Genomic DNA, 57,671 nt, shown 5'->3' with positions numbered 1-57,671 from the left:
GCTCGCCAGCGCATTTTTTTGCTGATTACGGGACATCACCAGCAGGTCGTTGATCATCCCATCCAGACGCTGAGCTTCCGTTTCGATACGCTCCAGTTCTTTGCTTTCACCGGTTTTGCGTCGCAATAACGCGGTGCCTAATTGCAAGCGGGTCAGTGGGGTACGCAATTCGTGAGAGATATCGGACAACAGTCTTTGTTGAGTTGTCATCATCCTTTCCAGCGCGGTAATCATCTGGTTAAAACTGGCACCGGCAGCCAGAAACTCCTGGGGCCCGGATTCGAGTTCAGGATGTTGACGTAAATTACCCTGAGCCACTTCATCGGCGGCATTTTTCAACTTACGTGCAGGTTTTGCCAGACTCCATGCCAGCCACAGCAGCAGCGGCGAACTGACCAGCATCGTGACAATAAGCAGCAATAAAGGTCTATCAAACAGCAGGTTAATAAAATCAGATTGGGAGTTACTTGCAGGGCGAATTAGGTAGAGTTGGTAGTTATCTTCACCATCACGTACCGAAAATGGCCCGACTAATTCCACGCGGCCATACTTTTTCTTTTGCGGATGATCGGCGTTATCAGACTGGCCGATAAAGTTACGAATAATCTGCATTTCATTGCGCTGGGCGCCAATAACTCGCCCTTCGCTGGTCACGAGTAACAAACGTTGTCCGGGTGGTGCCCATTTATCAATGGCCCGGAACAAGCGACGCCACCACATCAGGTCGTTCGGTGGATCGTTTTCAAGTTCCGCTTCGACATGCTGTTCAATCATGATGCCTTGACGTTGCTCATTCTCCATCAGCTCGGTCATTTGACGCGAATCCAGTTTCGGCAGCATCAGTACAAGCATCAGCACTAACGCCAGCGTCAACCAGAAGATGGCAAAAATACGCGCGGTAAGGCTACTTATCATGAAGCAGACACCATCAGGTAGCCGCGGCCACGTAATGTTTTAAACCACGGATGCCCATCTTTGCGATCCGGTAACTTACGACGCAAGTTGGAAATATGCATGTCGATAGCGCGGTCGAAAGGTGTCAGGCGTTTACCTAGAACTTCCTGGCTTAAGTGTTCGCGTGAAACGACCTGGCCCAGATGCTGTGCAAGCAAATAGAGCAGGGTGAATTCGGTGCCGGTTAAATCAAGCGCTTGTCCATCAAAGCTCGCTTCCTGACGACCAGGATTTAGGCTTAAACCGTCAACTTCGACCGTCGGAGAACCGCTGTCGCTGTTTTGCTGCTGCTCACTCCAGTGTGAACGACGCAAAATAGCGCGTATACGGGCCACCAGTTCACGATCGTTGAATGGTTTAGGCAGATAGTCATCTGCACCCAGTTCAAGGCCGAGAACGCGATCTAGCTCACTTCCTCGAGCTGTAAGCATAATGACAGGAGTCTGGTGTGACTGGCGCAACTCTTTTAACGTATCAATGCCGTTTTTCTTTGGCATCATCACGTCGAGCAATAAAAGGTCAATGGTGTCATCAAGAAGCTCCAACGCTTGCTCGCCGTCGTGGGCAACAATTACGTTAAAACCTTCCATGTCGAGCAGTTCCTTTAACAGGGAAGTAAGCTCTCGGTCATCATCAACTAGCAGAATTTTATTCATTGTTAAATTACCTCCGAGGCAGAAATTACGTCATCAAGGCGCGCTAATCTATGACTTTACGTTGTTTTACACCCCCTGACGCTAGTTTGCAGCGGGAATCGTAGACTGGCTCTCGTTGAATCGCAGCACAGATGATTTCAGGAGCAAGTGATGCGCAATGTTACCGCTGCCGTCATGGCCTCTACATTGACTCTGATAACCCTGTCCAGTCAGGCAAGCGACAACTGGTATCAAGGCGGTGAAGGCTTAGTTAAGCGTAATAACCTTCAGAGCCATATGTTCGAAGGGATAAACCTGACCGAACAACAGCGCCAACAAATGCGCGATCTAATGCAACGGGCACGGCATGATAGCCCACCCGTGAATGTAAGCGAAATGGAGACCATGCATAATCTGGTCATCGCTGAAAATTTTGATGAAACGGCAGTGCGTGTCCAGGCTGAAAAAATGGCACAAGAACAAGTGGCTCGCCAGGTTGAAATGGCGAAAGTACGCAATCAAATGTACCGCTTGTTAACGCCTGAGCAGCAGGCCGTTTTAAACGACAAACACCAACAGCGCATGGATCAATTTCGTGAACTGGCGGATCTGCAACAGATGTCTTCGTTGCAGGAACTGAGTAGTAGCAGTAAGCGTAGTAACCAGTAACAAACCCTGTTTTCCTTGCCATAGACACCATCCCTGTCTTCCCCGCCTACCAAGGCGGGTTTTTTTTGCCTGATGGTTCACATGAATCCGCTATACTAGCCAGCAATGATTTGCTGGAGCCCCTATGAATCAACAATATGGGATGCTGGTTAGCCGTGCTGCAATTGCCGCGACGGTAATGGCCTCACTGTTACTTTTGATAAAGATTTTCGCCTGGTGGAACACCGGTTCGGTCAGTATTCTGGCCGCATTGGTCGATTCGCTGGTGGACATTGCTGCGTCGCTGACTAACCTACTTGTCGTGCGTTACTCGCTGCAACCTGCAGATGAAGAACATACTTTTGGCCACGGCAAAGCTGAATCGCTGGCAGCACTGGCGCAAAGTATGTTTATTTCCGGTTCTGCGCTGTTCCTGTTTTTGACGGGCATTCAGCATTTAGCTGAACCGTCACCAATGAAACAGCCTGTAGTGGGGGTTGTGGTCACGGTCATTGCGTTAGTCAGCACGTTAATTCTGGTGACATTCCAACGCTGGGTGGTGCGGAAAACACAAAGCCAGGCGGTTCGAGCAGATATGCTTCATTATCAGTCTGATGTTATGATGAATGGAGCCATTCTGGTTGCGCTAGCGTTGTCCTGGCATGGCTGGCACCGCGCAGATTCGATATTTGCTTTAGGTATTGGTGTCTATATTTTGTATAGCGCGCTGCGTATGGGTTATGAAGCCGTGCAATCTCTTTTAGATCGCGCTTTACCCGATGACGAGCGACAGGTAATTATTGATATCATCAATTCATGGCCGGGTGTTAAAGGGGCGCATGATCTACGAACGCGGCAGTCAGGGCCGACCCGCTTTATTCAAGTTCATATCGAAATGGAAGACAACCTACCACTGGTTCAAGCACATGTTATTGCTGAACAAGTGGAGCAAGCTCTCTTGCGTCGTTTCCCTGGATCAGATGTGATTATTCACCAGGACCCCTGCTCGGTTGTGCCGACGCAGCAGCAAGGGCATTTTGAGCTTTAATTTTTCGTTGTAAAAGTCAGACAGAGTCGATGCTTTGTGAATAAAATACCGACATATGGCCTGACCTGAATCAATTCAGCAAGAAGCGGCTGTTATACTATTTGTAGCAGAGTCGAGCCACGGCATGCCGCAGGCCGTTTCCGGCAACAGGATTAATTTGCATTCAAAAGTTCAGAGGTAGTCATGATCAAAAAAATTGGTGTGTTGACGAGTGGTGGTGATGCTCCAGGCATGAACGCTGCAATTCGTGGTGTTGTCCGTGCAGCATTGAGCGAAGGTCTTGAAGTTGCGGGCGTATATGACGGCTATCTCGGTTTGTACGAAGACCGCATGGTAAATCTGGACCGCTATAGCGTGTCCGATATGATCAACCGTGGCGGTACTTTCCTGGGTTCAGCCCGCTTCCCGGAATTCCGTGATGAGAAAATTCGCGAAGTAGCTATCGAGAATTTAAAAAAACGTGGCATTGATGCGCTGGTGGTTATCGGTGGTGACGGTTCCTACATGGGTGCAAAACGTCTGACCGAAATGGGTTTCCCATGCATCGGCCTGCCAGGTACGATTGATAACGACATCAAAGGTACCGATTACACTATCGGTTTCTTCACAGCACTGGAAACAGTCGTTGAAGCTATCGACCGTCTACGCGACACTTCTTCTTCTCACCAACGTATTTCTATCGTTGAAGTGATGGGGCGTTACTGTGGCGATCTGACCCTGGCTGCGTCAATCGCAGGTGGTTGTGAGTTTGTCGTATTGCCGGAAGTCGAGTTCAAGCGCGAAGAGCTGGTTGAAGAAATCAAAGCCGGTATTGCGAAAGGAAAAAAACACGCCATTGTCGCGATTACTGAACACATCTGTGATATTCACGAACTTGCGCAGTTCATCGAGACTGAAACCAAACGTGAAACGCGTGCAACCGTACTGGGCCACATCCAGCGCGGTGGGGCTCCGGTTGCTTATGACCGCATTCTCGCTTCCCGTATGGGCGCGTACTCCATTGAACTGCTGTTGCAGGGCTATGGCGGTCGTTGCGTTGGTATTCAGAACGAAAAACTGGTTCACCATGACATTATCGACGCTATCGAAAACATGAAGCGTCCTTTCAAAGGTGACTGGTTGGATTGCGCGAAGAAGCTGTACTAATTCGCGGATTGTGAAAATTGAAGCCGGGGAAACCCGGCTTTTTGCTGTTTGTTATATGCTCAATAGTTATAGCCAATCTTTTTTTATTCTTTAATGAATGGTTAACTTTCTGGCACGCTGCTTTTATCAAATCCGATTAAAGAGAGCGAACGATGAATAAGTGGGGAGTTGGACTTACATTACTGTTGGCATCAACCAGCGTATTGGCTAAAGATATTCAGTTACTTAACGTCTCTTACGATCCCACTCGCGAACTTTATGACGAGTACAACAAGGCGTTCAGCGCTCACTGGAAACAGCAAACCGGCGATGACGTTGTGGTTCGTCAGTCTCACGGTGGTTCCGGTAAGCAAGCGACCTCTGTTATCAACGGTATTGAAGCTGATGTGGTGACTCTGGCACTGGCATACGATGTGGATGCTATTGCTGAGCGTGGCCGTATCGATAAAAACTGGATCAAACGTCTGCCGGATAACTCCGCACCTTACACCTCGACCATCGTGTTCCTGGTACGCAAAGGCAACCCAAAACAAATTCATGACTGGAACGATCTGATTAAACCGGGCGTTTCTGTTATCACCCCGAACCCAAAAAGCTCAGGTGGCGCGCGCTGGAACTATCTGGCAGCCTGGGGCTACGCTCTGCATCACAACAATAACGACCAGGCTAAAGCGCAGGATTTTGTGAAAGCGTTGTATAAAAACGTTGAAGTGCTGGATTCTGGGGCTCGTGGTTCAACCAGTACTTTTGTTGAGCGTGGAATTGGTGACGTGTTGATTGCCTGGGAAAACGAAGCGTTTCTGGCAACTAACGAACTGGGCAAAGACAAGTTTGAAATCGTAACGCCAAGTGAGTCGATTCTTGCTGAGCCTACTGTTTCAGTCGTAGATAAAGTGGCAGAGAAGAAAGGCACTCAGAAAGTTGCTGAAGAGTACCTGAAATACCTCTATTCACCGGAAGGGCAGGAAATTGTGGCGAAAAATTACTATCGTCCACGTAATGCCGAAGTGGCGAAGAAATATGAAAACGTCTTCCCAAAACTTAAATTGTTCACGATTGATGACGAGTTTGGCGGTTGGACGAAAGCGCAGAAAGAACACTTCTCGAATGGTGGTACCTTCGACCAAATTAGTCAGCGTTAAGAGTAATAACGGCCCTGAAAAGGGCCGTTTTGCTTTTGTGGCCCTTACGATTGCGTTACGCTGAGCAGCCCTCTTCATTGTTCCTGAGGTTTCAATGCTGCGCCGCCGACGCACAATTGTTCTCTTTATCCTCTTATTAATCGTGGCTGTTGTTGGTGGGTTAACCCTGCGGCAATACCTGCATCATCCTGACGCCTTGTGGCGTATCGTTAGCGAACAGTGTGTCCCTCATCAGCGTGATAATCAGAACCCTGAGCCTTGCGCCAAAGTGGATTTGCAGACGGGATATGTGCTGCTAAAAGATATCAATGGCCCGCTGCAATACCTGCTGCTACCGACTGAGAAAATGAACGGCATGGAAAGCCCGGAATTGTTGCAGTCTAAAACCGCTAATTTCTTATGGCTGGCGTGGCAACAGCGTAACGTTATGAGTGTGCGGCGGGGGGCTCATGTTTCTGACGATGTCATTTCACTGACTATTAACTCCGCGACAGGGCGCTCGCAGAATCAGCTTCATATCCATATTTCTTGTTTGCGGGCGGAAGTACGTGACCAGTTAAATCAGTATGCGAATGCAATACACGCCGACTGGGAGACTTTCCCGGTATCTCTGGCTGGAAATCAGTACATTGCCAGAAAGGTCACTACGACTGAGTTTTCACAACATAGCCCATTTATGATGTTGGCCTCTCAGGTTCCGCAGGCAAGGGAAAATATGGGGCGATACAGCCTGGCGATGGCACAACTGAAGGATGGGGAGTGGATAGTGTTGGCGACGGAGCGGAATTTACTGCGTTTCAACCTGGCGTCTGCTGAGCAACTGCAAGATCACGACTGTAGATTGTTGAATAAATAAAGGCCCTGCCAGAGCAGAGCCTTTATACCCCTTTGAATAATCAAAGGGTTATCTAGCTAAGCAGAAACTTACGCTTTTTTCGCTTCAGCTGCAGCTTTAACGATAACGGCAAATGCGTCAGCTTTCAGGGAAGCACCGCCAACCAGCGCGCCGTCGATATCCGGCTGAGCAAACAGCTCTGCTGCGTTTTTGTCGTTTACGGAACCGCCGTACTGGATGATGACTTGCTCAGCCACTTTCGCATCAGCTTTAGCAATGTGGTCACGAATGAATTTGTGAACAGCCTGAGCTTGAGCTGGAGTTGCTGATTTGCCAGTACCGATTGCCCATACTGGTTCGTAAGCGATAACAACGCCTTCGAATGCCGCAGCGCCCTGAGTTTTCAGAACGGCGTCGATTTGACGTGCGCAAACTTCTTCAGTTTTGCCAGCTTCGTTTTCTGCTTCGGTTTCACCGATGCAAAGAACGGGGATCAGGCCAACTTCTTTCAGAATTGCGAATTTTTTAGCGATCAGTTCATCAGACTCTGCGTGGTAAGTACGACGCTCGGAGTGACCGATGATGATGTATTTAGCACCTACATCTTTCAGCATTTCTGCAGAAACTTCACCAGTGAATGCGCCAGACAGGTTCAGGTCTACGTTCTGAGCACCAAGAATGATGTGGCTGCCAGATGCGGCGTGTTTAGCCAGATCCAGATACATAGTAGGAGGAGCGATAGCAACGCCACAGCCAGCAACGCCAGCCAGTTCTTTGCGTAAGCCAGCAATCAGCTCGTGTACCATGTGCTTGCTGCCGTTCAGTTTCCAGTTACCCATCACCAAAGGATGTCGCATCTTCATTCTCCACAAGGTCAAACTAATAAAAGAATCGCTGCCATTCAGGGCAGCATGGTCTGTGAAACAGTATAGAGACTCAACAGGCGAAAGGCTTTGCTTTTTGTCATTTATTCGCCGTTGTTAAGTGTTTCAGATAGCGTCAGCTTAATCGGTTCAACAGCGAAAGTGAGCCCCTTTTCACCGTTGTCTGCGACAACATAGCGGATAGCGCCATCGGTTTGTGCGTAATAACGTTTGTTCTTACCATTGCTGAGGAGTTTAGTGAGTTTTGCCACGCTTTGCGGCTTTGAAAGCGAGGGCGTAAATGTGCGGATCAGCGCTGCCATATACTCTGTCGCTTTTGCCCGCGCCGCTTTTTGCTCAGGTCCTTGAATCGGTAACCACGTTATCTGGATAGACTTTATTTTCAACGTGCCGCGCTCTAGCGCAGAAGATGTGTAGAGATTTTCGTTAATTTTACTGGCAGCACGTATCAAGTTTACTTCATCAGCATTGGCGTCAATGGCACGGAACTCATTGATGAGCAATGTCGGGTTTTCAGAGTTGAATTTTTCCCGAAACTGCGTGATGTTCATGTCGAATGTTGGGGCGCCTGCTAATAAATAGGGAGCGACTTGTAGCGTTGAGGTGGAATCTGAAGGCGGATCAGCCCAAACCACCGCGACGGGTAGTGTCAGTAAAGCCAGAGCTGCAACCAGATGTCTCATCGACAAATTCTCCTGTGAATTCTGCTTTCCGATTAAATCGGCATTCCGTTGGCTTGTCAAAACCCAGCATAGCCAGGGTACACTACGGCGCTAAACAATAAAATGGACCTTACCATGACCATACAGCAATGGCTGTTCTCTTTTAACGGACGTATAGGGCGCCGTGATTTCTGGATTTGGATTGGCGTTTGGTTAATCGCGCTGATCATTCTCTTCACCCTCGCGGGTGCTGAAATCATGCCATATTCTACCGCCGGTTTCTTTTTATCGGGTTCGTTGATACCGACTGCCGCCGTGATTGTGAAACGTCTGCATGACCGAAATAAGAAAGGCTGGTGGGCGCTGCTGTTTATTCCTGCGTGGCTGCTGCTTGCAGGTAATTGGGAAACTTTCGGTACGTTAGCGCAGTGGGGGCTTGGTCGTTTTATCCCGACGCTCATTTTTGTGATGATTATTATGGACCTGGGCGCATTTGTTGGCACCCAGGGTGAAAATCGCTTTGGAAAAGACACTAGCGAAGTGAAATACCGCTAACTCACCGCTTTTGATCTTACCAATAGTGTTCAGCAGTCATATGCCCCGGCCGGCGGCGAAGATGTTTGGTCATCTGCCGGGTCTCTTTGAGCAACTGCTGCGTATCTCGTACCATTTGCGGATTCCCGCACAACATCACATGGCTGGTTTCGATATTCATCGGCAGGCCAACCGCTGCTTCAAGCTCACCGCTTTCTATAAGTGCAGGCACACGCCCGGTTAATGACCCTGCAATAGATTCCCGGCTAACAACCGTCTGAATGCGTAATTTTCCTTCATATTGCTGCTGAAGTTTCTGCATCAACGGTAGATAACTCAAGTCCTGCGCATAGCGCACAGCATGCAGCAAAACGATATTTTCGAAGCGCTCGAGGCCTTTTCCTTCCTGTAAAATAGAAAGATACGGGCCGAGTGCTGTTCCCGTTGCCAGCATCCACAATGTCTGACAATCCGGGATTTCATCTAGCACGAAGAATCCAGCCGCTTCGCTCACCAACATAATTTCATCGCCAGGTTGCAGCGCGTGCAAGCGGGGGCTGAGTTTGCCTTCAGGTACCGTAACCAGATAGAACTCAAGGTTGGGATCACTCGGCGAATTGACGTAGGAATAGGCGCGCTGAACGCGTTCGCCATCAATTTCCAACCCAAGTTTGGTAAATTGACCCGCAGTGAAAGGGGCGACAGGCGCATGAACTGTGAGACTAAAAAGAGCGTCAGTCCAGTTTTGAACCTGAACAACTTTACCTTTAACCCATTCCGCCATGATGCACGCTCCCCTTTGTTGTGTTTTCCCTATCTTCACCAGAAAAGTGAGAGATTTCCAGCCGGTTAAAGCTGGAAAGCTCAATCAGACAAACGACGGGCTTACAGAATATGAGTCTGTACGTCCTGGTCTTTACGGTCGAGGTAGTGAATGGATTTGATGCGGCGTATGGTGCGTGATTTACCACGAATCAACAGCGTTTCAGTGGTCGCCATATTCCCTTTACGCGTGATCCCTTCCAGCAAATCGCCTTTGGTTATACCGGTGGCCGAGAAAATAACGTTGTCATTACGCGCCATATCATCGAGCTTCAACACCAGACCGGCTTCAATGCCCATTGCTGTACAACGAGCTATCTCTTGCTCACCGATACGACGGTTTTCTTCGTTGTCACCTTTCACGTGGTGGCGAGCCAACAGGCGGCCATGCATATCACCGTCCAGAGCGCGGATAACCGCTGCGGAAATAACGCCTTCAGGTGCGCCGCCAATACCGTACATCACATCGACTTCACTATCAGGCATGCAGGTCAAAATAGAAGCCGCAACATCACCATCAGGAATCGCAAATACGCGCACCCCGAGTTTTTGCATTTCAGCAATGACTTCATCGTGGCGAGGTTTAGCAAGAATAGTGACGGTGAGTTCGCTGAGCGGTTTATTGAGTGCTACGGCGATGTTATACAGGTTTTCAGCCAGCGGAAGATTCAGGTCGATGATGCCTTTAGCACCCGGACCCACAATCAGCTTTTCCATATACATGTCGGGAGCGTTCAGGAAGCTGCCCTTATCACCCACGGCTAAGACTGCCAGCGCGTTTGCCTGGCCCATGGCAGTCATACGGGTGCCTTCAATCGGGTCAACGGCGATATCTACCGCGTCGCCCTGGCCAGTACCGACTTTTTCGCCAATGTAGAGCATGGGCGCTTCGTCGATTTCTCCTTCGCCAATCACAATCTGGCCATCAATATTGACCTGATTGAGCACGATACGCATCGCGTTAACAGCGGCGCCATCCGCAATATTCTTATCGCCACGCCCTAACCATTTATAACCCGCCAGCGCTGCAGCTTCGGTTACACGGGAAAATTCAATCGCAAGTTCTCGTCTCATCGCACACTCATTTAGCAAGCCCAATTGCGACGGATTGTAGCACAGATTGATCCCCTCTCCTTTGAGGGAGAGGGGCAGGGTGAGGGGGAAATGAAGATTAGCTTTCTTCGTGATCTTCCCAGGCCAGCGCACGCTTAACGGCCTTTTTCCAGCCAGCATAACGGACGTTGCGCTCTGTGGTTTCAATACCCGGGCGGAACTCTTTCTCGATAACCGCTTTCTCGCTGACTTCATCCAGATTCTGCCAGAAGCCAACAGCCAGACCTGCCAGATAAGCTGCGCCTAAAGCAGTCACTTCGCGCACTTCAGGGCGCTCTACGCGGGTACCCAAAATGTCCGCCTGGAATTGCATCAGGAAGTTATTCGCCACTGCACCGCCATCAACACGTAAAGCGTGCAAACGAATGCCAGCGTCGGCCTGCATCGCTTCCAGAACATCACGGGTCTGGTAGGCGATGGATTCAAGCGTTGCGCGGATAATATGGTTTGCGTTCACACCGCGAGTCAGGCCGAAGATAGCGCCACGGGCATACGGGTCCCAGTACGGCGCGCCCAGGCCGGTAAAGGCTGGAACGACATACACGCCGTTGGTGTCTTTGACTTTAGTGGCAAAGTACTCAGAGTCTGTTGCATCGCTGATAAGTTTCATCTCATCGCGCAGCCACTGAATGGATGCGCCGCCCATGAATACCGCACCTTCCAGCGCATAATTCACTTCGCCACGCGGGCCACAGGCAATAGTGGTCAGCAAACCGTGAGTGGATTTAACCGCCTGCGTACCGGTGTTCATCAGCATAAAGCAGCCCGTACCGTAGGTATTTTTCGCCATCCCTTCTTTGACGCAAAGCTGGCCGAACAGTGCAGCCTGCTGGTCACCGGCGATCCCGGCGATAGGAATACGTGTACCGCCTTTGCCGCCGATATTGGTCTGGCCATACACTTCTGAGGATTTGCGTACTTCTGGCAGCATGGCGCGCGGAATATCCAGCGCTTCCAGCATGCGGTCATCCCAGTCGAGAGTGTGGATATTAAACAGCATGGTACGTGAGGCGTTGGTGTAATCGGTAACGTGCACACGCCCCTGAGTCATTTTCCAGATAAGCCAGGTATCAACCGTACCAAACAGCAGTTCGCCACGGCGAGCACGCTCACGCGAGCCTTCCACGTGGTCGAGGATCCACTTCACTTTAGTGCCAGAGAAGTACGGGTCAACCACCAGGCCAGTTGTTGATTTGATGTACTCTTCCAGGCCATCGCGCTTCAGCTGTTCGCAGATTTCTGCGGTGCGGCGGCATTGCCAGACGATGGCGTTGTAAATCGGTTTACCGGTTTCCTTTTCCCAGACAATCGCGGTTTCACGCTGGTTAGTGATGCCAATAGCGGCAATTTGGTCTGAGTTAATGTCCGCTTTCGCCAGGACTTCTACCAACGTGGAGCTTTGAGTTGCCCAAATCTCCATTGGGTCGTGTTCTACCCATCCTGCTTTTGGATAGATTTGCTGAAATTCGCGCTGTGAAACGCTGACGACGTTAGCATCGTGATCCAGGACGACGGCGCGAGAGCTGGTGGTACCTTGATCAAGTGCGACGATGTATTTTTTTTCGTGAGTCATAATTTTGTCCTGAAGTCAGTCTTACAAAGAAGCATTTTGCTGCGTGGATTGACTGGATTTTTCTTCCTCTTCCACACAAACATCACACGGTAAATGGCGACCAATAAGCTTACGGTAGCCAAACGCACCTAACGCAGCGCCGACTATCGGGCCAAATACCGGAACCAGGAAGTAAGGGATATCACGACCACCTGTAAAGGCGATGTCACCCCAACCTGCAAGCCAGGCGAAAAGTTTCGGGCCAAAGTCACGCGCAGGGTTCATGGCAAATCCGGTCAAAGGCCCCATTGATGCGCCGATTACTGCGATCAACAAACCAATCAACAGTGGAGCTAACGGGCCACGAGGGACGCCGTTGCCATCGTCCGTCAGCGCCAGGATAACGGCCATCAAAATGGCGGTAATCACCATCTCTACTGCGAACGCCTGTAGAAAATTAATGTGCGGATTAGGGTAGGTTGAGAAAATCCCCGCCAAATCCAGACTTTCTACGCTGCCACGCACCATGTGGTGCGTCTGCTCGTAATCAAGGAATAAATTGTAATACAGGCCATAAACCAAAGCTGCTGCGCAAAACGCACCTGCAACTTGCGACACAATAAATGGCACGACTTTGCGTTTATCGAAACAGGCAAACAACCATAATGCGATAGTCACAGCCGGATTAAGATGCGCGCCGGAAACCCCCGCGGTCATGTAGATAGCCATTGCCACCCCCAGACCCCAGATGACACTAATTTCCCACTGTCCAAAGCTGGCACCTGCCACTTTTAAGGCGGCTACACATCCTACACCGAAGAAAATCAACAACGCGGTACCCATGAACTCGGCGATGCACTGACCTTTCAAGGTTGATGGAGCTGTCTGACTCATAATAGGGTCCTGAAGGCAAAATTAATGATTATTGTTTGTTCGGGCATTCCCTGCCGCGCAGGTGCCATGTAGGCATAGTGTTAATTTATCGTTAACGAACATAAACGAGAAATATCGAGCTTTAAATTTGTGTGTTACGTCATAAAAATGAGCGATCTCGCGCCAACTTGTGCGCATTATCACCCAAAAAAGACAACGTAAACGCTCATAGAAGTAATCAATGGGTTAACAAAGAGTGATTTTTGGGGGCAGCATCATTCGGCATATGCTGAAAAACGTTATGTTACGCAAAGAGCGCTTGAACTCGCTGGACACGGGTACTCACGCTACTTACAATCGAGACACGCCGCGTGGAGCGCATATATTCATAAGGTGTCTTCGGGGAATATCCGGGACGGGGATTTAAACATCCATCAACGCCTTGCAATTCAGGAGAGATTCTAAATGTCATTTGAAGTGTTTGAGAAACTGGAAGCAAAAGTACAGCAGGCGATTGATACCATCACCCTGCTGCAAATGGAAATCGAAGAGCTGAAAGAGACCAACAACAATCTGTCTCAACAAGTTCAGCAGTCTCAGAGCAATCATGAAGAATTAGTACGCGAAAACAATTCTCTGAAAGAACAACAGCACGTTTGGCAGGATCGTCTGCACGCGTTATTAGGTAAAATGGAAGAAGTGTAAGACCAGAGCTTCAAAAAGAACGGGCGCCCTTGGGCGCCCGTTTTGTTATTCGATTTCGTTATTCTATATCGAGGGGATCTTCGGAAAGGATGATGCCAGTGTTATCGGCATATAAATGGTCACCGGAGAAGAATGTCACGCCACCAAAGTTAACGCGCACATCGCTTTCGCCAACACCAACACCTGCGGAACCCACTGGAATGGCGGCAATCGCCTGGATACCAATATCCAGTTCTTCCAGGTCATCAACCTGACGCACGGCACCGTAAACCACAATGCCTTCCCACTCGTTTTGAGTCGCCAGACGGGCAAGCTCTGCATCAATCAAAGCACGGCGAACAGAGCCGCCGCCATCAATGACCAGAACACGACCACGGCCATTTTGTTCGAGCAGATCATACAACAATCCGTTGTCCTCGAAACATTTCACCGTGATGATTTGCCCGCCAAAGGACGACCGCCCACCGAAATTGGAAAACAGCGGTTCAACGACGTTGACATCTTCCTGATAGATGTCGCAAAGCTCGGAAGTATCATATTTCATAGGATTAAGATTCTGTTGCTGCACGAGTTGTCAGTATATCGCTTAATGTTAACTGTTGGCAAAATCATCAATTGTTAATTGATATTTGTCAGCTAAAACGACACCGTACTTAGCACAACCCCTACTGCAAACAACAGGTTAGTGAGTAATGCAGCTTTTACCGTGCGTTCAAGCATCGGACGCATAGCGACAGGTTCCTGCTCAAGCAAGACATAACGCGTCTGCTTTATCAGCAATGGAGCGGCCAGGACAAACAGCCATCCCCAAAGGCTTTGTAGCCAGAACAGATTAAATAGCGCAAGGCACGCCAGAGCGCCTAGCAACAGGCAGGCATGATAGCGACGAGCTAACACAGGCCCCAGGCGTACAGCCAGCGTGTTTTTACCGTTTTCCCGATCGCTGTCGATATCACGTAAATTGTTGATGTTAAGCACTGCTGTTGCGAGTAATCCGCATGCCGTCGCGGGGAAAAATACCAATGGCGCGAGGGTATGAGCTTGCAGATACCAGGTTCCTGCAACACTCAGCCAGCCAAAAAAGACCAGTACTGAAATATCGCCAAGCCCCATATAACCATACGGGCGCGTTCCAACGGTGTAAGTAATTGCGGCGATGATGGCCAACAAACCCAGGGCCAGGAAACCAAGGAAATCTGCCAATGTGCGGCAAGCGACGGCGACCAAAGCAAGGCCAGACAAGCAAATCAACACCACGGTGATCATCAGCGCTTTTTTCATTTGCGCCTGAGTAATCACCCCTTTCTGCATTCCGCGTAGTGGGCCGATTCGGTCTTCTTTATCGCTACCTTTAACCGCATCGCCGTAGTCATTCGCCAGATTCGAGAGGATTTGAAGTAGCCCCGCTGTCAGCAACGCCAGTAATGCAATGGCCGGATTAAACACGTCTTGCCAAAAAGCCAACGCGGAACCACAGACGATAGAGGCAAATGCCAGTGGTAACGTGCGTGGACGCAAGCTTTCAAGCCAGGCCTGAGTTGTGCTTACAGAGTGCGATTCGCTCATAAGTCTCTCTGTTAGATATAAAAAATGGAGGGCATAAGCCCTCCATTTGAAATGAAGAAAATACGTTGAGCGGGATTATAGGATAAAACGGCTCAAGTCTTCATCTGCTACCAACTCATCCAGATGCTTACTGACATATTCACCGTCAATGAGAATGGATTGGCCACTCAGGTCGCTGGCATCATAAGAGATGTCTTCTACCAGACGTTCCAGCACAGTGTGCAGACGACGTGCGCCGATATTCTCGGTGGACTCGTTCACCTGCCATGCGGCTTCAGCGATACGGCGAATACCGTCTGGAGTGAAGTCGATAGTCACGCCTTCAGTGCCCATCAGTGCTTTGTACTGCACGGTGATAGACGCATTTGGCTCAGTCAGAATACGTTCGAAATCTTCGACAGTCAGCGCCTGTAATTCCACACGAATTGGCAGGCGGCCCTGCAATTCAGGGATCAGATCTGACGGGCTTGCCACCTGGAACGCACCGGATGCGATAAACAGAATGTGGTCAGTTTTGACCATACCGTGTTTGGTCGAAACGGTGCAGCCTTCAACCAGCGGCAGCAAGTCACGTTGCACGCCTTCACGAGATACATCCGGGCCGGAGCTGTTGCCGCCACGCTTACAGATTTTGTCGATCTCATCGATAAACACGATACCGTGTTGCTCAACGGCATCAATCGCGTCTTGCTTCAGTTCTTCCGGGTTCACAAGCTTCGCGGCTTCTTCTTCAATCAGAAGTTTCATCGCATCTTTGATTTTCAGCTTGCGTGGCTTTTGCTTCTGGCCGCCCAGATTCTGGAACATAGACTGCAACTGGCTGGTCATTTCTTCCATGCCAGGAGGAGCCATGATCTCAACGCCCATTGGTGCTGCAGCCAGATCGATTTCAATTTCTTTATCGTCTAACTGGCCTTCACGCAATTTCTTACGGAATGACTGACGAGCTGCTGATGGCTCTTGCGGTGCTTCAGCCTGGCCCCAGTTATTTTTAGCTGGTGGGATCAGTACATCAAGAATGCGCTCTTCGGCCATTTCTTCGGCACGGAAGCGGTTTTTCTCGATGGATTGCAGACGTACCATTTTCATCGCGGAATCAGTCAGATCGCGGATGATAGAATCCACTTCTTTACCAACATAACCGACTTCGGTGAATTTGGTTGCTTCAACTTTGATGAACGGTGCGTTTGCGAGTTTCGCCAGACGACGGGCAATTTCGGTTTTACCGACACCCGTTGGGCCGATCATCAGAATGTTTTTTGGGGTAACTTCATGGCGCAGCTCTTCATCAAGCTGCATACGGCGCCAGCGGTTACGTAGCGCAATCGCCACGGAACGCTTGGCATTGTCCTGGCCAATGATATGTTTGTTCAGTTCGCTGACAATTTCGCGTGGGGTCATTTCAGACATGGGGATTCCTTACGCCTTAGACGCTAATTCTTCAATAGTATGGAAATGGTTGGTGTAGATGCAGATATCACCGGCGATCCCCAGCGATTTCTCTACGATGTCACGAGCACCCAGTTCGGTGTTTTCAAGAAGCGCACGCGCTGCAGCCTGGGCGTAAGGGCCACCTGAACCAATAGCAATCAGGTCGTCTTCTGGTTGGATGACGTCACCATTACCGGTGATGATAAGGGAAGCATTTTCATCGGCGACGGCCAGCAGCGCTTCGAGCTTGCGCAGCATACGGTCGGTACGCCAGTCTTTTGCCAGTTCAACCGCCGCTTTCACCAGGTGACCCTGGTGCATTTCAAGCTTGCGCTCAAACAGTTCGAATAGGGTGAAGGCATCAGCGGTGCCGCCAGCAAAACCGGCAATCACTTTGTCGTTATACAAACGACGCACTTTTTTGACGTTGCCTTTCATCACGGTATTGCCAAGAGTGGCCTGACCATCACCACCGATTACGACATGGCCGTTGCGGCGTACACTTACTATTGTTGTCACGAGCAGACCCCTTATTGCATCAGCTAAAAAAGTACCCCGATATTATATCGGGGCTGAATGCAATTATAGATGGGGGGGATTTTGGGGGTTTCAACCCCCAGTGCCAAGACGAATACAGTTAGAGTGACCCGCCATCTTCAGACGGTTGATCGTCCCATCAGCATTCTCTTTGCCTTTGATTGGCCCAATCACGACGCGATTCCAGCCATTATTGGTGGTAATGCGCGAATCAAAACCTTCGAAAGCCAATTGAGCTCGAACGGTTTCTGCCTGCTCGCTACCTTTAAATGAACCACACTGCACCATCCAGCGTTTTTCATCTTTCGGTTTGTCCTGCGGAGCCGGAGTTGATTTTACAACGTCGATTGGCGCTGCCGGTTGAGCCGCTTTTGGTTGCGTCTGTTCACGCGGTTGTGTCGTTGGTGTCGATGCACGCTGCTGAGTATGCGGCGGCGTTTGCAACAAATCCTGGTACGGCTGTTGCGTTGACACTGTAGTACGCGGTTGCTGCTGTACTGGACGTGGTTGCGTCGTTACTGGCTGCGATTGCTGTTGCACGGCTCTTGGTTGCGGCGCAACTTGTTGAGCGGTGAACTGCTGCTGTTGTACTTGCTGTTGCTGAATGGCTTTCTGGCGCTGTAATGTGTGTTGACGCTGTTCTGGCGTCTGTTCATTCCATGGCACTTCATTCAACTGAGTAGGCTGCTGGCGCATATCCGCCTGCATTTGCTCCAACAACTGGCGCTGTTCGCTGGTGAGCTGATCTTTATTCTGCACTTCGCCACCGGCAGTCGGTTCAGTAGGGCTACGCACACCGGTCTGGCGATTCTCCAGCTCTTTGATATAACGCCAGCGTTCTTCTGGTTTAGGTGGCAGACCATTTCCTGTGACTTTATGGCCAGGCAGGGTTTCGCTTTCATCTTTCTTATGATGAGTAATGAAGTACAGAGCACCAATAAAGGTCACCAGAACGGCGGCCGCAATAGCGACCATTGTCGGCGAGACAGATGGTAGGCTGCGTTGCTTGTTGCGGGTGCTACTTTTCTTACGCCGCGTACCTGCCGATTGCCCGCGGCGTACATAATCTCGTTGTGCCACTATCGATTCGCTATATTTTTTACGTTTATCAGCCCGCCATGTTACTTAATGGACATCCCTTTGACCAGAATCCAGTGTCCTAAAGCGGTTCATTTTCTACTGCCTGGTGCGCTGGTGGAGCCTCGTTCAATGAGCTCACAGTCCAGCAAACGCGAACCACTACTCACGGCTTGCCCGTGAAGTTGATCCAATAGCAACAGCATAGCTTCTCGCCCGATATCGAAACGGGGTTGCGCTACAGTGGTGAGCGGTGGGTCACAGAACTGGGAAAGAGCGATGTCATCAAAGCCCATGATTGATAAATCTTCCGGTACGCGTAAGCCGCTGCGCTTGGCCTGGGACAATGCACCCAGCGCCATAACGTCGCTATGGCAGAACACCGCGGTCGGCGGATTCGGCAGCGCCAGTAATTTCGTTAACGCCGCAGCACCGGCTTCATAGGTGAAGTTTCCGCGCGCTATGTAATGCGGATCGACAACGGTTCCTGCACGGCGCAATGCCTGCACGTACCCTTGCAAGCGGTAGTGACAAAGCGGCATCTCTTCAGGGCCCGCAATACAGGCAATTTTTTGATGACCAAGCTGCTGCAGATAATAAACAGCGTTAAACGCGGCTGTCAGGTTATCAATATGAACGGTTGGCAGTTCCAGTTCAGGCGCAAATTCGTTTGCCATGACCATCGGCGGCAAATTACGTTGCTCTTCAATGCTGGCATCGAAGGGAAGACGCGAGCCGAGCAATAGCATCCCGTCAATCTGCTTGGTGATGATCAGATTGATGAAGGTTTTTTCTTGCTGGTTTTGATGAGCGCAATCACCAATTAGCACCAAATAGCCTTGTTCCGCTGCCGTCACTTCGATACCGCGAATAATTTCGCTAAAGAAGGGATCGCAGATATCCGGGACAATAACCAGAATAGTGCGTGATTCATTACGCTTTGAATTTCGCCCCAATGAATGGGGTAAATAACCTACGGCTATTGCCGCTTGTTCCACACGATTACGAGTGCTTTGCGATACTTTGTCCGGGTTCATTAGTGCCCTGGACACTGTTGCGGTTGAGACTTTCGCCTTAACAGCAACATCTTTCATGGTTGCACTTGCAACCTGATTCTTCGGCTTCAACTTCTTCTCCTCGCGTGCACTCGACAGGTGCTGACAACGTCCCTGGTGTCTGACCATGTCCACATTCTTAGCAGAAATTGATGTTCGTTGGTTACAGTTATTTCATTAAAAGTGTGATGCTTGTTGAATTTCTAGATCCGCTTCGCATATCCGCAGGAGTTTGTGCTACCCGTCTATCGGATCAACGTCCAGCGTCCACTTCACTTTGCGTGATTCCGGCAAGGTATTGACCAGTTTCAGTGAATGACTGACCAGGCGTTGCAGGCGTGCTCGAGAAGGGTGTTGCAGCAGAATTTGCCAGCGGAAACGTCCGCCTCGTTTAGGCTGCAAACAAGGAACGGGCCCCATAATCCATAACTGCTCATCTCTTAACGGGCTGGATTCCAGCAGATTGCGCAATTGCTGCAAAAACAGTGGTGCTTGATGATTATTCTGATCTTCCGCGCGGAACATGATGTGGCTAGTAAACGGCGGTAAAAAGACCGTCTGGCGTTCTTTTAGAGCCTGGCTTGCGAAGTCGTCGTAACCTTTGGTGAGCAATGTTTGTAATAAAGGGTGCTCAGGATGGTGCGTTTGTAGAAGGACTTCACCTTGCTTGCCAGCTCGTCCAGCGCGCCCAGAAACCTGGATGTAGAGTTGGGCAAAGCGCTCCGCTGCACGGAAATCAGCGGAAAAAAGTGCACCATCGACATCCAGCAAAGCCACCAGAGTGACGTCCGGGAAGTGATGGCCTTTCGCTAACATTTGCGTACCAATCAAAATACGCGCGCCACCCTGATGGACCTCCGCCAGTTGTTGCTCAAGTGCCCCTTTTCGGCTGGTAGTATCGCGGTCGATACGTGAAATTGGCACACCAGGGAATTCCGGCGCAAGGCTATGCTCAAGCTGTTCCGTTCCCATTCCGACCGGAACCAGATTGGTAGAACCACAGTGAGGGCACTGCTGCGGAATCGGCCTTTGGCTGTCGCAATGGTGGCAGCGTAAATGGCGCTGACCTTGATGATAGGTGTAGTAGTGATCGCAACGTGGGCATTCTGCTATCCAACCGCACTCATGGCACAGCAGTGCGGGGGCAAATCCACGGCGATTAAGGAACAGGATCACCTGATTATCAGCCTTTAAATGCTGGCCAATTTTTTTGATAAGCGCAGGTGCCAGGCCGGACTTCAACGGCTGTCCTTTTAAATCCACGACTTGTTGTGTCGCAGGGCGTGCATTACCGGCACGCTTTGTCAGGCGCAACTGCCGATATTTTCCCAATTGCACATTGTGCAGGGTTTCCAGTGCGGGAGTCGCGGAGCCAAGAATAATAGGGATGTCTTCCGCATGGGCGCGATAAACGGCTAAGTCACGTGCGTGGTAGCGCCAGCCTTCTTGCTGTTTATACGAGCTGTCGTGTTCTTCATCAATGACGATCACGCCGAGTCGGCAGAATGGGGTAAACAGCGACGAGCGTGTGCCAATGACAATCGCGGCCTCGCCGCTGCGTGCTTTTAACCACACGGCAAGACGCTCGCTGTCGTTAAGCCCGGAATGCAGGACTTCTACTGGCGCGTTAAAACGTTCGCGGAAACGGGCGATGGTTTGTGGCGTTAAACCAATTTCTGGCACTAACACCAATGCCTGCTTGCCTTGTGCCAGTACATTTTCCAGCACGCTGAGATACACCTCCGTTTTACCGGAGCCGGTAATGCCCGCCAAAAGCCAGACCGCAAAGTGATCGGCAGAGCTATGAATGGCACCGATTGCGGTGGCTTGCTCAGTGTTCAGGCGTAAGCGTTCGCCTTCGACGGAATAGCTGTCGCGCCAGTCAGTCGTCGCAGGTGCGGCACTTTTCAGGTCGCACAAACCTTTGGCCCGCAGCGCTTGTAGCCCTGCTTCGCTGATTTCCAGCTCGCTTACCTGATGACGCCAGATGATATTTTGCCGAACCGCTGCCAGCGCCTGCTGCTGTTTAGGCGCGCGCTTGAGGCTATTAAGGTCAACAGCTTTGCCTTCTTCGGTGGCGAACCAGTACCACAAAGGCGCGTGGTGCGCGGGTTTGCCTTCACGCAGCAAACCAGGGAGCGCATGAAAAAGCACATCGCCGATGGGATGATGGTAATACTCGGAAGCCCATATCAGGACACGCCATAGCGAAGCTGGAAACAATGAGGTTCCATCCAGAACTTCAGCCACTGGCTTGAGCTCGTTGAGCGGCAATTCGCTGTGCTCGCTAACGGCTACGACAATCCCGACAGCCTGGCGTTTGCCAAACGGCACCTTGACGCGGCAGCCTGATGCCACCTGCATTCCAGTGGGAACGAGGTAGTCAAAAGTTCGGGCAAGGGGAACCGGCAAAGCGACGTGGGCTACTGACATGAAAGCTTCCAGGCTGAAAAAGAGGAAATAGTGTACACTGTGTGTTCCAGAAAATGCGGATCAGTTTGCATCCGTGGGCGGGGTTCTGTATGATTCGCCGCCTTTGATGCGCAGTTTTTGGTATCAAAAAACCTAATTTATCAACTTCGCGTGGTGTCTGGCGTTAGGGCTGGAAGAGCGACGCGGCCTTATACAGAGGTTTTCCATGAAAAAGAATATTCACCCGAACTACGCAGAAGTTACTGCAAACTGCTCTTGCGGTAATTCTATCAAGATTCGCTCTACCGTGGGTCATGATCTGAACCTGGACGTATGTGGCGAATGCCACCCGTTCTACACTGGCAAGCAGCGTGATGTTGCTACCGGTGGCCGCGTTGACCGCTTCAACAAGCGTTTCAGCGTTCCAGGCGCGAAGAAGTAATTCCCGCACGGTAAGAGAAAGGCGCCTTCGGGCGCCTTTTTTACATCTGCAATTTACTATAACCGCTAGAATTCGAGTTGCTGGTAGGCGGCAAGGGAGCAAATCCCCAGGAGCTTACTCAAGTAAGTGACTGGGGTTTGTGAGTGCAGCCAACACCCCAGCAACTTGAAGGATAACGGTTAGAATCAATATTCCCAGGTTTCTGGATCGATCCCCAACTCACGCATAATCACCTTCGCCGCTTCTGGAATCTCATCGCTACGCTCTTTGCGCAGGTCTGCATCGTTTGGCAACGGTTGGCCAGTAAACGCGTGCAGGAATGCTTCGCACAGGAGTTCACTGTTAGTCGCATGACGCAGGTTATTCACCTGGCGACGGGTGCGCTCATCGGTGAGGATTTTTAACACCTTCAGAGGAATGGAAACCGTAATTTTCTTTACTTGCTCACTCTTCTTCCCGTGCTCAGCGTAAGGGCTGATATATTCGCCGCTCCATTCAGCCATGAGATACTTAATCCTCTTATCAATGTATACGTGCTTCAATCGGGTTATATGTGATTGAAGCGATTATCTGGTCGTAGTGTAAGCGTTTATTGATTCGCGGTCTGCGACGCTATCACCCTAAAGCGTATAATTTTAACGGCTATTGCGCGTTTGCTCAATCTATACGCAAAGAAGTTTAGATGTCCAGATGTATTGACGTCTAACTCGCCAGTGTTTACTCTGGTGCCTGACCTTTATTCGACCAGCAAGGATTCGAGAGCCATGACGCGTAAACAGGCAACTATCGCAGTACGTAGCGGTTTAAACGATGACGAGCAATACGGCTGCGTTGTACCGCCTATCCACCTCTCCAGTACTTACAATTTCACCGGGTTTAACGAACCGCGCGCGCATGACTATTCGCGTCGAGGGAACCCTACGCGTGATGTTGTACAGCGTGCACTGGCCGAACTGGAAGGGGGAGCGGGGGCTGTGCTGACCAATACCGGTATGTCAGCAATTCACCTGGTCACGACGGTTTTCCTGAAACCTGGCGATCTGCTGGTGGCTCCACATGACTGTTACGGCGGCAGCTATCGACTTTTTGATAGCCTGGCAAAACGCGGCGCATATCGTGTTTTGTTTGTCGATCAAGGTGATGAAGTAGCCTTAGCTAAGGCTCTTAACGAAAAACCAAAACTGGTGCTGGTCGAAAGCCCAAGTAATCCCTTGTTACGAGTGGTAGATATTGCGAAAATCTGCGCCGCTGCGCGCGAAGCAGGGGCAATCAGTGTGGTGGATAACACCTTCCTGAGCCCTGCGCTGCAAAACCCGTTGGCCTTGGGCGCGGATCTGGTCCTGCACTCTTGTACTAAATACCTGAATGGTCACTCAGATGTTGTTGCGGGTGTGGTGATTGCGAAAGACGCGGAAACCGTCACAGAGCTTGCCTGGTGGGCAAACAACATTGGCGTAACTGGCGGTGCTTTCGATAGCTACTTGCTGCTGCGCGGCCTGCGTACGCTTTCACCACGTATGGAAGTGGCGCAACGAAATGCACAGGCGATTGTCGATTTCCTGCAAACGCAGCCGCTGGTGAAAAAGCTGTATCATCCTTCGCTGCCAGAAAACCAGGGCCATGAAATTGCTGCTCGTCAGCAAAAAGGTTTTGGCGCGATGCTGAGTTTTGAATTTAATGGCGACGAGCAAACGCTGCGTCGATTCCTGAGTAGCCTGACTCTCTTCACTTTGGCGGAATCGCTGGGTGGAGTAGAAAGTTTGATTTCACACGCGGCGACAATGACCCATGCGGGCATGGCGCCAGAAGCGCGTGCCGCAGCGGGGATTTCCGAAAGCCTGCTGCGTATTTCGACTGGCATTGAAGATAGCGACGATTTAATTGCTGACCTGGAAAATGCGTTCCGGGTTGCAGCCGAGGGGTAAGCATGAGTGTTTCAGCACCTGCAGGGGCGCCGGTTCGTCAACTGCATAAATTTGGTGGCAGTAGTCTGGCAGATGTGAAGTGTTACCTGCGCGTTGCGGGGATTATGGCCGAGTACTCTAATCCTGGCGATATGATGGTGGTTTCCGCCGCCGGTAGCACAACTAACCAGTTGATTAACTGGTTGAAATTGAGCCAAAGCGATCGTCTTTCAGCTCATCAGGTTCAGCAAGCACTGCGCCGTTATCAGAGCGATTTGATTAGCGGTCTTGTGGCGCCTGATGTTGCTGATAGCTTAATTGGTCAGTTTATTCATGATCTTGAGCGTCTGGCAGGTTTGCTCGATGGCAAAATAACTGATGCAGTGTATGCCGAAGTTGTGGGTCATGGTGAAATTTGGTCTGCACGTCTGATGTCTGCGGTGCTGAATCAATTAGGTCATCCAGCCGCGTGGCTGGATGCCCGCGAATTTATGCGCGCTGAACGTGCTGCTCAACCACAAGTTAACGAAGGCTTATCATGGCCTTTGTTGCAAGAGCTCATGGCGCAACATCCGCATAAACGCCTCGTCGTTACCGGTTTTATTTGTCGTAATGATGCGGGTGAAACCGTGTTGCTTGGCCGTAACGGTTCTGACTATTCTGCAACGCAGATTGGCGCACTGGCTGGGGTTTCCCGTGTGACCATCTGGAGTGATGTCGCAGGGGTTTACAGCGCGGATCCACGCAAAGTGAAAGATGCGTGCTTGCTCCCACTCTTACGCCTTGATGAAGCAAGTGAATTGGCTCGTCTGGCCGCTCCTGTACTGCACGCTCGTACATTGCAGCCTGTTTCCGGTAGCGACATCGACCTGCAATTACGTTGCAGCTATTCCCCGGAACAAGGCTCAACACGTATCGAACGTGTACTGGCATCAGGTACTGGCGCGCGTATCGTCACCAGCCACGACGATGTCTGCCTGATTGAACTACAGATTTCCCAACAGCAAGATTTTAAGCTGGCGCACAAAGAGCTGGATACGTTTTTAAAACGTGCTCAGATTCGCCCGCTGTCAGTGGGTGTTCACCCCGATCGTAACCTGTTGCAACTTTGCTATACCTCAGAAGTTGCAGGCAGCGTGTTAGAAACGCTCACGAAGGCGAGTTTGCCTGGCGAATTACGCTTGCGCGAAGGTCTGGCGCTGGTGGCAATGGTCGGCGCAGGTGTATGCCGTAACCCGCTTCATAGCCACCGCTTCTGGCAGCAGCTAAAAGACCAGCCTGTTGAGTTTATCTGGCAGTCTGAGGACGGAATTAGTCTGGTTGCGGTGCTGCGTGTTGGCCCAACTGAAAACTTAATCAAGGGTCTGCATAAGTCTCTGTTCCGTGCTGAAAAACGCGTTGGTCTGGTTTTGTTCGGCAAAGGAAACATTGGTTCGCGTTGGTTGGAACTGTTCGCTCGCGAACAAGAAACCCTTTCTGCTCGTACCGGTTTTGAGTTCGTTCTGGCCGGTGTGGTGGACAGTAGCCGCAGCTTGTTGAATTACGAGGGACTGGACGCCAGCCGCGCGCTCGCTTTCTTTAACGACGAAGCGGTAGAGCAGGATGAAGAATCGCTGTTCCAGTGGATGCGTTCGCATCCGTATGACGATTTGGTGGTTCTGGATGTAACGGCGAGCGAGCAATTGGCCGACCAATATCTTGATTTCGCAAGCCACGGTTTCCACGTTATTAGCGCTAATAAACTGGCGGGTGCCAGCAACAGCCAGAAGTACCGTGAAATTCGTAACGCATTTACCAAAACTGGCCGTCACTGGCTGTATAACGCCACCGTGGGTGCGGGGTTGCCGGTGAACCATACCGTTCGTGACTTGCGTGAAAGTGGTGACTCGATTCTGGCGATCAGCGGTATTTTCTCCGGCACGCTCTCCTGGCTGTTCCTGCAATTCGATGGCACGGTGCCGTTTACCGATTTGGTGGACCAGGCCTGGCAGCAAGGATTGACTGAACCTGATCCACGCGTTGATCTCTCCGGTAAAGATGTGATGCGCAAGCTGGTGATCCTTGCTCGCGAAGCGGGTTATGACATCGAACCGGATCAGGTGCGTGTTGAGTCTCTGGTAACCAACGGCAGCGAAGAAGGCTCTATTGACCATTTCTTTGAAAATGGCGATGAGATAAATGAGCAGATGATTCAACGTCTGGAAGCCGCTCAGGAAATGGGACTGGTGTTGCGTCATGTCGCACGTTTCGACGCTAACGGTAAAGCGCGTGTGGGTGTGGAAGCGGTGCGTCCTGAGCATCCTTTGGCTTCATTGCTGCCGTGCGATAACGTGTTTGCCATTGAAAGCCGTTGGTATCGCGATAACCCATTAGTTATTCGTGGGCCAGGTGCTGGACGTGATGTGACTGCGGGTGCTATTCAGTCGGACCTCAACCGCCTGGCGCAGTTGCTGTAAATTTCTGAGGCATAAAAATACGAAGGCCAGCTTTTGCTGGTCTTTTTTTATTGTTTTTATCTAACATGAAGAAATTTCAAGTTGATTGAGAATTCCTCATTTCTTGTGTTGAATTTTCAGTTGACGACGTCACGCTTTTCCTTCATCTTGCTATCTAGACGTCTAAACGTATAGAAGTCGAATATAACAACACATTATTACAAAGCGATTGATGAGGTAAGGGTATGAGCTTTTTTCACGCCAACCAGCGGGAAGCACTAAATCAGAGTCTGGCTGAAGTTGCTGGGCAAATTAACGTTTCCTTTGAATTTTTCCCGCCGCGCACCAGTGAAATGGAACAGACCCTGTGGAGCTCAATTGACAGGCTCAGCAGCCTGAAACCAAAATTTGTCTCCGTGACTTACGGCGCAAATTCTGGAGAACGCGACCGTACGCATAGCATCATCAAAGGCATTAAAGATCGTACGGGCCTGGAAGCGGCACCTCACCTGACCTGTATTGATGCAACTCGCGACGAACTGCGCGGCATCGCTCAGGACTATTGGAATAACGGTATCCGTCATATTGTTGCTCTGCGCGGTGATTTACCCCCAGGTAGCGGCAAGCCAGATATGTATGCCTCTGATCTGGTGACGTTACTGAAAGATGTCGGTGATTTTGATATTTCGGTCGCTGCTTACCCGGAAGTCCACCCTGAAGCAAAAAGTGCGCAAGCTGATCTGATCAACCTGAAGCGTAAGATTGATGCCGGTGCAAACCGCGCTATTACTCAGTTTTTCTTTGATGTGGAAAGCTACCTGCGTTTCCGTGACCGTTGTGCTGCCGCTGGTATCGATGTCGAAATCGTGCCGGGCATTCTGCCGGTAAGTAACTACAACCAGGCACATAAATTCGCCACTATGACCAACGTGCGTGTTCCACATTGGATGGCGCAGATGTTTGAAGGGCTGGATAACGACGCAGAGACTCGCAAAATGGTCGGCGCCAATATCGCGATGGATATGGTGAAGATTCTGAGCCGTGAAGGGGTTAAAGATTTCCACTTCTATACGCTGAATCGTGCAGAAATGAGCTATGCGATCTGCCACACCCTGGGTGTTCGCCCAACAGTTTGATTCAGAAATGGCCCGCCAGGGCCATTACTCCCTCTATAGTTCTACTCTCCCTTCAAATACCCCTTTCATTTCTAATGTTAAGTTTTGAAAGTTTATGTAGCTGTCGACGTTTCGTATAACAATTTTTGCTATGTTGCCTGGTAGCCAACAGGAAATAACTATCAAATCTGTAGTTTTTTTCATCTATAACTTATCTGCAGAGCTGTATATCCTGATAAAAATAGTGAAGGGAGCAGGAAGATGAGCACAAACGAAAACGATCAAAATACGTTGTCCGCAGGAAAATGCCCGTTCCATCAGAGTAGCCATGATGAAAGTGCTGGAGCCGGAACAAGCAGTCGTGATTGGTGGCCGAAACAACTCCGCGTCGATCTCCTCAATCAGCATTCCAACCGTTCAAACCCTCTTGGTGAAGATTTCGATTACCGCAAAGAATTTACCAAACTCGATTACTCTGCGCTGAAAGGCGATCTGAAAGCATTATTAACGGATTCTCAACCATGGTGGCCTGCGGACTGGGGCAGCTATGCCGGGCTGTTTATTCGTATGGCCTGGCATGGTGCCGGTACTTATCGTTCTGTTGACGGCCGTGGTGGTGCAGGCCGTGGTCAGCAGCGCTTTGCTCCACTCAATTCCTGGCCGGATAACGTGAGCCTTGATAAAGCTCGTCGCCTGCTGTGGCCTATCAAACAGAAATATGGTCAGAAAATTTCCTGGGCCGACCTTTATGTGCTGGCAGGTAACGTGGCGCTGGAAAATTCCGGCTTCCGTACCTTTGGTTTTGGCGCTGGACGTGAAGACGTTTGGGAGCCAGACCTCGATGTGAACTGGGGTAATGAAAAAGCCTGGCTTGAGCATCGTGACCCAGAAGCGCTGGCCAAACGTCCATTAGCTGCGACCGAAATGGGGCTGATTTACGTTAACCCTGAAGGGCCAAATGCCAGTGGTGAACCGCTCTCAGCGGCCGCTGCCATTCGTGCTACGTTCGGCAACATGGGAATGAACGACGAAGAGACAGTTGCGCTTATTGCTGGCGGTCATACGCTGGGTAAAACCCATGGTGCCGCAGAGGCAACCCATGTGGGAGTCGATCCAGAATCAGCGCCTATTGAAGCTCAGGGTTTAGGTTGGGCGAGCAGCCACGGTACTGGAGTCGGTGCTGACGCAATCACTTCTGGTCTGGAAGTCGTCTGGTCACAAACGCCGACTCAATGGAGCAACTACTTCTTCGAGAACTTGTTCAAATTCGAATGGGTACAAACACGCAGTCCTGCTGGCGCCATTCAATTTGAAGCAGTGGATGCGCCAGAAATCATTCCAGATCCCTTTGACCCATCGAAAAAACGTAAGCCAACTATGTTGGTTACTGACCTGACGCTGCGTTTCGACCCGGAATTCGAAAAAATTTCACGCCGTTTCCTCAATGATCCTCAAGCATTTAATGAAGCTTTTGCCCGTGCATGGTTCAAGCTGACTCACCGCGATATGGGGCCGGTAGCGCGTTACATTGGTCCAGAAGTGCCAAAAGAAGAGCTGATTTGGCAGGATCCATTGCCAAAAGCTACATTCAAGCCAACTCCAGCAGATATTGATCACCTGAAAGCAGAGATTGCTCATTCCGGTCTGTCGGTTAGTGAACTGATTTCTGTGGCCTGGGCGTCAGCGTCTACTTTCCGTGGCGGCGATAAACGTGGCGGCGCAAATGGTGCGCGATTGGCTCTGGCTCCTCAGCGTAACTGGGATGTGAACGCCACTTCTGCGCGTGCTCTGCCTGCACTGGAAACCATTCAGAAAGCCTCTGGTAAAGCCTCGCTGGCCGATATCATTGTGCTGGCGGGCGTTGTGGGTGTTGAGCAGGCGGCGGAAGCTGCAGGTATCAGTGTACGTGTTCCATTTATTCCTGGACGTGTGGATGCGAGTCAGGAACAGACTGATATCGAGATGTTCAACCTGCTTGAGCCTGCTGCAGACGGTTTCCGCAACTACCGTGCGCGTATTGATTCGGAGACAACAACAGAGTCACTGCTGATTGATAAAGCGCAACAATTGACGCTAACCGCGCCGGAACTCACAGTGCTGGTGGGTGGTTTACGCGCGCTGGGTGCAAATTTTGATGGTAGCAAGCATGGGGTGTTCACCGATCGTTTGGGTGTACTCAGTAACGATTTCTTTGTCAATCTACTGGATATGCGCACGGAATGGAAAGCGACCGATGCCTCTTCTGAACTGTTTGAAGGCCGTGACCGTCAAACGGGTGAAGTGAAGCACCTGGCGACTCGCGCGGATCTGGTCTTTGGTTCCAACGCCATTTTGCGTGCACTGGCAGAGGTCTATGCCAGTGAAGATGCGAAAGAGAAATTTGTGAAAGACTTCGTTGCGGCTTGGGTAAAAGTGATGAATCTGGATCGTTTTGACCTGAACTAAACCTGTATCTGACACAAAAATCCCCGCAAATGCGGGGATTTTTTTATTAGTGTTATTCCCACGCTTGCAGGAGACGCTGGCCGTACTGGTCGGCGACCAAAAGCGCAGCGTAGACCTGGTCGGGTGATACGCCACCTGGCATGTTGTGAATAGTTTCTCCTTCCGCGCAGGCAGCTTGCGCAACAATCCGCATTTTTTCCTCAACGTCAGTTTTGATATCCAACTGCGAAAGCGTGAGCGGCAAACCGACTGCATGGCACAATGCTGCGACCGTTTCGAACTCTTCTTGCGGTGCGTTTTCCAGCACTAGCTGGGTTAGCGTCCCGAAAGCCACTTTCTCACCATGATAGAAATGATGAGCATCTGGAATTGCCGTCAAGCCGTTATGTATCGCATGCGCTGCAGCCAGGCCGCCACTTTCAAAACCGACACCACTCAAATAGGTGTTTGCTTCGATGACGCGTTCCAGTGCCGGTGTGACAACATGCAGCTCTGCCGCGAGCATTGCTTTTTCACCCTCTTCCAGAAGCGTGTTGTAGCACAACTCCGCCAGAGCCAGAGCTGCTTGTGTGCAACGGCCTCCTGCCATAGTGGTGGCGCCACTGCGTGAACAGGCGCGGGCTTCAAACCAGGTTGCCAGAGCATCGCCAATACCTGCGGCCAGTAAACGAGCGGGGGCGTTGGCGACGATCTGAGTATCAATGACGACCATATCTGGGTTATTGGGGAGCAACAGATAGCGGTCAAATTCCCCTGTGTCCGTATAAATGACGGACAGTGCGCTGCATGGGGCGTCTGTTGAGGCAATGGTCGGGGCGATAGCAACCGGGACATTCATAAAATGCGCCAGTGCTTTGGCAGTATCGAGAGTTTTCCCCCCGCCGATCCCCAGAATGGCACCGCACTGCATCTTTTCGGCCACGGCTCGCAAACGATCAATTTCACTTTGCGAACATTCACCACCAAATGGTGCAACTTCCAGCGCGAGCCCGGCATCCTTCATGCTTTTGCATAATGCTTCTTGCGCAAAACTTAATACAAACTTATCACCGACGACCAACCAGCGCTCCGCCAGTGGTTTGAGATAGCTGCCGAGGCGGGTAATAACCTCTGCGCCCTGAATGTACTTACCCGGTGACTGTATTATGCGGTCCATTTACTGCCTCCTGTGATTAAGCCAAATAAATCGGGTTACAGGCTTAAGCGACCAAACGCTTTCTGCCAGTCCTCTTCAAACTTCACGATCGCCGCTTCTACTGCGGGTGCCGCTAAGAACTGCTGGGCAACATCCAGGGGGAGCGTGATGGATTCACATCCAGCCAGTAAACAATCCAGGGCCTGACGCGGTGTTTTAAAACTAGCAGCCAAAACTTTGCTATCTGGCGCGTGAAGCTCGAGGAGTGCTTGTAACTCTTGCACCATGTGAATCCCGTCCCCGCCTTGAGCATCAACGCGGTTAACGTAAGGTGCGACATAAGCCGCTCCAGCCAATGCTGCCAATAGCCCTTGCGCTGCGCTGTAAACGGCAGTACCCAGTGTTGGAATACACAATGCAGTGAGTTGTTTAATGGCGGCTAATCCAGCAGATGTGACTGGGATCTTCACTACAATACCGGGAACATGCGCAACCAGTTTTTGCGCCTCATCAACCATCCCGCAGGTTTCGCGGCTCATTACTTGGGCAAACAAGCGGCCTTCTTTACCCACTGCTGCTTGCAAGCGCGGCAGCACATCCCAGATAGATTCTCCACCAGCTGCGATAATGCTTGGGTTTGTAGTCACGCCCTGTAACGGGAAAATACGTGCCAGACGTTCCACTTCTGCGACATTTGCCGTATCGAGATAAAGCTCCATCAATATTTCCTCTTAATTGAATTACAGTTCCAGCTCACGCTCCAGCAGAGCAGCAATGTCTTCGCAACGCACAGCATTTACCAGCGCATTACGGAATTCCTCATGCATAATGCGTCGCGCCAGGCGGGAGAAAATACGCATATGCTGATCGCCTGCGGCATGCTTGTTGAGTGTCAACATGATGATGAATTGCGCCTCGTCATCACCCCAACGAACCGGTGCAGGCAAACGAGCCACGCTGATAGTGGACTGCTCAATATGTTCCGATTTGCTATGCGGGATGGCGAAACTAAAGCCCAGGCCTGTGGAGAACACCGCTTCACGCGCCCATAAATCGGCTTCCAGCTTGCGGGGATAGCGGCTACGTCCGGCTAACAGCAAATTATCTGTCATGCCTTTAATCACTTCTTCTTTGCTGCGCCAGTCGTTCTCGAGCGAAATACACTGCGTGGTGATCAGAGGAGTATCTTGCTGAGTCATACGGAACTGCGCTAATAAATGCTCGACTTCCAGCGAGGTGCGGCAGGCCATAGCGCGATTGAGTAACTGGCGACAGGATTTGCTGTCGAGTTGTGCAAGACGCGCTTTGGTGGCTGGAATCGCCGGGGCACTCATGCTGATTTCATCCAGGCCCAGGCCAACCAGTAACGGAAGTACAGAACCTTTCGCACCTAATTCACCACATAAACCAATCCATTTCCCCTCGCGGTGAACGGCTTGCACTGCGTAATCCAGAGCGCGTAAGAATGCCGGATTCAGACTGTTATAGTGGCGGGTCACTTTGGCGTTATCACGATCTACTGCCAGCAAATATTGCGTCAGGTCGTTGCTACCAATGCTAAAGAAATCAATTTCTTCGCAGCACTGGTCGATGATAAACATCACCGATGGCACTTCCAGCATAATGCCCAACGGGATTTTTTCATCAAATGGAATATGTTCATTGCGGAGGCTTTGCTTCACTTCCGCCAGTTGATCTTTCACCCATAGGATCTCTTCCATTGAGGAGATCATAGGGATCATGATTTTTAACGATCCGTGTGCCGAAGCGCGCAAAATTGAACGCAGCTGCGTTTGAAAAAGTGCCAAAAATTCCTGGTAAATTCGTACAGCGCGATACCCCAGGAATGGGTTGTTTTCAGTCGGAATATTTAAATATTCCACTGGTTTATCACCACCTATATCTATAGTGCGTACGATAATGCTACGCCCCTTAGCCCCTTCCAGAGCCTGGCAGTAGATATTGTAAAGTTCATCCTCGGAGGGAGCATGAACGCGGTCCATATACAGCATTTCTGTTCGGAACAGGCCAATGGCCTCAGCACCGTTATTGAAGGCTGGAGCTGACTCTATCGAATGCGCAATATTTGCTGCGACTTCGAGTTGTATTCCGTCATGTGTCCGCCCAGGCAGGTCTAGCCAAACCTGCTGTTGTGCGCGAATTGCTTGTTGCACTGCGGCTTCTTGCTGGTAGTAACGGGTGACCTCTTCAGTTAGCGCCACGGCAACCAGGCCAGTATCACCATCAATTTGCACGTTCTGCCCAAGCCACGGGGTGAGGGCGTCGAGATTAACCCCTACCAGCGTTGGAATATTGAAAGAACGCGCGAGGATCACCGTGTGAGAGGTCGTGCCGCCACTACGTAACAGCAAGCCTTTGAGCAACGTTTTATCCAATTCCAGAAACTGGCTTGGCGTGAGTTCGTCCGCCATGCATATCGCCGCTTGTTGTAGTTTTCCAGGCGTAGGGAAACGGCTTGCACCATAAATATGCTGTAAAAGCTGGAAGCAAACATCACGAACATCAAGCGCGCGTTCCTGAAGATAGGTACTTTCAGACTGGGTAAATTGCGTGCAGAAATGGTCGGCTGTTGCAACGATAGCCTGCGCACAACTCGCGCCAGTGGACACGATTTCCAACAACATGTTGCGTAGTGATAAATCGCTCGCTAGTGAACGATGTGCTTCCAGAATCGCGCTGGCAGTCCCTTCATTGGCCAGCAGCTCGAGATTTATCGCTTTAAGAAGTTGCGCCAGCCCCTGATCCAGAGCCGCTTGTTCCTGGTCGAGACTTCGTGCGATTGGTAGCTCGCCCAACTGTTGTAAATCAAGAGAAGCCAGGCGAATCAACGTCCCGTTGGCTGTGCCACCACAGACGGGCAGAGCGCGGAAAAAGGACGGATTCAAGCGCGAAAGAGATTCAGGAAGTTCGGAGATTTCAGCGATGGGTGCCTGGGGCAAAGGTGCATCACAATGAGGAAACTCTTCAACGATATAGGTTGAAAGCCTTGCGAAGGCACTTTCTTCATCTTCACCACTGATCGACAGCTGGCACTCATCTCCCTTCAAAGTACCGGTACCTATCAACGCCAGCGCACTTTTAGCATCACCGCTCCGCTCGGTACGCAGGTTGAACCACTCAATGGTAGAGGAAAACTGATTACACAGCGTTTCAACATGACTGGCTGGACGGGCGTGTACGCCATTGGGTAAGTCGCAGCGGAATTTTACTATCAAGGCCATAACCTTCTCCTGAGCCAACGCTTGAAATGAGTTACAGCATAAGAGCGCCACGACCTGGACTACCACGAGACAAAACTGCCAAAAACTGGACAAATGTAATGTCCATGCCAATTTGCGAGACGCCTCACAAAATCAAGGTGTAACAGATAATGTCCGCCACCAGTGGAAGTTTTGAGTCTGATCGCATTTTTCTTTCTGTATTACAAAAATCCAGTAAATGGCTTTTTTGTCCACTGTCTGCCGTTGCACAGATTACCTATTGTGTGCCCAACGCTGTTTGGACAATCACTGCTCGAGAAGGAAGTGCTTTATGAAAGAGTTAGTCCAGATCCTCAAGAATACGCGTCAGCATTTGATGACTGGCGTTTCACATATGATCCCATTCGTGGTGGCTGGCGGCATCTTGTTGGCTGTTTCGGTGATGCTCTATGGCAAAGGCGCTGTCCCGGATGCGTTAACAGACCCCAATCTGAAAAAGTTATTTGATATCGGAGTGGCTGGGCTAACGCTGATGGTGCCATTTTTGGCGGCATACATTGGTTACTCCATTGCGGAGCGTTCCGCACTGGCACCCTGCGCAATTGGTGCATGGGTAGGTAACAGTTTCGGCGCAGGTTTTTTTGGTGCCATCATCGCCGGCATCATTGGCGGCATCATCGTTTTTTACCTGAAGAAAATCCCTGTTCCTAAAATCTTGCGTTCAGTCATGCCCATCTTCGTTATTCCAATCATTGGCACCTTTATTACCGCAGGCGTAATGATGTGGGGTCTTGGTGAACCTGTTGGGGCAATAACAGGCAGCCTGACGCAGTGGCTGCAAGGAATGCAGCAGGGCAGCATCGTGGTTCTGGCCGTCATTATGGGACTGATGCTGGCATTCGATATGGGTGGCCCGGTGAATAAAGTGGCCTACGCCTTCATGCTGATCTGTGTGGCGCAAGGGGTTTATAGCGTCGTTGCGATTGCCGCCGTGGGGATTGCAGTACCTCCACTTGGGCTGGGTCTTGCGACATTAATGAACCGTAAAAACTTCACGGGTGAAGAACGAGAAGCGGGTAAAGCGGCGCTGGTGATGGGATGCGTGGGCGTAACGGAAGGGGCAATTCCTTTTGCAGCGTCTGACCCGTTACGTGTGATCCCTTCAATTATGTTGGGTTCAGCTTGCGGTGCAGTGACAGCCGCATTGTTAGGTGCGCAGTGTTACGCGGGTTGGGGTGGTTTGATTGTACTGCCAGTCGTTGACGGGAAATTAGGCTATATCGCCGCATTGCTGGTGGGTGCTGTGGTGACTGCGGTGTGCGTCAACCTCCTCAAAAGCTATGCACGTAAAAATCAGTCTGCTACGCCTGCAAAGGCTGAAGACGACCTGGATTTGGATTTTGAAATTAACTGATTGAGATAGAAGGAATTGACCATGACGAAAATTATTGCTGTGACCGCTTGTCCATCAGGTGTTGCCCATACTTACATGGCCGCTGAAGCGCTGGAAAGTGCTGCAAAAGCGAAGGGCTGGGAAGTTAAGGTTGAGACTCAAGGCTCAATTGGTCTGGAAAATGAACTGACAACATCCGATGTAGCAAGCGCCGATATGGTGATCCTGACCAAAGACATTGGCATCAAAATGGAAGAGCGCTTTGCCGGTAAAACGATTGTGCGCGTTAACATCAGCGATGCGGTGAAACGCGCTGACGCCATTATGAATAAAATTGAAGCCCACTTAGCGCAGACCGCTTAATTTTACATGCCCTTTAGCTTTCGAGTTGCAGGTAGGCGGCCAGAACGAGAGTCCCCAGGAGCTGACTTAAATAAGTGACTGGGGCGAACGTTTGCAGCCAACACCCCTGCAGCTTGAAGGATGAAGGGGATATGCAGGAAGGAATTCATCATGACTCATCGCATCGAACGACTGAAATCAGCTTTGTTTACTCACCCGCGCGAAATCTCGCTTGAACGAGCTGTGCTGTACACCGCCAGCCATCGTACAACGGAAGGGGAACATGTCCTTTTGCGGCGAGCAAAAGCAACGGCGTACATTCTCGACAATGTTGAAATAGCCATTCGTGAAGATGAGTTAATCGCGGGGAATCGCACAGTGAAACCCCGTGCTGGAATTATGTCCCCGGAGATGGACCCTTACTGGCTGCTCAACGAGTTAGATAAATTTCCCACTCGCCCGCAAGACCGTTTTGAAATCAGCGAGCAAGACAAAGCGCTTTATCGTGAGCAGCTTTATCCCTACTGGGAAAAGCGTTCAATGAAAGACTTCATCAACAGCCAGATGACAGATGAAGTTAAAGCTGCAGTAAAAACGCAGATTTTTAGCGTTAACCAGACTGACAAAGGGCAAGGGCATATCATCATTGATTATCCGCGCCTGCTACAAAATGGCCTGGGTAAGTTGGTGTTGGAACTACGTGAACATTGCGGGCAAGCCCCAGAAAACCCTTTCTATCAGTCAGCGTTAATTCTGCTTGAAGCCTCACAAAGACATATCTTGCGCTACGCCACTCTGGCGGAGCAGATGGCAACGCTATGCGAAGATGCGGTACGGCGTGAAGAGCTGCTGAGAATTGCGGCCATTTCTCGCCATAATTCGGAATGCCGCCCGGAAGATTTCTGGCAAGCGTGTCAGTTGTTCTGGTACATGAACATTATTTTGCAGTATGAATCCAACGCCAGTTCGTTATCACTCGGTCGTTTTGATCAGTACATGTTGCCGTTTTATCAGGCCTCTCTCAATCGTGGCGAAAGCCCGGCGTTCCTGCGTGAATTGCTCGAATCCCTATGGGTGAAATGTAACGATATCGTATTGTTGCGCTCCACAAGCAGTGCTCGCTACTTCGCTGGCTTCCCGACGGGTTATACCATTTTGTTAGGCGGTCTGACGGAGAGCGGGCGCAGCGCGGTGAACGTGCTCTCTTTCCTGTGCCTGGACGCCTACCAGAGCATCCAGTTGCCGCAGCCTAACCTTGGGGTGCGGGTCAATGAGCTTATCGACCGCCCATTCCTGCTTAAAACAGCTGAAACTGTACGGCTCGGGACGGGGATTCCACAAATTTTCAACGATGAAGTTGTGGTACCTGCATTCCTCAATCGGGGTGTTTCGCTAGAGGATGCCCGTGATTACGCGGTTGTTGGCTGTGTAGAACTCTCCATTCCTGGTAAAACTTACGGTTTGCACGACATTGCCATGTTTAACCTGCTGAAGGTGATGGAAATTGTATTACTTGAAAACGAAGGGCGTCAGGGGTTGGATTACGCAGATTTAATCGCGCAAATCCGTAACAAAATCAGTCATTACATCAAGCTGATGGTGGAAGGCAGCAACATTTGCGATATCGGCCACCGCGACTGGGCACCGGTTCCGTTGCTCTCGTCATTCATTGACGACTGCCTGATGAAGGGCAAAGACATTACCGATGGTGGCGCGCGCTATAACTTTTCGGGTGTGCAGGGTATCGGTATCGCAAACCTCAGTGACTCATTGCATGCTCTCAACGGCATGGTTTTTGAGCAGCAGCGTTTGAGTTTTGATGAACTGCTGGCAGTGCTGAAGGCGAATTTTGCCACACCAGAAGGTGAGCAGATCCGTGGACGGCTGATTAATCGTTTTGAGAAATACGGCAACGATATCGACGAAGTCGATAACATTAGTGCTGATCTGTTGCGTTTTTACTGCAAAGAAGTCGAGAAATACGCTAATCCTCGCGGCGGTTATTTCACGCCAGGTTCTTATACCGTTTCTGCACACGTACCGCTTGGCGCGGTAGTGGGCGCAACGCCTGACGGGCGCTATGCGGGTGAGCAGCTTGCCGATGGAGGATTGTCGCCAATGCTGGGGCAAGACTGTCAGGGGCCAACCGCTGTGCTCAAGTCAGTTAGCAAACTGGATAACTATCTGCTTTCCAACGGAACACTACTCAACGTGAAATTCACCCCCAGCACCTTAGAGGGTGATGCCGGCTTACACAAACTTGCCGATTTCCTTGGAGCATTCACCAAACTCAAATTACAGCATATTCAGTTTAACGTGGTGAATGCAGAAACGTTGCGTGAAGCGCAGCTGCGCCCACAAGACTATGCAGGTTTGGTGGTGCGGGTTGCAGGCTACAGTGCCTTCTTTGTTGAGTTGTCGAAGGAGATCCAGGATGACATTATTCGCCGCACAGCGCATCAACTGTGACGTGATTATTGATGAAGGGGAATTAACCGCACGGATCTTTAATATTCAGCGTTACTCATTAAACGATGGGCATGGGATTCGGACAGTTGTTTTTTTCAAGGGTTGCCCGCATCACTGCCCGTGGTGCGCTAATCCTGAGTCTATTTCCGGCAAAATCCAGACCGTGCGGCGCGTGGCGAAATGCATACATTGTGCAACCTGCCTTAATGATGCGGATGAATGCCCAACAGGTGCCACAGAAAGAATTGGGCGCGATATTTCTTTCGCTGCACTGGAAAAAGAAGTGCTGAAAGATGAGGTTTTTTTTCGCGCATCTGGCGGTGGCGTAACGCTTTCTGGAGGTGAAGTGCTGATGCAAGCGGCCTTTGCCACACGCTTTTTGAAGCGCCTGAAGTCGTTAGGTATTCGTACCGCCATTGAAACCGCGGGTGACGCGGCACCTGAAAAAGTGCTCGCTCTCGCACAACAGTGTGATGAAGTGTTGTTTGACCTGAAAATCATGGATGTGGCTCAAGCGAAGAATGTACTGAATATGCATCAGTCACGCGTGCTGGAAAACTTCAGGCTATTGGTAGAAGCGGATGTGTGTGTTATTCCAAGGGTGCCGCTTATTCCTGGCTATACCCTGGATTTGGATAATATGCAGGCGATTATCAATTTCCTCGCTCCCATGAAGCTTACTGAACTGCATCTGCTACCCTTCCATCAGTACGGAGAGCCGAAATATCAGTTGCTCGGCAAACCATGGCAAATGGCAGGAATAGCACCGCCTGATGAGAGGGAAATAGCTCAAATGCGCCGGATGGCTGAAGATGCAGGGTATCGGGTGATCATTGGCGGTTAATGATAATGCTTTAAATCATTCATGTTGCAGCCAACGCCCCTGCAACTTGAAGTATGACAAGCCTAAGGAGAGTGCAGATGACAAGACAGTTGGTTGCCGTTACGGCATGTGTCAGCGGTGTCGCTCACACTTATATGGCGGCAGAGCGTCTTGAAAAGCTCTGCCAGATAGAGAAATGGTCGATAAAAATCGAAACCCAGGGAGCGTTGGGTATTGAAAACGAACTGACCGCGGCGGATATAGAACAAGCTGATGTGGTTTTGTTAATCACGGATATTGAGCTTGCTGGTGCTGCGCGTTTTACTCACTGTCGCTGCGTGCAATCTGGGATTAACGCGTTTCTGCGTGAGCCACAAAAGACAATCTCTGCTGTACGCCGAATTTTTGGAACGCCCCAGGATACTCATATCATCCTTAGCTGAGCGTTTTTTCCGTTAGCTGGCTGTGGTACTGGCGGCGATACTCTGACGGCGAGCGCTCGGTATTCTTCCTGAACAGGCGGCAGAAGTAGTTGCTGTCGACAAATCCACAGGCGTGAGCCACTTCCTTGACCTTCAGGTCGTAGCGTTTAAGCAACGTCCTGGCATGCTCCAGACGGGTGTGATTCAGGTATTCGTTAAAGCCCACTGCACCGGTTTTCTGAAACAGATGCGAAAGGTAGTTTGGTGAAATATAAAAAGCCTGGGCTACTGACTCTCGCGTGAGCGGTTGGGCATATTTTTCATCAATGTACTCGCGTATAGCATCGAACAACGCTTCGCTGCGGGAGGCTGTTTGGATCTGGCTGCCCAGTAAATCAGTGCAATGACTAAGAATACTACTGACGATAAATTTTGCGGTTTGCTGGTCTTGAGGTTGCGTGACCAGTTCGTTGAGTGCCTGAAGCAAGAATGAGCCGATACGCGGCCCGCGACGCGCCACGTTTTGTTTCCCCAACGTGGTAAATTTCGCTCCGTCCCAGTGCAGAATGCTGAACCCAAGCTGCTGTTTGCCAAATAAAATACTTAGCGTGGTGACAGGGGTGTTCCACTGAGGGTTGTTCCAGCATTTGGCCGGGACGTAGAGCACGTCGTGTTGCTCAAGCCTTGCAGGCATGCCTTCATCACAGGCGTCCAGAAGCACGCCATCAAGCACCACTTCAATGCGCGGGAAGTCTACCTGCCAGGCAAGTTCTGATGGGGCCACCTGGCTGCCAGCAAACCAGACGTGATGAACGCCTGAGGGGCTATTGAGCAGTCGGGAAAGAATTTGGCTTACGTCGTCATTCATAGGAATCTGCTTTGGGCCTGCCGGGATGGCTTATCCTGGCACAATAGTCGTACTTTGCGCATGCGCCAAAACAAAAAACCCCGCTTGCGCGGGGTTTGAAAGAAACGATTTTTACTGCTTAACCCGTGTTGCGCATGCCTGCCGCAACACCGGCGATGGTCACCATCAACGCTTGTTCAACCTGCGGATCTGGCACTTCACCTTTCTCTTCCGACTGACGCGAACGGTGCAGCAATTCAGCCTGCAACACGTTTAGCGGGTCGGTGTAGATATTACGTAGCATGATGGATTCAGCAATCCACGGTAGGTCAGCCATCAAGTGTGAATCGTTGGCGATATCCAGCACCACTTTGATGTCTGCTTCCAGTTGATCGCGCAGCTGTTTACCCAGTTTCCACAATTCTGGTTTCACCAGACGTTGGTCGTAGTATTCCGCCAGCCACAAGTCAGCTTTGGCGAATACCATTTCCAACATCCCAAGGCGCGTGGAGAAGAACGGCCAGTCGCGGCACATGGTTTCCAGGACGTCTTGCTTGCCATCTTCTACTACTTTTTGCAGTGCGGCGCCGGCACCCAGCCAGGCTGGAAGCATCAGGCGGTTTTGCGTCCAGGCAAAGATCCACGGGATAGCACGCAAAGATTCAACACCACCGTTCGGGCGGCGTTTTGCAGGGCGTGAGCCCAGCGGCAGTTTGCCCAGTTCCAGCTCTGGTGTGGCTGAACGGAAGTACGGCACAAAGTCTTCGTTTTCGCGGATATAGCCACGATACATATCACAGGAGATAACAGACAGCTCCTCCATGATATGTTTCCACTCTTTTTTAGGCTCTGGTGGCGGCAACAGGTTCGCTTCCAGAATCGCGCTGGTGTAGAGCGACAGGCTGCTGATAGTGATTTCCGGCAGACCATATTTGAAGCGAATCATCTCGCCTTGCTCGGTCACGCGCAGGCCACCTTTCAGACTTCCTGGCGGTTGAGAAAGCAGAGCAGCATGTGCTGGTGCACCGCCACGGCCAATTGAACCACCGCGTCCGTGGAACAGCGTCAGAGTAATTCCGGCTTTCTCACAGGTTTTGATGAGTGCGTCTTGTGCCTGGTACTGTGCCCAGGATGCAGCCATTACGCCGGCATCTTTTGCAGAGTCAGAATAGCCAATCATGACCATCTGCTTACCCTGAATGAAGCCGCGATACCAGTCGATGTTCAACAACTGGGTCATTACGTCATCGGCGTTGTTCAGGTCGTCGAGTGTTTCAAACAGCGGAGCAACAGGCAGAGCGAAGGTGCAACCCGCTTCTTTCAACAGCAAGTGGACTGCCAGCACGTCAGACGGTGTTTTCGCCATGGAAATAACATACGCAGCGATAGAACCACGTGGTGCTTGGGCAACGACTTTACAGGTTTCCAGCACTTCACGAGTTTCATCGCTTGGCTCCCACTGGCGTGGCAACAGTGGGCGCTTAGAATTCAGCTCGCGGATTAAGAAGGCTTGTTTGTCTGCTTCGGACCAGCTTTCGTAGTCACCAATGCCCAGATAGCGAGTCATTTCGCCCAGCGCTTCGGTATGACGAGTGCTTTCCTGACGGACATCAATACGTACTAACGGCACGCCGAAGCACTTCACACGACGCAAGGTATCAAGCAACTGGCCGTTGGCGATAATGCCCATGCCGCAGGCTTGCAGCGACTGGTAACACGCATAGAGCGGCTCCCAAAGCTGTTCGTTCTGCGTCAATAAACCTTCTGGTTTTGGCAGACGCTGGCCTTTCAGGTGAGCTTCTAACCAGGCTTGAGTCGCAAGTAATTGCTGACGAATGCCTTTCATAATGCAACGGTACGGTTCTTGCGCAGCGTCAGGGCCTGCCAGTTCGCTGAGTTCTTTCGTGCATTCCACCATTGAAAGTTCGGAAACCAGTACCTGAATATCGCGCAGGAACAGGTCAGTTGCTTTCCAGCGGCTGAGCAACAGCACGTGGCGGGTGATATCGGCGGTCACATTTGGGTTGCCGTCGCGATCGCCGCCCATCCACGAAGTGAAACGCACCGGAACGAAATCGACCGGCAGTTTGTAATTCAGGTTGTCTTCGAGTTGCTCGTTCAGCTCACGCAGGTAGTTTGGAACCCCTTCCCACAGGCTGTTTTCTACCACCGCAAAACCCCATTTCGCTTCATCGACTGGGGAAGGGCGGTGTTTACGGATTTCATCGGTGTGCCAGGCTTGAGCGACCAACTGGCGCAGACGGCGCATGATCTGGTTGCGCTCGTAGTCGGCGATGTCGCTGTGATCGAGCTGTTTCAGGCAGCTGTTTACTTCAACCAGCTTGTGAATCAAGGTGCGACGGGTAATTTCAGTCGGGTGTGCGGTCAGCACTAATTCCAGTGACAATGATTCAACAGCATCACGAATGGCGGCTTCGCTAAGGTCAGGCTGATTTTTTAATTTTTGGAGTGTCTTAGCGATGACTTCAGGATTGCTGGCAGCTTCGCCATTGGCAGAAATACTGTGATATTGCTCGGCGGTGTTGGCCAGGTTCAGGAATTGGCTGAATGCACGGGCTACGGGGAGTAATTCGTCGTTAGACAGGTTCTGTAACGTGGTCAGCAATTCCTGACGGTTTGCTTCATTGCCTGCCCGTGAGGACTTTGACAATTTGCGGATTGTTTCTACGCGGTCAAGAATGTTTTCACCTAACGCATCCTTGATGGTATCCCCGAGCAACTTGCCGAGCATACTGACATTACTTCGCAAAGCGGAATATTGTTCGTTCATTATAGTCCCACACACCCCATCTTTTATGTAACTTAATTTCACCCGTGAAGGTTCAACACCGTCTTTATAAAGCCACGTAAGTTTTGTTTCGTCAATTGCTACGAAATCGTTTCAGCAAACGAATAAATTGCGCTAATTCATGAAATTTAATTACTAACTTCGTGGATAAGCATTTCTTATGAGGATCCGCTAAAAAGTAGCTTAAAAAGGGGGCAAAACCCCCATAAACGCTATTTTTCAATGCCAGCAAAAATGATGCACGACTTGCGTGATGAGTTTGCGAGTGGGTTCGATAAAACGCGTTTCTATGTATTCATCTGGCTGGTGGGCCTGATTGATTGAGCCCGGCCCCAGAACCAGCGTTGGGCATATCGTCTGAATAAATGGCGCTTCGGTGCAGTAGTTCACGACCTCGGTTTGCGCGCCCAGTAATTTCTCGACAACTTGCACTAACTGGTGATCTTTGGCGCATTCGTAGCCTGGAATCGGCGGGTGCAGTTCAGAAATCGTCAAACGACCCGGCCATTTCTGGCTCACGGGCTCTAATGCTTCATTTAGCAAACCATTAAGATCATTTAACGTCAGCCCAGGTAGTGGGCGAATATCCATATGCAGTTCACAACAGGCACAAATACGGTTGGCCGCATCGCCACCGTTAATATGCCCGAGGTTCAGCGTGGGATAAGGCACAGTGAAGGCGTCATGGTGATAACGCTCTTTCAACGTGTTCTTCAGCGACATGATATGGCCGATTGCGTCGTGCATCAGTTCGATTGCGTTCACACCACGAGCCGGATCGCTCGAGTGGCCAGATTGCCCAAGTATGCGGATAGCATTTGAAATGTGGCCTTTGTGGGCACGCACGGGCTGTAAAGACGTTGGTTCGCCGATGATGGCGCAGTCCGGGCGAATATGCGTGGTTTCAGAGAAATAACGTGCACCTGCCATCGTCGTTTCTTCATCGGCGGTCGCCAGAATGTAGAGTGGTTTTTTAAGCGCGGTGACATCCACATCACGCAGTGCATCAAGAATAAAGGCGAAGAAGCCTTTCATATCCGCAGTACCGAGGCCGTACAGTTTATTTTCATGCTCGGTCAGCGTGAAGGGATCGCGTGTCCAGCGGCCATCGTCAAACGGCACGGTATCGGTATGACCCGCCAGCAGTAGCCCACCGGCACCGCTACCGGTACTCGCCAGCATGTTGAATTTATTGCGCGTACCCGGCACCGGTTGTATTTCGACGTTAAATCCAATGTCGCGGAACCATCCCGCCAGCAAATTGATTAAAGACTCATTACTCTGATCCAACGCGCTGTCGGTAGCGCTGATGGAAGGGGTAGCGATCAATGCGCGGTAAATCTCGATAAAAGGAGGTAATTTCATCTTCACTGTTGACAGGCCTTAGCTCAGGTTGGTATACATAATCATGCAGTAATATTGAATAAAAATACATTATTACCTGCCGCGATGGAACCCCTGGTTCCGGTGGATTGAACCACGTAATTGTACGTTGGGTGATGGCTTTCCAGCTGACACCTTTAGCAGACACAACCTAAGAAGGTGTACAGCCGAGATGTTGAATACGCTGATTGTTGGTGCCAGCGGTTATGCAGGCGCAGAGCTTGTGAACTATTTGAATCGCCATCCTCATATGAACATAACCGCTTTGACGGTTTCAGCGCAAAGTAATGACGCAGGAAAATTGATATCTGATTTGCACCCGCAATTAAAAGGTATCGTTGATATGCCGTTACAGCCAATGTCGGATATCAGCGAATTTACCGACGGTGTAGATGTCGTGTTTCTCGCAACTGCCCATGAAGTCAGCCATGACCTGGCACCGCAGTTTCTGGAAAAAGGCTGTGTCGTTATCGACCTTTCTGGCGCCTTCCGCGTTAACGACGCCAAGTTTTATCAACTTTTCTACGGCTTTACGCATCAACATCCTGAATTGCTGGAACAGGCAGTTTATGGTCTGGCGGAATGGCAGAGCGACAACATTAAAGAAACCAGTTTGATCTCGGTTCCTGGCTGTTATCCCACTGCATCTCAGCTGGCGTTAAAACCTCTGATTGATGCCGGACTGCTGGATTTGAACCAATGGCCTGTGATCAACGCGACCAGCGGTGTTAGCGGCGCTGGGCGTAAGGCTGCGATTTCCAACAGCTTTTGCGAAGTGAGTCTGCAGCCGTATGGCATTTTTAATCATCGCCATCATCCAGAAATTGTCAGCCATCTTGGTACTCCAGTGATTTTCACCCCGCACTTGGGCAATTTCCCGCGTGGGATCCTGGCGACCATTACCTGCCGTCTGAAAGCAGGGGTAACTCAGCAGCAAGTCGCTGAGGTGTTTAATCAAGCTTATCAAGATAAACCGTTAGTGCGCCTGTATGACAAAGGCGTGCCAGCACTGAAAAACGTGGTTGGCCTGCCGTTCTGCGATATTGGTTTCGCCGTGCAAGGCGAGCATCTGATTGTCGTCGCAACTGAAGATAATCTTCTTAAAGGCGCGTCGGCTCAGGCCGTGCAGTGTCTGAATATTCGTTTTGGCTTTGCCGAAACGCAGTCTCTTATTTAACCGGTAGTTGGGTGACATGATGAATCCATTAATTATCAAATTAGGTGGCGTACTGCTGGATAGCGAAGAAGCGCTGGAGCGTCTGTTTATTGCGCTGGTGAACTATCGTCAGTCTCATCAACGTCCACTGGTAATTGTTCACGGCGGCGGCTGCGTGGTCGATGAGCTGATGAAAAAGCTCTCCTTACCGGTTATCAAGAAAAATGGCCTGCGTGTGACTCCTGCTGACCAGATTGACATTATTACCGGTGCGTTGGCGGGAACGGCGAACAAAACATTGTTGGCGTGGGCAAAAAAACATGACATCAATGGTGTCGGTCTTTGCCTCGGCGATGGCGACAGCGTAACGGTTTCCAGACTCGACGAAGAACTGGGCCATGTAGGCCTGGCAAAACCAGGTTCAGCTAAGCTGATTACCACGCTTTTGGATTCTGGCTTCCTGCCGATTGTCAGCTCTATTGGCGTGACTGCTGAAGGCGAGTTGATGAACGTAAATGCTGACCAGGCGGCTACGGCGCTGGCAGCAACACTGGGTGCCGATCTCATTCTGTTGTCCGACGTCAGCGGCATTCTTGATGGCAAAGGGCAGCGTATTGCAGAAATGACGGCGGCAAAAGCGGAGCAGTTAATCGCTCAAGGCATTATTACCGACGGCATGATTGTTAAAGTCAACGCGGCGCTGGATGCAGCCCGCACTCTGGGTCGCCCTGTGGACATCGCGTCCTGGCGTCACGCGGAGCAGTTACCTTCTTTGTTTAACGGTGTGGCTATTGGCACCCGTATTCTGGCCTAGTTTAAAATTAAGTTTTTGAAGGATAAGACAATGCAAAATCACGGCATCAAAAAAATCGTTCTCGCATACTCTGGCGGCCTTGATACTTCTGCCATCATTCCATGGCTGAAAGAAAACTACGGCGGCTGTGAAGTGGTCGCGTGTGTGGTGGATATTGGCCAGGATCGCGAAGACCTGAAAGGCGTGGAACAAAAAGCACTGCGCTCTGGCGCAACTGAGTGCTATGTCGTGGATGCGCGTGAAGAATTCATCAGCGATTACGTTTATCCAGTATTGCAAACTGGCGCACTGTACGAAGGCAGCTACCTGCTGGGTACGTCTATGGCGCGTCCATTGATTGCTAAAGCATTGGTTGATGTAGCGAATAAAGTCGGCGCAGATGCCCTGTGCCACGGCGCGACTGGTAAAGGTAACGACCAGGTACGTTTTGAATCCGCGTGGGCGGCTCTGGCGCCACATCTGAAAGTGGTTGCGCCATGGCGTGAGTGGGACCTGCGTTCCCGTGAAGCACTGTTGGATTACCTGAAAGAGCGTGATATCCCGACCACCGCTTCACTAGAGAAAATCTACAGCCGTGACGAAAACGCATGGCATATCTCGACCGAAGGCGGCGTGCTGGAAAGCCCGTGGAATGCACCGAACAAAGATTGCTGGGTCTGGACGGTTGATCCTAAAGAAGCACCAGATCAAGCAGAGCAAGTCACTGTAACTGTTAAGCAGGGCAAAGTCGTTGCGGTGAATGGCGAAACCATGAGCCCATTCCAGTGCCTGGAAACGCTGAACAAGATCGGTTCTAAACACGGCATTGGTCGTATTGATATCGTAGAAAACCGTCTGGTAGGGATTAAATCCCGCGGCTGCTACGAAACCCCAGGAGGCACCATCATGATGGCTGCACTGCGTGGTGTTGAGCAGTTGGTTCTGGATCGTGATAGCTTCAAATGGCGTGAGCAACTGGGCCTGGAGATGTCCTACGTGGTTTACGATGGCCGTTGGTTTGCACCGCTGCGTAAATCTTTGCAGGCATCCGCTGAGTCACTGGCAGAAGAAGTGAACGGCGAAGTCGTCCTGGAACTTTATAAAGGTCAGGTAACGGCGTTGCAGAAAAAATCTCCGAACAGCCTGTACAGCGAAGAGTTCGCCACCTTCGGTGAAGATGAAGTGTATGACCACAGCCACGCGGGCGGCTTCATCCGTCTGTTCTCGCTGTCGTCACGTATTCGTGCATTGAACGAGCTGAAGAAGTAATTTTTGCCCTCACCCTAACCCTCTCCCTCAGGAGAGGGGACTGATCGAGTATTGGTTTTCTCCCTCTCCCTCAGGGAAAGGGCCGGGGTGAGGGGGACAAGATGATAATTTAATGGAGCATCAATATGGCACTTTGGGGTGGACGTTTTACTCAGGCAGCAGATCAGCGGTTCAAATCGTTCAATGATTCATTACGCTTTGACTATCGACTGGCGGAGTTTGACATTGTTGGTTCTGTCGCCTGGTCCAAAGCGCTGGTCACGGTTGGTGTTCTGACGGTTGCTGAGCAACAGGAACTTGAGCAAGCGCTGAGTTTCTTGCTTGAAGAGGTTCAGGCTAATCCGCAGGCGATTCTTGAAAGCGATGCGGAAGATATTCACAGCTGGGTGGAAGGCAAACTCATCGATAAAGTCGGTCAGCTTGGTAAAAAACTCCACACGGGTCGTAGCCGTAATGACCAGGTCGCCACTGACCTTAAACTGTGGTGCAAAATGCAAATCAGCGAACTTCTGGGGGCGACTCGCCAACTGCAACAGGCGCTGATTGAGACTGCAGAAAACAATCAAGATGCGGTGATGCCGGGCTATACGCACTTGCAGCGTGCCCAGCCTGTGACTTTTGCACACTGGTGTCTGGCATATGTAGAAATGCTGGCGCGTGACGAAAGCCGTTTGCAGAGCACACTCGAGCGTCTGGATGTCAGCCCTCTGGGTAGCGGCGCACTGGCGGGCACTGCCTATGAAATCGACCGTGAGCAACTGGCGGGTTGGTTAGGTTTCGCCTCTGCAACGCGTAACAGTCTGGACAGCGTGTCTGACCGCGATCACGTGCTGGAACTGCTTTCAGATGCGTCTATCGGTATGGTCCACTTGTCGCGTTTTGCTGAAGATCTGATTTTCTTTAACACCGGCGAAGCAGGCTTTGTTGAGCTGTCTGACCGTGTGACATCGGGTTCTTCCCTGATGCCACAGAAGAAAAACCCGGATGCGCTGGAGCTTATCCGTGGCAAATGTGGCCGTGTGCAGGGTGCGCTGACGGGCATGATGATGACTCTGAAAGGGCTGCCGCTGGCGTATAACAAAGACATGCAGGAAGACAAAGAGGGCTTGTTCGACGCACTCGATACCTGGATGGATTGCCTGCATATGTCGGTGCTGGTGCTGGATGGAATTCAGGTTAAACGTCCGCGCTGTAAAGAAGCCGCCGAGCAGGGCTATGCCAACGCAACGGAGCTGGCTGATTACCTGGTCGCGAAAGGCGTACCATTCCGCGAAGCGCACCATATTGTGGGTGAGGCTGTGGTGGAAGCGATTCGTCAGGGCAAAGCGCTGGAAGCATTGTCACTCGCTGATTTGCAGAAATTTAGCGCGACGATTGGTGATGATGTTTATCCCATTTTGTCTCTGCAATCTTGCCTGGATAAGCGCGCAGCAAAAGGCGGCGTGTCTCCACAGCAGGTAGCACAGGCGATTGCCGACGCGAAACAGCGTCTGGGTTAAAATCGTTTTCAAACGGAAGAGCCTGGCCTGGTGCCAGGTTTTTTTGTTTATAACGGATAAAAAAAAGCGGACATATTGTCCGCTAAATAACTCACGTTGGCTTCAGTACTTATTTAGGTTTTCGGGGTTGTCTCTACAACAAAACCACGGTCATGGATGGTTTGTGCTGTTGCTGGCTATTATTTACCATCAATAGTTGATAGGGATAATCGTTCGTTGCTATGATTTCTATCGCCATGGGCTATCATGGCGACGGAGGATAGAGAATGAATATTCGTGATCTTGAATATCTGGTGGCGTTGTCTGAACATCGCCACTTTCGTCGGGCAGCGGATGCCTGCCATGTCAGTCAGCCAACGCTGAGCGGCCAGATTCGTAAACTTGAAGATGAACTCGGTGTCATGTTGCTTGAGCGCACCAGCCGGAAAGTGTTGTTCACTCAAGCGGGTCTACTGTTAGTGGATCAGGCTCGTACAGTGCTGCGTGAAGTGAAAGTCCTGAAAGAGATGGCGAGCCAACAAGGCGAAGCGATGTCCGGGCCGCTGCACATTGGGTTGATTCCAACCGTTGGGCCTTATCTGTTACCGCAGATTATCCCGATGCTGCATAAAACCTTCCCAAAGTTAGAAATGTACCTTCACGAAGCGCAAACCCATCAACTGCTCGCGCAGCTTGATAGCGGCAAGCTTGATTGTGCGATTCTGGCTCTGGTGAAAGAGAGTGAAGCGTTTATCGAAGTACCGTTATTCGACGAGCCGATGAAGCTGGCGATTTACCAGGATCATCCATGGGCAGAGCGCGACCGCGTGCCATTGTCAGATCTTGCGGGTGAAAAGCTTTTAATGCTGGAAGATGGGCATTGCCTGCGCGATCAGGCTCTGGGTTTCTGCTTTGAAGCGGGCGCTGATGAAGATACGCATTTCCGTGCAACCAGCCTTGAAACGCTGCGTAACATGGTTGCGGCAGGGAGCGGAATTACCTTGCTACCCGCGCTGGCTGTGCCAAATGAACGCTGCCGTGATGGTGTCGTCTATCTGCCGTGTTATAAACCAGAACCGCGCCGTACAATCGGCCTGGTTTATCGTCCGGGTTCTCCGCTGCGCGGTCGCTATGAGCAGCTCGCAGAGGCCATCCGTACGCACATGGATGGCCATTTTGAGCCAGCGTTAAAACAAGCGGTTCAGGCCGTTTAGTGCCGCAACCCGATAGGCTTCCGCCATAGTCGGGTAGTTGAAGGTGGTGTTAACAAAGTACTCGATCGTGTTACCGCCACCTTTCTGCTCCATAATCGCTTGGCCGATGTGAATAATTTCAGCCGCGCGCTCACCGAAGCAGTGAATACCTAAAATCTCTTTCGTCTCGCGATGGAAGAGAATTTTTAGCGTACCCACATTCATGCCTACAATTTGCGCGCGAGCCAAGTGCTTGAACTGCGCACGGCCCACTTCGTATGGCACTTTCATCGAGGTCAGCTGTTGTTCAGTTTTCCCGACGGAACTGATTTCTGGAATGGTGTAAATACCGGTTGGAATATCTTCAATCAAATGAGCCGTTGCTTCGCCTTTAACCATCGCTTGCGCCGCGATCCGGCCCTGATCGTAAGCCGCTGATGCCAGGCTTGGATATCCAATGACATCGCCCACGGCATAAATGTGCGGTTGCGCTGTCTGGTACATGCTGTTGACCTTCAACAGACCGCGACCATCTGCTTCCAACCCGATATTTTCCAGTGATAATGAGTCCGTATTACCGGTACGTCCGTTGGCATACAGCAGACAGTCAGCTTTCACTTTTTTGCCGGACTTCAGCGAAACAATGACGCCATCTTCCACGCCTTCGATTTTCTCGAATTCTTCGTTGTGGCGAATGACGACGCCGCTATTCCAGAAGTGGTAAGAGAGCGAGTCGGACATCTCCTGATCGAGAAACGCCAGCAGGCGATCGCGGGTGTTAATCAAATCCACCTTGACGTTCATGCCACGGAAAATTGACGCATATTCGCAACCAATCACCCCTGCACCATAAATAATGACGTGGCGCGGTTCATGGTGCAGATTGAGAATGGAGTCGCTGTCGTAGACGCGGGGATGGCTGAAATCAACTTCTGATGGACGATAAGGCCGTGAGCCGCAAGCTATCAAGAATTTCTCAGCGGTGATCAATTCCACTGAACCATCGTGGCATTCCAGTGAAATGGTGTGCTCATCGACAAAACGTGCATCGCCCTGCAACATCTCGCAGCGGTTGCGCTCATAGAAGCTCTGACGCATGCGTGTTTGTTGGTTAATAACGCTGTCGGCGTGATTAAGAATGTCGGCGAAAGAAGAACGGAGAAGATGGGTGTGGTCGCTGTATAAAGGGTTTTGATTAAATTCGATAATGCGGCTGACTGCGTGGCGGAGGGCTTTCGAGGGGATGGTTCCCCAGTGGGTACAACCGCCGCCCACATTATGGTAGCGCTCGACTACGGCTACCCTTGCTCCAAGTTTCACCAGCCCCATTGCAGCGCCTTCGCCGCCAGGACCGGAACCAATTACTATTGCGTCATAATCGTAGGTGTGTGACATGGTAAGGCTTACCTGTTCTTATACATAAAAGCAACACGATGGTAACATCAACGCCGAGATAACCCAATTGTCGTTGTGCTTTTTGCTACGTAACGCGAGGAAGCTCGCGTAAACAATCATTCACGATCCCGTATAAAACCAGTTAAGTTAATCTCTGGTATAGTGCGGTTTCGATTTAAGAGATTCAGGCAATATGATGGGTGTAAGAGCGCAACAAAAAGAAAGAACCAGGCGTTCTCTGGTAGAAGCCGCGTTTAGCCAGTTAAGTGCTGAACGGAGTTTTGCCAGCCTGAGTTTGCGCGAGGTCGCTCGTGAGGCTGGTATTGCGCCAACATCGTTTTATCGCCATTTCCGTGACGTTGATGAACTTGGGCTGACGATGGTCGACGAGAGCGGCCTGATGCTGCGCCAGTTAATGCGCCAGGCTCGACAACGAATTGCTAAAGGCGGAAGCGTAATTCGTACTTCCGTCTCAACATTTATGGAATTTATCGGTAATAATCCCAACGCGTTCCGTTTACTGCTGCGTGAGCGTTCTGGAACGTCAGCTGCTTTCCGTGCCGCCGTCGCACGTGAAATTCAGCACTTTATTGCGGAACTTGCTGACTATCTGGAACTCGAAAACCGCATGCCGCGCAGCTTTACCGAGGCGCAGGCGGAAGCGATGGTAACTATTGTATTTAGTGCTGGTGCCGAAGCGTTGGACGTTGATGCCGATCAGCGTCGTCAGCTTGAAGAGCGACTGGTGCTTCAGCTGCGCATGATTTCTAAAGGTGCGTATTACTGGTATCGCCGGGAGCAAGAAAAAATGGCATTGGCTCATTTATCCGAAGAGTGAGTGAAGGAAGAGCTATGAAACAGTTACAAGAGAGAGGTACGCTCGGGTTAGCGTTTATCGCTGGCTTGTCGATAAACGGTACGTTTGCCGCGGTGTTTAGCTCGGTTGTGCCATTTTCCATTTTCCCCATTATTGCGCTGGTGCTGACGGTCTACTGTTTGCATCAACGCTACCAAAACCGCACGATGCCGGTTGGTTTGCCAAGTATTGCCGCCGCGAGTTTCGTGTTGGGTGTGTTGCTGTATAGCGCTGTTGTGCGCGCTGAATACCCGGCGATTGGCTCTAACTTCTTGCCATCCGTGCTTTCAGTTGCTCTGTTGTTCTGGATTGGGTTTAAAGTCCGCGCGCGTAAAACGCAGGTGACTGAATAATCACGCTGGAAGAAACAAAAACGGACGCCGAGGCGTCCGTTTTGCTATTTGCGTGTTAGCCAAACGCCGCATTCCATATGGTGCGTATACGGGAATTGGTCGAATAGTGCCAGGCGTGACACGTTATGGGTTTCGCTCAATGTTTCCAGGTTCTCGCAAAGGGTTTGCGGGTTGCAGGAAATATAGAGGATGCGCGGATACGCCTGTACCATTTTCACCGTGTCAGCATCCAGGCCACTGCGAGGAGGATCGACAAAAATGGTTTCGCACTGATAGCTTTTCAGATCGATACCTTTCAGGCGGTTAAACTCACGTACGCCATTCATCGCCTGAGTAAACTCTTCAGCGGCCATGCGGATAATTTGCACGTTATCGATTTGGTTAGCGGCAATGTTGTATTGCGCCGCAGCAACAGAAGGCTTGGCAATTTCCGTCGCTAACACTTGATTGAAATTACGCGCCAGGGCCAGCGAGAAGTTGCCGTTACCGCAGTACAATTCCAACAGATCGCCTTTTGAACCTTGAGTCGCATCCAGCGCCCATTCCAGCATATGAACATTCATCGCCGCGTTAGGCTGAGTAAAGCTGTTCTCAACCTGGCGATAAATCATCTCTTTACCGGCAACGGTTAAGCGTTCATCAATGAAGTCCTGGTCCAGTTCGATCTTGGTTTTGGTGGCGCGGCCAATTAAATGAACGTTGAAACCTTGCGCGCGCAGATTATCGCGCAGTGCCTGGGCATGCTGCTGCCACTCTTCACCAAGCTTGCGATGATAAAGCAGTGAAACAACCGCCTGGTTGCTCATTGTTGTCAGATAATCGATCTGGAAAAGTTTGTGGCGCAGGGCAGGGATGTCACGAACCCCATCAAGCATTGCAGGCATCAGTGCATTGATAAGCGTACTGGCAGCCGGGAAGCTATTGACCCGAATACGCTGTTTGGTTTGCTGGTCAAACATGATGTGGTACAAATCGTCTTCATCGTGCCAGATGCGGAATTCGGCACGCATCCGGTAATGGCTGACCGGCGAGCGAAACACCTCCGGCGCTGGTGCCGTAAAAGGGGCCATCATGCTTTGCAAGCGGGCGACTTTTTCGGCCAGTTGCGCGTCGTACTGTTCAATTGGGAGATGTTCGGGGGTCATGAGCTCATACCTGTTAATGAAGTCAAACTACGCGGCGATTGTAGGGAATAGGTACGTGATGTCCAGTGCTGTTGCATTTTGATGTTTCTAGACAAACTTGTTAACAAAATCGTAGCATAGCGGTTCCGGCCTCTTTTTTATGAGTTAAAAGGGAACCCAGTGTAATTCTGGGGCTGACGCGCAGCGGTAAGGAAGAGTGGGATGAGTGCTATATGCAGACACTGCTTATATAAGTGGGAAGTCATCATCCGTAAAACACATCCAAGCCCGAAGACCTACCGGTATACGTCGCAATCTGCATAACTATCGCGTGCTATCGGTTATGTCTGCGGCATCCTTATTGGAAAGCGGATGCTTATTAAAAATGATGGTAAAAAAACTTTCGCTGTTTACGGCTCTGTCCGTAACGGCTTTTTCAGGCTGGGCGCAAGACAGCAATTCTGACGAAACCCTGGTGGTAACGGCTAACCGTTTTCAGCAACCGGTGAATACTGTTCTGGCTCCAACTGATATTGTCACCCGGGAAGAGATCGACCAATGGCAGGCAAAATCACTTAATGATGTGATGCGCCGTTTACCGGGTGTCGATATTGTACAGTACGGTGGTCTGGGGCAGAGCTCCTCCATGTTTGTTCGCGGGACAAGCGCCAGCCATGTCTTAGTGCTGGTGGACGGCGTTCCGCTTGCTCGGCCTGGTATTTCCAATTCTTCAGATATCAGCCAAATCCCTATCTCTTTAGTGCAGCGAGTGGAATACATTCGTGGCCCGCGTTCCGCCGTTTATGGTTCCGGTGCGATTGGTGGTGTAGTGAACATCATTACCCAGAGCGATGAAGAGAAATCGCAGATCAATGCAGGTGTCGGTTCACATAGCTACCAGCAGTACGACGGGACTGTACGTAAACGCTTTGGTGATACGGTGGCGACAATCTCTGGTGCGTATGAATCCACCAACGGTTTCAACGTTCAGCCACACTCGACTTATAGCGGTGATAACGACAGCGATGGCTACCGTAGCAAAAGCTATTGGGCTGGCCTTGAGCACAAATTTAGCGAAGAGTTTGATGGCTTCTTCCGTACCTACGGTTACACCAACAACAGCGATTATGATTTAGGTGCTCCTCCTTATTCACCAGCGTATAGCGCCGATGAGCATCAACTCTATAACCAGAATTATGATGCGGGCCTGCGTTTCCATTCTGGAATCTATTCCACGCAGCTGTTAGCGAGCTATCAAAAAGTTAAGGACTACAACTATAGCAGTGTGTATGGCCGCTATAACGATGGTACGACGCTCGACCGCATGACCCAGAGCAACATCCAATGGGGTAACAACTTCCTTGTTGGGAATGGCTCCATCAGTGCTGGGGTGGACTGGCAGCAACAGCGTCTGACGTCCTCTGACACTGTGATGTCTGATAGCTATAAACGCGATAACACGGGCGTGTACCTGAGTGGGCAGCAGCAGTTTGGTGACGTAACCTTAGAAGCCTCTGGTCGTGAAGATAATGACGAACAATTCGGCTGGCACGGCACATGGCAGACTGCCGCGGGTTGGCAGTTTGTTGAAGGGTATCGTGCAACTATTTCTTACGGCACAGGGTTCCTTGCGCCATCACTGGGGCAACAGTACGGTTCCACACGTTTTGGTATCGACTCAAACCCGAACCTGAAACCAGAAGAATCCAAACAATGGGAAGCAGGGCTTGAAGGTTTGACCGGACCGGTGGACTGGCGTCTGTCGGCTTATCACTACACAATTGATAACCTGATTACCTACTATTCCGATCCGATTACCTATGATGGGTCTTATGACAACATCAAGTCTGCGACCATCAAAGGGCTTGAATGGACCGGGAGCGTTGATACTGGCATCTTTACCCACAAGCTGACGCTGCAGTATATGGACCCACGTGATGACCAGACTGATGAAGTGCTGGCTCGCCGCGCCAAGCGCCAGGCAAAGTACCAGCTCGACTGGACCATGTTTAACGTAGATATGGATGTGGCGTGGCAGTATTACGGAAAACGCTATGACAACAACACCTCAGCTTATAACCCTACTCAGCAAATTTTGCCGAGTTACAGCACAGTTGATGTTGCGGCTTCATATCCAGTCACCTCTCAGTTAATCGTTCGTGGTAGAATCGCCAACCTGTTCGATAAAGATTACGAGACGGTTTATGGCTATCAAACCCCAGGACGGGAATACTACCTCTCTGGCAGCTATACCTTCTAATACACGTCCCACCGTACTGGTTTTTGACTCCGGTGTCGGTGGGCTCTCTGTGTATGATGAAGTCCGGCAACTTCTGCCTGACCTGCACTATATCTATGCTTTCGATAACGTAGCATTTCCCTACGGTGAGAAAAGCGAAGAATTCATTGTTGAACGCGTAGTGGAAATTGTTACCGCTGTTCAGGAACGTTATCCACTCGCGCTCGCCATCATCGCCTGTAATACGGCGAGTACCGTTTCGCTTCCCGCTCTTCGTGAAAAATTCGCTTTCCCGGTTGTTGGTGTCGTTCCTGCGATTAAACCTGCTGCCCGTCTGACGACCAATGGTGTTGTCGGATTGCTGGCGACTCGCGGTACGGTTCGCCGTCCTTATACTCATGAGCTGGTCGCGCGTTTTGCTTCGGAATGCAGAATCGAAATGCTCGGCTCGGCAGAGTTGGTGGAATTAGCAGAGGCCAAGTTACACGGTCAGCCTGTTGACCTTGAGGAGCTGCGCAAGATTCTTCGCCCGTGGTTACGAATGAAGGAGCCGCCAGATACAGTTGTATTAGGTTGCACCCATTTCCCTCTATTAGAAGAAGAGTTGCTGCAAGTTCTTCCGGAAGGCACCAGGTTGATAGATTCGGGTGCTGCGATTGCTCGTCGTACGGTATGGCTTCTGGAGCATGAATCTCCGAATGCAACATCTGCTGATGAGAATATTGCATTCTGCATGGGGCTAACCCCTGAGATTGCACAATTAGCACCCGTTTTGCAGCGTTATGGCTTCCCAAGGCTAGAAAAACTGGCTGTTTGCGACGATTTTGAATAAAAAAGCGACGGTTGAAATAAAAATTGAAAATAGGGGTTGTCAGCTTCCAGAAAATCCCTATACTGCGCCTCCACTGACACGGCACAACGGCTTACAAACCGGCCCGTCAGTCAGATGAAAAGCGAAAATAAACGCTTGACTCTGAAAGAGGAAAGCGTAATATACGC

General features: G+C 50.7%; 50 protein-coding genes and 1 riboswitch (1 of these 51 running past the window's edge). Of the genes, 26 read left to right on the top strand and 24 right to left on the bottom strand.

Annotated features, from left to right (window positions below; genetic code table 11):
• Positions 1 to 915: the 5' portion of an envelope stress sensor histidine kinase CpxA gene (cpxA, locus tag BSPA111_RS20105; protein ID WP_183272908.1), read on the bottom strand. Its footprint begins 456 nt before the window's first position; only the first 915 of its 1,371 coding nucleotides appear in the window; it begins with the start codon at positions 913 to 915; the stop codon falls past the left edge of the window.
• Entirely contained in the window at positions 912 to 1,610 is a 699-nt protein-coding gene (gene cpxR / locus BSPA111_RS20100) for an envelope stress response regulator transcription factor CpxR (protein WP_034461436.1), read from the bottom strand. Before cpxR ends, cpxA begins: the two co-directional genes overlap by 4 nt.
• 150 nt (positions 1,611 to 1,760) lie before the next feature.
• On the opposite strand from cpxR, the gene cpxP reads away from it, so the two are divergent.
• The 5 genes from cpxP to BSPA111_RS20075 all read left to right on the top strand — a co-directional run bounded on the left by cpxP (position 1,761) and on the right by BSPA111_RS20075 (position 6,429).
• Positions 1,761 to 2,258, top strand: coding sequence for a cell-envelope stress modulator CpxP (cpxP, locus tag BSPA111_RS20095; protein WP_183272907.1), 498 nt, complete (start codon positions 1,761 to 1,763; stop codon positions 2,256 to 2,258).
• A gap of 124 nt (positions 2,259 to 2,382) precedes the next feature.
• Complete coding sequence (gene fieF / locus BSPA111_RS20090) at positions 2,383 to 3,285, top strand: CDF family cation-efflux transporter FieF (RefSeq protein WP_183272906.1); 903 nt, start codon at positions 2,383 to 2,385, stop codon at positions 3,283 to 3,285.
• A 183-nt stretch (positions 3,286 to 3,468) separates the two neighbouring features.
• A complete protein-coding gene (gene pfkA / locus BSPA111_RS20085) occupies positions 3,469 to 4,431 on the top strand; it encodes a 6-phosphofructokinase (protein ID WP_183272905.1) in 963 nt (320 codons plus the stop codon).
• A gap of 152 nt (positions 4,432 to 4,583) precedes the next feature.
• Positions 4,584 to 5,573 carry a sulfate ABC transporter substrate-binding protein gene (locus BSPA111_RS20080; protein ID WP_183272904.1) on the top strand — a complete coding sequence of 330 codons (990 nt, stop codon included), beginning with the start codon at positions 4,584 to 4,586 and terminating at the stop codon, positions 5,571 to 5,573.
• Positions 5,574 to 5,667: 94 nt separating this feature from the next.
• A complete protein-coding gene (locus BSPA111_RS20075) occupies positions 5,668 to 6,429 on the top strand; it encodes a CDP-diacylglycerol diphosphatase (protein ID WP_183272903.1) in 762 nt (253 codons plus the stop codon).
• A gap of 68 nt (positions 6,430 to 6,497) precedes the next feature.
• Here the strand turns inward: BSPA111_RS20075 and tpiA are convergent, their stop codons facing one another.
• Together tpiA and BSPA111_RS20065 are read right to left on the bottom strand one after the other, a co-directional pair.
• Complete coding sequence (tpiA, locus tag BSPA111_RS20070) at positions 6,498 to 7,265, bottom strand: triose-phosphate isomerase (protein ID WP_034461430.1); 768 nt, start codon at positions 7,263 to 7,265, stop codon at positions 6,498 to 6,500.
• Positions 7,266 to 7,375: 110 nt separating this feature from the next.
• Positions 7,376 to 7,975, bottom strand: coding sequence for a YiiQ family protein (locus tag BSPA111_RS20065; RefSeq protein WP_183272902.1), 600 nt, complete (start codon positions 7,973 to 7,975; stop codon positions 7,376 to 7,378).
• A 114-nt stretch (positions 7,976 to 8,089) separates the two neighbouring features.
• On the opposite strand from BSPA111_RS20065, the gene BSPA111_RS20060 reads away from it, so the two are divergent.
• Positions 8,090 to 8,509 (top strand): DUF805 domain-containing protein, encoded by a 420-nt coding sequence (locus BSPA111_RS20060; protein WP_183272901.1) that lies wholly within the window; start codon positions 8,090 to 8,092, stop codon positions 8,507 to 8,509.
• A gap of 16 nt (positions 8,510 to 8,525) precedes the next feature.
• Here BSPA111_RS20060 and fpr read toward each other — a convergent pair whose 3' ends face one another.
• The 4 genes from fpr to BSPA111_RS20040 all read right to left on the bottom strand — a co-directional run bounded on the left by fpr (position 8,526) and on the right by BSPA111_RS20040 (position 12,869).
• Positions 8,526 to 9,272: a ferredoxin--NADP(+) reductase gene (gene fpr, locus BSPA111_RS20055; protein ID WP_183272900.1), complete on the bottom strand. Its 747-nt coding sequence runs from the start codon at positions 9,270 to 9,272 to the stop codon at positions 8,526 to 8,528.
• Between the two features lie 101 nt (positions 9,273 to 9,373).
• Positions 9,374 to 10,384 carry a class II fructose-bisphosphatase gene (glpX, locus tag BSPA111_RS20050; RefSeq protein WP_183272899.1) on the bottom strand — a complete coding sequence of 337 codons (1,011 nt, stop codon included), beginning with the start codon at positions 10,382 to 10,384 and terminating at the stop codon, positions 9,374 to 9,376.
• 97 nt (positions 10,385 to 10,481) lie between these two features.
• Entirely contained in the window at positions 10,482 to 11,996 is a 1,515-nt protein-coding gene (gene glpK, locus BSPA111_RS20045) for a glycerol kinase GlpK (RefSeq protein ID WP_183272898.1), read from the bottom strand.
• Between the two features lie 21 nt (positions 11,997 to 12,017).
• A complete protein-coding gene (locus BSPA111_RS20040) occupies positions 12,018 to 12,869 on the bottom strand; it encodes an MIP/aquaporin family protein (protein ID WP_183272897.1) in 852 nt (283 codons plus the stop codon).
• A 444-nt stretch (positions 12,870 to 13,313) separates the two neighbouring features.
• On the opposite strand from BSPA111_RS20040, the gene zapB reads away from it, so the two are divergent.
• Entirely contained in the window at positions 13,314 to 13,553 is a 240-nt protein-coding gene (zapB, locus tag BSPA111_RS20035) for a septal ring assembly protein ZapB (RefSeq protein ID WP_034461423.1), read from the top strand.
• Positions 13,554 to 13,611: 58 nt separating this feature from the next.
• On the opposite strand, the gene rraA is transcribed toward zapB, so the two are convergent.
• The 7 genes from rraA to priA all read right to left on the bottom strand — a co-directional run bounded on the left by rraA (position 13,612) and on the right by priA (position 21,652).
• Positions 13,612 to 14,097, bottom strand: a complete 486-nt coding sequence (rraA, locus tag BSPA111_RS20030) for a ribonuclease E activity regulator RraA (protein ID WP_034500052.1) — start codon at positions 14,095 to 14,097, stop codon at positions 13,612 to 13,614.
• Positions 14,098 to 14,189: 92 nt separating this feature from the next.
• A complete protein-coding gene (menA, locus tag BSPA111_RS20025; RefSeq protein ID WP_183272896.1) occupies positions 14,190 to 15,119 on the bottom strand; it encodes a 1,4-dihydroxy-2-naphthoate polyprenyltransferase in 930 nt (309 codons plus the stop codon).
• 75 nt (positions 15,120 to 15,194) lie between these two features.
• Entirely contained in the window at positions 15,195 to 16,529 is a 1,335-nt protein-coding gene (gene hslU, locus BSPA111_RS20020) for an HslU--HslV peptidase ATPase subunit (RefSeq protein ID WP_183272895.1), read from the bottom strand.
• 9 nt (positions 16,530 to 16,538) lie between these two features.
• Positions 16,539 to 17,069: an ATP-dependent protease subunit HslV gene (gene hslV, locus BSPA111_RS20015; protein WP_034461419.1), complete on the bottom strand. Its 531-nt coding sequence runs from the start codon at positions 17,067 to 17,069 to the stop codon at positions 16,539 to 16,541.
• 90 nt (positions 17,070 to 17,159) lie between these two features.
• The gene (gene ftsN / locus BSPA111_RS20010; RefSeq protein WP_183272894.1) at positions 17,160 to 18,167 is read right to left on the bottom strand and encodes a cell division protein FtsN; all 1,008 of its coding nucleotides are present in this window, start codon (positions 18,165 to 18,167) and stop codon (positions 17,160 to 17,162) included.
• A gap of 89 nt (positions 18,168 to 18,256) precedes the next feature.
• Positions 18,257 to 19,291 (bottom strand): DNA-binding transcriptional regulator CytR, encoded by a 1,035-nt coding sequence (gene cytR, locus BSPA111_RS20005; RefSeq protein ID WP_183272893.1) that lies wholly within the window; start codon positions 19,289 to 19,291, stop codon positions 18,257 to 18,259.
• A 165-nt stretch (positions 19,292 to 19,456) separates the two neighbouring features.
• Complete coding sequence (gene priA, locus BSPA111_RS20000) at positions 19,457 to 21,652, bottom strand: primosomal protein N' (RefSeq protein WP_183272892.1); 2,196 nt, start codon at positions 21,650 to 21,652, stop codon at positions 19,457 to 19,459.
• 205 nt (positions 21,653 to 21,857) lie between these two features.
• On the opposite strand from priA, the gene rpmE reads away from it, so the two are divergent.
• On the top strand, positions 21,858 to 22,073 hold the full coding sequence (gene rpmE, locus BSPA111_RS19995) for a 50S ribosomal protein L31 (RefSeq protein ID WP_124022232.1): 216 nt from the start codon (positions 21,858 to 21,860) through the stop codon (positions 22,071 to 22,073).
• A gap of 185 nt (positions 22,074 to 22,258) precedes the next feature.
• On the opposite strand, the gene metJ is transcribed toward rpmE, so the two are convergent.
• Positions 22,259 to 22,576, bottom strand: coding sequence for a met regulon transcriptional regulator MetJ (gene metJ, locus BSPA111_RS19990; protein ID WP_034461414.1), 318 nt, complete (start codon positions 22,574 to 22,576; stop codon positions 22,259 to 22,261).
• Between the two features lie 261 nt (positions 22,577 to 22,837).
• Here metJ and metB point away from each other — a divergent pair, with 261 nt between their 5' ends.
• The 4 genes from metB to katG all read left to right on the top strand — a co-directional run bounded on the left by metB (position 22,838) and on the right by katG (position 29,972).
• The gene (gene metB, locus BSPA111_RS19985; protein ID WP_183272891.1) at positions 22,838 to 23,998 is read left to right on the top strand and encodes a cystathionine gamma-synthase; all 1,161 of its coding nucleotides are present in this window, start codon (positions 22,838 to 22,840) and stop codon (positions 23,996 to 23,998) included.
• Positions 23,999 to 24,000: 2 nt separating this feature from the next.
• Complete coding sequence (locus BSPA111_RS19980) at positions 24,001 to 26,433, top strand: bifunctional aspartate kinase/homoserine dehydrogenase II (protein WP_183272890.1); 2,433 nt, start codon at positions 24,001 to 24,003, stop codon at positions 26,431 to 26,433.
• 224 nt (positions 26,434 to 26,657) lie between these two features.
• Positions 26,658 to 27,548, top strand: coding sequence for a methylenetetrahydrofolate reductase (metF, locus tag BSPA111_RS19975; protein ID WP_183272889.1), 891 nt, complete (start codon positions 26,658 to 26,660; stop codon positions 27,546 to 27,548).
• A 240-nt stretch (positions 27,549 to 27,788) separates the two neighbouring features.
• Complete coding sequence (gene katG / locus BSPA111_RS19970) at positions 27,789 to 29,972, top strand: catalase/peroxidase HPI (protein ID WP_183272888.1); 2,184 nt, start codon at positions 27,789 to 27,791, stop codon at positions 29,970 to 29,972.
• Positions 29,973 to 30,024: 52 nt separating this feature from the next.
• Here katG and BSPA111_RS19965 read toward each other — a convergent pair whose 3' ends face one another.
• From BSPA111_RS19965 to ptsP, 3 genes are read right to left on the bottom strand one after another with little or no spacing between them, the layout of a single operon-like run.
• Positions 30,025 to 31,128: a glycerol dehydrogenase gene (locus BSPA111_RS19965; protein WP_183272887.1), complete on the bottom strand. Its 1,104-nt coding sequence runs from the start codon at positions 31,126 to 31,128 to the stop codon at positions 30,025 to 30,027.
• Positions 31,129 to 31,163: 35 nt separating this feature from the next.
• Positions 31,164 to 31,826 carry a fructose-6-phosphate aldolase gene (gene fsa / locus BSPA111_RS19960; protein WP_183272886.1) on the bottom strand — a complete coding sequence of 221 codons (663 nt, stop codon included), beginning with the start codon at positions 31,824 to 31,826 and terminating at the stop codon, positions 31,164 to 31,166.
• A gap of 21 nt (positions 31,827 to 31,847) precedes the next feature.
• Positions 31,848 to 34,349 carry a phosphoenolpyruvate--protein phosphotransferase gene (gene ptsP, locus BSPA111_RS19955; RefSeq protein WP_183272885.1) on the bottom strand — a complete coding sequence of 834 codons (2,502 nt, stop codon included), beginning with the start codon at positions 34,347 to 34,349 and terminating at the stop codon, positions 31,848 to 31,850.
• 310 nt (positions 34,350 to 34,659) lie between these two features.
• Here ptsP and BSPA111_RS19950 point away from each other — a divergent pair, with 310 nt between their 5' ends.
• From BSPA111_RS19950 to BSPA111_RS19930, 5 genes are all read left to right on the top strand, one after another.
• Positions 34,660 to 35,742, top strand: a complete 1,083-nt coding sequence (locus tag BSPA111_RS19950) for a PTS fructose transporter subunit EIIC (RefSeq protein ID WP_183272884.1) — start codon at positions 34,660 to 34,662, stop codon at positions 35,740 to 35,742.
• Positions 35,743 to 35,763: 21 nt separating this feature from the next.
• Positions 35,764 to 36,084, top strand: a complete 321-nt coding sequence (locus tag BSPA111_RS19945) for a PTS fructose-like transporter subunit IIB (RefSeq protein WP_183272883.1) — start codon at positions 35,764 to 35,766, stop codon at positions 36,082 to 36,084.
• 150 nt (positions 36,085 to 36,234) lie between these two features.
• Entirely contained in the window at positions 36,235 to 38,532 is a 2,298-nt protein-coding gene (locus BSPA111_RS19940) for a formate C-acetyltransferase (protein WP_183272882.1), read from the top strand.
• Positions 38,498 to 39,376 (top strand): [formate-C-acetyltransferase]-activating enzyme, encoded by an 879-nt coding sequence (locus BSPA111_RS19935; RefSeq protein ID WP_183272881.1) that lies wholly within the window; start codon positions 38,498 to 38,500, stop codon positions 39,374 to 39,376. Before BSPA111_RS19940 ends, BSPA111_RS19935 begins: the two co-directional genes overlap by 35 nt.
• Positions 39,377 to 39,453: 77 nt before the next feature.
• Positions 39,454 to 39,798 carry a PTS fructose-like transporter subunit IIB gene (locus tag BSPA111_RS19930; RefSeq protein ID WP_183272880.1) on the top strand — a complete coding sequence of 115 codons (345 nt, stop codon included), beginning with the start codon at positions 39,454 to 39,456 and terminating at the stop codon, positions 39,796 to 39,798.
• Here the strand turns inward: BSPA111_RS19930 and BSPA111_RS19925 are convergent.
• The 3 genes from BSPA111_RS19925 to argE all read right to left on the bottom strand — a co-directional run bounded on the left by BSPA111_RS19925 (position 39,791) and on the right by argE (position 44,804).
• A complete protein-coding gene (locus BSPA111_RS19925) occupies positions 39,791 to 40,645 on the bottom strand; it encodes an AraC family transcriptional regulator (RefSeq protein WP_183272879.1) in 855 nt (284 codons plus the stop codon). The genes BSPA111_RS19930 and BSPA111_RS19925 overlap by 8 nt on opposite strands.
• A gap of 118 nt (positions 40,646 to 40,763) precedes the next feature.
• Positions 40,764 to 43,415 carry a phosphoenolpyruvate carboxylase gene (gene ppc / locus BSPA111_RS19920; protein ID WP_183272878.1) on the bottom strand — a complete coding sequence of 884 codons (2,652 nt, stop codon included), beginning with the start codon at positions 43,413 to 43,415 and terminating at the stop codon, positions 40,764 to 40,766.
• Positions 43,416 to 43,652: 237 nt separating this feature from the next.
• Positions 43,653 to 44,804: an acetylornithine deacetylase gene (gene argE / locus BSPA111_RS19915; protein ID WP_183272877.1), complete on the bottom strand. Its 1,152-nt coding sequence runs from the start codon at positions 44,802 to 44,804 to the stop codon at positions 43,653 to 43,655.
• A 184-nt stretch (positions 44,805 to 44,988) separates the two neighbouring features.
• On the opposite strand from argE, the gene argC reads away from it, so the two are divergent.
• From argC to oxyR, 5 genes are all read left to right on the top strand, one after another.
• Entirely contained in the window at positions 44,989 to 45,993 is a 1,005-nt protein-coding gene (gene argC, locus BSPA111_RS19910) for an N-acetyl-gamma-glutamyl-phosphate reductase (RefSeq protein WP_183272876.1), read from the top strand.
• A 16-nt stretch (positions 45,994 to 46,009) separates the two neighbouring features.
• A complete protein-coding gene (gene argB / locus BSPA111_RS19905; RefSeq protein WP_183272875.1) occupies positions 46,010 to 46,786 on the top strand; it encodes an acetylglutamate kinase in 777 nt (258 codons plus the stop codon).
• Between the two features lie 30 nt (positions 46,787 to 46,816).
• On the top strand, positions 46,817 to 48,034 hold the full coding sequence (locus BSPA111_RS19900; RefSeq protein ID WP_183272874.1) for an argininosuccinate synthase: 1,218 nt from the start codon (positions 46,817 to 46,819) through the stop codon (positions 48,032 to 48,034).
• Positions 48,035 to 48,159: 125 nt separating this feature from the next.
• The gene (gene argH / locus BSPA111_RS19895) at positions 48,160 to 49,533 is read left to right on the top strand and encodes an argininosuccinate lyase (protein ID WP_183272873.1); all 1,374 of its coding nucleotides are present in this window, start codon (positions 48,160 to 48,162) and stop codon (positions 49,531 to 49,533) included.
• Positions 49,534 to 49,799: 266 nt separating this feature from the next.
• Positions 49,800 to 50,726: a DNA-binding transcriptional regulator OxyR gene (oxyR, locus tag BSPA111_RS19890; protein ID WP_183272872.1), complete on the top strand. Its 927-nt coding sequence runs from the start codon at positions 49,800 to 49,802 to the stop codon at positions 50,724 to 50,726.
• Here oxyR and sthA read toward each other — a convergent pair.
• Positions 50,700 to 52,100 carry a Si-specific NAD(P)(+) transhydrogenase gene (gene sthA / locus BSPA111_RS19885; protein ID WP_183272871.1) on the bottom strand — a complete coding sequence of 467 codons (1,401 nt, stop codon included), beginning with the start codon at positions 52,098 to 52,100 and terminating at the stop codon, positions 50,700 to 50,702. The two genes, oxyR and sthA, sit on opposite strands and share 27 nt — an antisense overlap.
• A 196-nt stretch (positions 52,101 to 52,296) precedes the next feature.
• Here sthA and fabR point away from each other — a divergent pair, with 196 nt between their 5' ends.
• Both fabR and BSPA111_RS19875 read left to right on the top strand, forming a co-directional pair.
• The gene (gene fabR / locus BSPA111_RS19880) at positions 52,297 to 52,938 is read left to right on the top strand and encodes an HTH-type transcriptional repressor FabR (RefSeq protein WP_183272967.1); all 642 of its coding nucleotides are present in this window, start codon (positions 52,297 to 52,299) and stop codon (positions 52,936 to 52,938) included.
• Positions 52,939 to 52,952: 14 nt separating this feature from the next.
• A complete protein-coding gene (locus BSPA111_RS19875) occupies positions 52,953 to 53,309 on the top strand; it encodes a YijD family membrane protein (RefSeq protein ID WP_183272870.1) in 357 nt (118 codons plus the stop codon).
• Positions 53,310 to 53,353: 44 nt separating this feature from the next.
• Here the strand turns inward: BSPA111_RS19875 and trmA are convergent, their stop codons facing one another.
• Entirely contained in the window at positions 53,354 to 54,454 is a 1,101-nt protein-coding gene (gene trmA, locus BSPA111_RS19870; protein WP_183272869.1) for a tRNA (uridine(54)-C5)-methyltransferase TrmA, read from the bottom strand.
• 109 nt (positions 54,455 to 54,563) lie between these two features.
• A riboswitch (cobalamin riboswitch) is annotated at positions 54,564 to 54,752 on the top strand.
• 69 nt (positions 54,753 to 54,821) lie between these two features.
• On the opposite strand from trmA, the gene btuB reads away from it, so the two are divergent.
• Positions 54,822 to 56,693: a TonB-dependent vitamin B12 receptor BtuB gene (gene btuB / locus BSPA111_RS19865; RefSeq protein ID WP_183272966.1), complete on the top strand. Its 1,872-nt coding sequence runs from the start codon at positions 54,822 to 54,824 to the stop codon at positions 56,691 to 56,693.
• Positions 56,638 to 57,504 carry a glutamate racemase gene (gene murI, locus BSPA111_RS19860; protein WP_183272868.1) on the top strand — a complete coding sequence of 289 codons (867 nt, stop codon included), beginning with the start codon at positions 56,638 to 56,640 and terminating at the stop codon, positions 57,502 to 57,504. Before btuB ends, murI begins: the two co-directional genes overlap by 56 nt.
• The last annotated feature ends 167 nt before the right edge of the window (positions 57,505 to 57,671 follow it).

Source organism: Buttiauxella sp. A111 (genome assembly GCF_014189855.1).
GTDB classification, from domain to species: Bacteria; Pseudomonadota; Gammaproteobacteria; order Enterobacterales; family Enterobacteriaceae; genus Buttiauxella; species Buttiauxella selenatireducens.
The sequence above is the reverse complement of the archived record's forward strand: the minus strand, read 5'-3'. Positions and strand labels throughout refer to the sequence as shown.

Coding starts and splice junctions, on each gene's coding strand:
- cpxR (WP_034461436.1), bottom strand. CDS start 1,610: ATGAATAAAATTCTGCTAGTTGATGATGACCGAGAGCTTACTTCCCTG.
- cpxP (WP_183272907.1), top strand. CDS start 1,761: ATGCGCAATGTTACCGCTGCCGTCATGGCCTCTACATTGACTCTGATA.
- fieF (WP_183272906.1), top strand. CDS start 2,383: ATGAATCAACAATATGGGATGCTGGTTAGCCGTGCTGCAATTGCCGCG.
- pfkA (WP_183272905.1), top strand. CDS start 3,469: ATGATCAAAAAAATTGGTGTGTTGACGAGTGGTGGTGATGCTCCAGGC.
- BSPA111_RS20080 (WP_183272904.1), top strand. CDS start 4,584: ATGAATAAGTGGGGAGTTGGACTTACATTACTGTTGGCATCAACCAGC.
- BSPA111_RS20075 (WP_183272903.1), top strand. CDS start 5,668: ATGCTGCGCCGCCGACGCACAATTGTTCTCTTTATCCTCTTATTAATC.
- tpiA (WP_034461430.1), bottom strand. CDS start 7,265: ATGCGACATCCTTTGGTGATGGGTAACTGGAAACTGAACGGCAGCAAG.
- BSPA111_RS20065 (WP_183272902.1), bottom strand. CDS start 7,975: ATGAGACATCTGGTTGCAGCTCTGGCTTTACTGACACTACCCGTCGCG.
- BSPA111_RS20060 (WP_183272901.1), top strand. CDS start 8,090: ATGACCATACAGCAATGGCTGTTCTCTTTTAACGGACGTATAGGGCGC.
- fpr (WP_183272900.1), bottom strand. CDS start 9,272: ATGGCGGAATGGGTTAAAGGTAAAGTTGTTCAGGTTCAAAACTGGACT.
- glpX (WP_183272899.1), bottom strand. CDS start 10,384: ATGAGACGAGAACTTGCGATTGAATTTTCCCGTGTAACCGAAGCTGCA.
- glpK (WP_183272898.1), bottom strand. CDS start 11,996: ATGACTCACGAAAAAAAATACATCGTCGCACTTGATCAAGGTACCACC.
- BSPA111_RS20040 (WP_183272897.1), bottom strand. CDS start 12,869: ATGAGTCAGACAGCTCCATCAACCTTGAAAGGTCAGTGCATCGCCGAG.
- zapB (WP_034461423.1), top strand. CDS start 13,314: ATGTCATTTGAAGTGTTTGAGAAACTGGAAGCAAAAGTACAGCAGGCG.
- rraA (WP_034500052.1), bottom strand. CDS start 14,097: ATGAAATATGATACTTCCGAGCTTTGCGACATCTATCAGGAAGATGTC.
- menA (WP_183272896.1), bottom strand. CDS start 15,119: ATGAGCGAATCGCACTCTGTAAGCACAACTCAGGCCTGGCTTGAAAGC.
- hslU (WP_183272895.1), bottom strand. CDS start 16,529: ATGTCTGAAATGACCCCACGCGAAATTGTCAGCGAACTGAACAAACAT.
- priA (WP_183272892.1), bottom strand. CDS start 21,652: ATGTCAGTAGCCCACGTCGCTTTGCCGGTTCCCCTTGCCCGAACTTTT.
- rpmE (WP_124022232.1), top strand. CDS start 21,858: ATGAAAAAGAATATTCACCCGAACTACGCAGAAGTTACTGCAAACTGC.
- metJ (WP_034461414.1), bottom strand. CDS start 22,576: ATGGCTGAATGGAGCGGCGAATATATCAGCCCTTACGCTGAGCACGGG.
- metB (WP_183272891.1), top strand. CDS start 22,838: ATGACGCGTAAACAGGCAACTATCGCAGTACGTAGCGGTTTAAACGAT.
- BSPA111_RS19980 (WP_183272890.1), top strand. CDS start 24,001: ATGAGTGTTTCAGCACCTGCAGGGGCGCCGGTTCGTCAACTGCATAAA.
- metF (WP_183272889.1), top strand. CDS start 26,658: ATGAGCTTTTTTCACGCCAACCAGCGGGAAGCACTAAATCAGAGTCTG.
- katG (WP_183272888.1), top strand. CDS start 27,789: ATGAGCACAAACGAAAACGATCAAAATACGTTGTCCGCAGGAAAATGC.
- BSPA111_RS19965 (WP_183272887.1), bottom strand. CDS start 31,128: ATGGACCGCATAATACAGTCACCGGGTAAGTACATTCAGGGCGCAGAG.
- fsa (WP_183272886.1), bottom strand. CDS start 31,826: ATGGAGCTTTATCTCGATACGGCAAATGTCGCAGAAGTGGAACGTCTG.
- ptsP (WP_183272885.1), bottom strand. CDS start 34,349: ATGGCCTTGATAGTAAAATTCCGCTGCGACTTACCCAATGGCGTACAC.
- BSPA111_RS19950 (WP_183272884.1), top strand. CDS start 34,660: ATGAAAGAGTTAGTCCAGATCCTCAAGAATACGCGTCAGCATTTGATG.
- BSPA111_RS19945 (WP_183272883.1), top strand. CDS start 35,764: ATGACGAAAATTATTGCTGTGACCGCTTGTCCATCAGGTGTTGCCCAT.
- BSPA111_RS19940 (WP_183272882.1), top strand. CDS start 36,235: ATGACTCATCGCATCGAACGACTGAAATCAGCTTTGTTTACTCACCCG.
- BSPA111_RS19935 (WP_183272881.1), top strand. CDS start 38,498: ATGACATTATTCGCCGCACAGCGCATCAACTGTGACGTGATTATTGAT.
- BSPA111_RS19930 (WP_183272880.1), top strand. CDS start 39,454: ATGACAAGACAGTTGGTTGCCGTTACGGCATGTGTCAGCGGTGTCGCT.
- BSPA111_RS19925 (WP_183272879.1), bottom strand. CDS start 40,645: ATGAATGACGACGTAAGCCAAATTCTTTCCCGACTGCTCAATAGCCCC.
- ppc (WP_183272878.1), bottom strand. CDS start 43,415: ATGAACGAACAATATTCCGCTTTGCGAAGTAATGTCAGTATGCTCGGC.
- argC (WP_183272876.1), top strand. CDS start 44,989: ATGTTGAATACGCTGATTGTTGGTGCCAGCGGTTATGCAGGCGCAGAG.
- argB (WP_183272875.1), top strand. CDS start 46,010: ATGATGAATCCATTAATTATCAAATTAGGTGGCGTACTGCTGGATAGC.
- BSPA111_RS19900 (WP_183272874.1), top strand. CDS start 46,817: ATGCAAAATCACGGCATCAAAAAAATCGTTCTCGCATACTCTGGCGGC.
- argH (WP_183272873.1), top strand. CDS start 48,160: ATGGCACTTTGGGGTGGACGTTTTACTCAGGCAGCAGATCAGCGGTTC.
- oxyR (WP_183272872.1), top strand. CDS start 49,800: ATGAATATTCGTGATCTTGAATATCTGGTGGCGTTGTCTGAACATCGC.
- sthA (WP_183272871.1), bottom strand. CDS start 52,100: ATGTCACACACCTACGATTATGACGCAATAGTAATTGGTTCCGGTCCT.
- fabR (WP_183272967.1), top strand. CDS start 52,297: ATGGGTGTAAGAGCGCAACAAAAAGAAAGAACCAGGCGTTCTCTGGTA.
- BSPA111_RS19875 (WP_183272870.1), top strand. CDS start 52,953: ATGAAACAGTTACAAGAGAGAGGTACGCTCGGGTTAGCGTTTATCGCT.
- trmA (WP_183272869.1), bottom strand. CDS start 54,454: ATGACCCCCGAACATCTCCCAATTGAACAGTACGACGCGCAACTGGCC.
- btuB (WP_183272966.1), top strand. CDS start 54,822: ATGGTAAAAAAACTTTCGCTGTTTACGGCTCTGTCCGTAACGGCTTTT.
- murI (WP_183272868.1), top strand. CDS start 56,638: ATGGCTATCAAACCCCAGGACGGGAATACTACCTCTCTGGCAGCTATA.